The 57,671-nt window shown below is 72.9% G+C and carries 45 protein-coding genes (2 of these 45 cut by a window edge); 28 read left to right on the forward strand and 17 right to left on the reverse strand.

From position 1 onward, the window contains the following. Positions 1-615, forward strand: the 3' portion of a protein-coding gene (locus tag P3H78_RS25825; RefSeq protein ID WP_276111552.1) for a methyltransferase domain-containing protein. The gene continues 180 nt to the left of window position 1, outside the view; 615 of the gene's 795 nt are visible here — the last part of the coding sequence; its start codon lies beyond the left edge, outside the window; its stop codon occupies positions 613-615. Between the two features lie 57 nt (positions 616-672). On the opposite strand, the gene P3H78_RS25830 is transcribed toward P3H78_RS25825, so the two are convergent. The 4 genes from P3H78_RS25830 to P3H78_RS25845 form a co-directional block, all read right to left on the reverse strand. Continuing rightward, positions 673-1,620 (reverse strand): carbohydrate kinase family protein, encoded by a 948-nt coding sequence (locus P3H78_RS25830; protein WP_276111553.1) that lies wholly within the window; start codon positions 1,618-1,620, stop codon positions 673-675. Further along, entirely contained in the window at positions 1,605-2,510 is a 906-nt protein-coding gene (locus P3H78_RS25835; RefSeq protein ID WP_276111554.1) for a pseudouridine-5'-phosphate glycosidase, read from the reverse strand. The genes P3H78_RS25830 and P3H78_RS25835 overlap by 16 nt, the downstream gene beginning before the upstream one ends. Before the next feature lie 216 nt (positions 2,511-2,726). After that, on the reverse strand, positions 2,727-3,281 hold the full coding sequence (locus P3H78_RS25840; RefSeq protein WP_276111555.1) for a methylated-DNA--[protein]-cysteine S-methyltransferase: 555 nt from the start codon (positions 3,279-3,281) through the stop codon (positions 2,727-2,729). Between the two features lie 72 nt (positions 3,282-3,353). Then, positions 3,354-4,223, reverse strand: coding sequence for a glycerophosphodiester phosphodiesterase (locus tag P3H78_RS25845; RefSeq protein WP_276111556.1), 870 nt, complete (start codon positions 4,221-4,223; stop codon positions 3,354-3,356). A 278-nt stretch (positions 4,224-4,501) separates the two neighbouring features. On the opposite strand from P3H78_RS25845, the gene P3H78_RS25850 reads away from it, so the two are divergent. The 6 genes from P3H78_RS25850 (at position 4,502) to P3H78_RS25875 (ending at position 13,021) form a co-directional block, all read left to right on the forward strand. After that, positions 4,502-5,368 (forward strand): MHYT domain-containing protein, encoded by an 867-nt coding sequence (locus tag P3H78_RS25850; protein ID WP_276111557.1) that lies wholly within the window; start codon positions 4,502-4,504, stop codon positions 5,366-5,368. A 40-nt stretch (positions 5,369-5,408) separates the two neighbouring features. Then, on the forward strand, positions 5,409-7,568 hold the full coding sequence (gene uvrB, locus P3H78_RS25855; protein WP_276111558.1) for an excinuclease ABC subunit UvrB: 2,160 nt from the start codon (positions 5,409-5,411) through the stop codon (positions 7,566-7,568). 166 nt (positions 7,569-7,734) lie between these two features. Further along, the gene (locus tag P3H78_RS25860) at positions 7,735-8,313 is read left to right on the forward strand and encodes a TerD family protein (RefSeq protein ID WP_276111559.1); all 579 of its coding nucleotides are present in this window, start codon (positions 7,735-7,737) and stop codon (positions 8,311-8,313) included. Between the two features lie 55 nt (positions 8,314-8,368). Continuing rightward, positions 8,369-10,492, forward strand: a complete 2,124-nt coding sequence (locus P3H78_RS25865; RefSeq protein WP_276111560.1) for a TerD family protein — start codon at positions 8,369-8,371, stop codon at positions 10,490-10,492. 299 nt (positions 10,493-10,791) lie between these two features. Beyond that, positions 10,792-11,793 carry a TerC family protein gene (locus tag P3H78_RS25870; protein ID WP_276111561.1) on the forward strand — a complete coding sequence of 334 codons (1,002 nt, stop codon included), beginning with the start codon at positions 10,792-10,794 and terminating at the stop codon, positions 11,791-11,793. Positions 11,794-11,920: 127 nt separating this feature from the next. Continuing rightward, on the forward strand, positions 11,921-13,021 hold the full coding sequence (locus P3H78_RS25875) for a calcium:cation antiporter (RefSeq protein ID WP_276111562.1): 1,101 nt from the start codon (positions 11,921-11,923) through the stop codon (positions 13,019-13,021). Here P3H78_RS25875 and P3H78_RS25880 read toward each other — a convergent pair. After that, positions 13,011-14,396: an MFS transporter gene (locus P3H78_RS25880; RefSeq protein WP_276111602.1), complete on the reverse strand. Its 1,386-nt coding sequence runs from the start codon at positions 14,394-14,396 to the stop codon at positions 13,011-13,013. The two genes, P3H78_RS25875 and P3H78_RS25880, sit on opposite strands and share 11 nt — an antisense overlap. Before the next feature lie 235 nt (positions 14,397-14,631). On the opposite strand from P3H78_RS25880, the gene aroQ reads away from it, so the two are divergent. Next, positions 14,632-15,105 carry a type II 3-dehydroquinate dehydratase gene (gene aroQ / locus P3H78_RS25885; protein ID WP_276111563.1) on the forward strand — a complete coding sequence of 158 codons (474 nt, stop codon included), beginning with the start codon at positions 14,632-14,634 and terminating at the stop codon, positions 15,103-15,105. A 267-nt stretch (positions 15,106-15,372) separates the two neighbouring features. Here the strand turns inward: aroQ and P3H78_RS25890 are convergent, their stop codons facing one another. Next, entirely contained in the window at positions 15,373-16,029 is a 657-nt protein-coding gene (locus P3H78_RS25890; RefSeq protein WP_276111564.1) for an MBL fold metallo-hydrolase, read from the reverse strand. A gap of 181 nt (positions 16,030-16,210) precedes the next feature. Here P3H78_RS25890 and P3H78_RS25895 point away from each other — a divergent pair, with 181 nt between their 5' ends. Continuing rightward, positions 16,211-17,044, forward strand: coding sequence for a transglutaminase domain-containing protein (locus P3H78_RS25895; protein ID WP_276111565.1), 834 nt, complete (start codon positions 16,211-16,213; stop codon positions 17,042-17,044). A gap of 193 nt (positions 17,045-17,237) precedes the next feature. On the opposite strand, the gene P3H78_RS25900 is transcribed toward P3H78_RS25895, so the two are convergent. Continuing rightward, positions 17,238-17,924, reverse strand: coding sequence for a maleylpyruvate isomerase family mycothiol-dependent enzyme (locus tag P3H78_RS25900; protein WP_276111566.1), 687 nt, complete (start codon positions 17,922-17,924; stop codon positions 17,238-17,240). A gap of 223 nt (positions 17,925-18,147) precedes the next feature. On the opposite strand from P3H78_RS25900, the gene uvrA reads away from it, so the two are divergent. After that, complete coding sequence (gene uvrA, locus P3H78_RS25905; protein ID WP_276111567.1) at positions 18,148-21,174, forward strand: excinuclease ABC subunit UvrA; 3,027 nt, start codon at positions 18,148-18,150, stop codon at positions 21,172-21,174. A gap of 116 nt (positions 21,175-21,290) precedes the next feature. On the opposite strand, the gene P3H78_RS25910 is transcribed toward uvrA, so the two are convergent. Next, positions 21,291-22,226, reverse strand: a complete 936-nt coding sequence (locus P3H78_RS25910) for a carbohydrate kinase family protein (protein WP_276111568.1) — start codon at positions 22,224-22,226, stop codon at positions 21,291-21,293. A 385-nt stretch (positions 22,227-22,611) separates the two neighbouring features. Here P3H78_RS25910 and P3H78_RS25915 point away from each other — a divergent pair, with 385 nt between their 5' ends. Further along, a complete protein-coding gene (locus P3H78_RS25915; RefSeq protein WP_276111569.1) occupies positions 22,612-23,034 on the forward strand; it encodes a Rieske (2Fe-2S) protein in 423 nt (140 codons plus the stop codon). An 86-nt stretch (positions 23,035-23,120) separates the two neighbouring features. Here P3H78_RS25915 and P3H78_RS25920 read toward each other — a convergent pair whose 3' ends face one another. Then, positions 23,121-24,065 (reverse strand): hypothetical protein, encoded by a 945-nt coding sequence (locus P3H78_RS25920; RefSeq protein WP_276111570.1) that lies wholly within the window; start codon positions 24,063-24,065, stop codon positions 23,121-23,123. 360 nt (positions 24,066-24,425) lie between these two features. Here P3H78_RS25920 and uvrC point away from each other — a divergent pair, with 360 nt between their 5' ends. The 12 genes from uvrC to pgi all read left to right on the forward strand — a co-directional run bounded on the left by uvrC (position 24,426) and on the right by pgi (position 40,818). After that, positions 24,426-26,561: an excinuclease ABC subunit UvrC gene (uvrC, locus tag P3H78_RS25925; RefSeq protein ID WP_276111571.1), complete on the forward strand. Its 2,136-nt coding sequence runs from the start codon at positions 24,426-24,428 to the stop codon at positions 26,559-26,561. Then, on the forward strand, positions 26,558-27,553 hold the full coding sequence (gene rapZ, locus P3H78_RS25930; RefSeq protein ID WP_276111572.1) for an RNase adapter RapZ: 996 nt from the start codon (positions 26,558-26,560) through the stop codon (positions 27,551-27,553). Before uvrC ends, rapZ begins: the two co-directional genes overlap by 4 nt. After that, a complete protein-coding gene (locus tag P3H78_RS25935; protein ID WP_276111573.1) occupies positions 27,550-28,644 on the forward strand; it encodes a gluconeogenesis factor YvcK family protein in 1,095 nt (364 codons plus the stop codon). Before rapZ ends, P3H78_RS25935 begins: the two co-directional genes overlap by 4 nt. Continuing rightward, positions 28,635-29,624, forward strand: a complete 990-nt coding sequence (gene whiA / locus P3H78_RS25940) for a DNA-binding protein WhiA (RefSeq protein ID WP_276111574.1) — start codon at positions 28,635-28,637, stop codon at positions 29,622-29,624. The genes P3H78_RS25935 and whiA overlap by 10 nt, the downstream gene beginning before the upstream one ends. A gap of 766 nt (positions 29,625-30,390) precedes the next feature. Continuing rightward, the gene (locus P3H78_RS25945) at positions 30,391-33,345 is read left to right on the forward strand and encodes a M14 family metallopeptidase (RefSeq protein ID WP_276111575.1); all 2,955 of its coding nucleotides are present in this window, start codon (positions 30,391-30,393) and stop codon (positions 33,343-33,345) included. Positions 33,346-33,592: 247 nt separating this feature from the next. Continuing rightward, a complete protein-coding gene (gap, locus tag P3H78_RS25950) occupies positions 33,593-34,603 on the forward strand; it encodes a type I glyceraldehyde-3-phosphate dehydrogenase (protein ID WP_276111576.1) in 1,011 nt (336 codons plus the stop codon). Between the two features lie 161 nt (positions 34,604-34,764). Further along, positions 34,765-35,976 (forward strand): phosphoglycerate kinase, encoded by a 1,212-nt coding sequence (locus P3H78_RS25955; protein ID WP_276111577.1) that lies wholly within the window; start codon positions 34,765-34,767, stop codon positions 35,974-35,976. Between the two features lie 6 nt (positions 35,977-35,982). Next, positions 35,983-36,759, forward strand: coding sequence for a triose-phosphate isomerase (gene tpiA / locus P3H78_RS25960; protein ID WP_276111578.1), 777 nt, complete (start codon positions 35,983-35,985; stop codon positions 36,757-36,759). Between the two features lie 138 nt (positions 36,760-36,897). Continuing rightward, complete coding sequence (gene secG, locus P3H78_RS25965; RefSeq protein WP_276111579.1) at positions 36,898-37,134, forward strand: preprotein translocase subunit SecG; 237 nt, start codon at positions 36,898-36,900, stop codon at positions 37,132-37,134. Positions 37,135-37,343: 209 nt separating this feature from the next. Continuing rightward, on the forward strand, positions 37,344-37,679 hold the full coding sequence (locus P3H78_RS25970; RefSeq protein WP_010352468.1) for an RNA polymerase-binding protein RbpA: 336 nt from the start codon (positions 37,344-37,346) through the stop codon (positions 37,677-37,679). Between the two features lie 143 nt (positions 37,680-37,822). Next, a complete protein-coding gene (locus tag P3H78_RS25975; protein WP_276111580.1) occupies positions 37,823-39,091 on the forward strand; it encodes an MFS transporter in 1,269 nt (422 codons plus the stop codon). A 71-nt stretch (positions 39,092-39,162) separates the two neighbouring features. Next, complete coding sequence (pgi, locus tag P3H78_RS25980; protein WP_276111581.1) at positions 39,163-40,818, forward strand: glucose-6-phosphate isomerase; 1,656 nt, start codon at positions 39,163-39,165, stop codon at positions 40,816-40,818. Between the two features lie 129 nt (positions 40,819-40,947). On the opposite strand, the gene P3H78_RS25985 is transcribed toward pgi, so the two are convergent. From P3H78_RS25985 to P3H78_RS25995, 3 genes are all read right to left on the reverse strand, one after another. Further along, a complete protein-coding gene (locus P3H78_RS25985) occupies positions 40,948-43,230 on the reverse strand; it encodes an ABC transporter permease (RefSeq protein WP_276111582.1) in 2,283 nt (760 codons plus the stop codon). Positions 43,231-43,293: 63 nt separating this feature from the next. Beyond that, the gene (locus P3H78_RS25990; protein ID WP_276111603.1) at positions 43,294-44,031 is read right to left on the reverse strand and encodes an ABC transporter ATP-binding protein; all 738 of its coding nucleotides are present in this window, start codon (positions 44,029-44,031) and stop codon (positions 43,294-43,296) included. Positions 44,032-44,111: 80 nt separating this feature from the next. Beyond that, positions 44,112-44,627, reverse strand: a complete 516-nt coding sequence (locus P3H78_RS25995; RefSeq protein ID WP_276111583.1) for a PadR family transcriptional regulator — start codon at positions 44,625-44,627, stop codon at positions 44,112-44,114. Positions 44,628-44,823: 196 nt separating this feature from the next. Here P3H78_RS25995 and P3H78_RS26000 point away from each other — a divergent pair, with 196 nt between their 5' ends. From P3H78_RS26000 to P3H78_RS26020, 5 genes are all read left to right on the forward strand, one after another. Further along, complete coding sequence (locus P3H78_RS26000) at positions 44,824-46,095, forward strand: ABC transporter substrate-binding protein (protein WP_276111584.1); 1,272 nt, start codon at positions 44,824-44,826, stop codon at positions 46,093-46,095. Between the two features lie 162 nt (positions 46,096-46,257). Next, positions 46,258-47,931, forward strand: coding sequence for a glycoside hydrolase family 13 protein (locus P3H78_RS26005; protein ID WP_276111585.1), 1,674 nt, complete (start codon positions 46,258-46,260; stop codon positions 47,929-47,931). A 60-nt stretch (positions 47,932-47,991) separates the two neighbouring features. After that, positions 47,992-49,320 carry an ABC transporter substrate-binding protein gene (locus tag P3H78_RS26010; RefSeq protein WP_276111586.1) on the forward strand — a complete coding sequence of 443 codons (1,329 nt, stop codon included), beginning with the start codon at positions 47,992-47,994 and terminating at the stop codon, positions 49,318-49,320. Positions 49,321-49,326: 6 nt separating this feature from the next. Beyond that, positions 49,327-50,697 (forward strand): ABC transporter permease subunit, encoded by a 1,371-nt coding sequence (locus P3H78_RS26015; RefSeq protein ID WP_276111587.1) that lies wholly within the window; start codon positions 49,327-49,329, stop codon positions 50,695-50,697. After that, the gene (locus tag P3H78_RS26020) at positions 50,694-51,533 is read left to right on the forward strand and encodes a carbohydrate ABC transporter permease (RefSeq protein ID WP_276111588.1); all 840 of its coding nucleotides are present in this window, start codon (positions 50,694-50,696) and stop codon (positions 51,531-51,533) included. The genes P3H78_RS26015 and P3H78_RS26020 overlap by 4 nt, the downstream gene beginning before the upstream one ends. Before the next feature lie 120 nt (positions 51,534-51,653). Here P3H78_RS26020 and pgl read toward each other — a convergent pair whose 3' ends face one another. The 5 genes in view from pgl to tkt are tightly spaced (at most 35 nt apart) and all read right to left on the reverse strand, a layout consistent with a single transcriptional unit that may run on beyond the window. Then, complete coding sequence (gene pgl / locus P3H78_RS26025; protein WP_276111589.1) at positions 51,654-52,436, reverse strand: 6-phosphogluconolactonase; 783 nt, start codon at positions 52,434-52,436, stop codon at positions 51,654-51,656. Then, on the reverse strand, positions 52,433-53,482 hold the full coding sequence (gene opcA / locus P3H78_RS26030; RefSeq protein ID WP_276111590.1) for a glucose-6-phosphate dehydrogenase assembly protein OpcA: 1,050 nt from the start codon (positions 53,480-53,482) through the stop codon (positions 52,433-52,435). The genes pgl and opcA overlap by 4 nt, the downstream gene beginning before the upstream one ends. After that, complete coding sequence (gene zwf, locus P3H78_RS26035) at positions 53,479-55,017, reverse strand: glucose-6-phosphate dehydrogenase (protein WP_276111591.1); 1,539 nt, start codon at positions 55,015-55,017, stop codon at positions 53,479-53,481. The genes opcA and zwf overlap by 4 nt, the downstream gene beginning before the upstream one ends. A 4-nt stretch (positions 55,018-55,021) precedes the next feature. Continuing rightward, the gene (gene tal / locus P3H78_RS26040; RefSeq protein ID WP_276111592.1) at positions 55,022-56,140 is read right to left on the reverse strand and encodes a transaldolase; all 1,119 of its coding nucleotides are present in this window, start codon (positions 56,138-56,140) and stop codon (positions 55,022-55,024) included. Positions 56,141-56,175: 35 nt separating this feature from the next. Then, positions 56,176-57,671, reverse strand: the 3' portion of a protein-coding gene (gene tkt / locus P3H78_RS26045; RefSeq protein ID WP_276111593.1) for a transketolase. 592 nt of this gene lie beyond the right edge of the window; the window shows 1,496 of its 2,088 coding nt (coding positions 593-2,088); its start codon lies beyond the right edge, outside the window; its stop codon occupies positions 56,176-56,178.

Below are 57,671 nucleotides of genomic sequence, written 5' to 3' on the forward strand. Positions count from 1 at the left end.
GCCGACCGGGTCGGCCCGACGGGCAGGGTCGTCGCCACCGACATCGACACCTCCTGGGCCGCCGGGGCCGAGCGGCCGCAGGTGGAGGTCCGGGTCCACGACGTGGCCGCGGACGAGCCGCCGGGGGAGGGCTTCGACCTCGTGCACGCCCGGCTCGTCCTCGTGCACGTCCCGGACCGGGAACGCGCGCTGCGGTCGATGATCAGCTCGCTGAGGCCCGGTGGGCGCCTGCTGATCGAGGACGCCGACCCGGGCCTGCAGCCCCTGCTCTGCCCCGACGAGCACGGACCCGCCGAGGAGCTGGCCAACCGGCTGCGGCACGGGTTCCGCCACCTCCTCGCCGAGCACGGCGCCGACCTGCAGTACGGGCGCCGGCTGCCGCGTCTTCTGCGCGAGGCCGGGCTGCAGCGGGTGGAGGCCGACGCGTACTTCCCGGTCGCGTCCCCCGCCTGCACCGCTCTGGAGGCCGCGACGGTCCGTCAGATCCGCGACCGGCTCGTCACGGCGGGGCTCGCCACGGACGAGGAGATCGACCGGCATCTGGCCCACGTGGCCTCGGGGACCATGGACCTGGCCACGGCGCCCATGATCTCCGCCTGGGGGCACAAGGCGTGACGACGGGGGTGGGGGCGGTCTCGGACGACCGCACCCACCCCCACCCGTACCGCTCCCCTACACGGCCGGCGGCGGCCTGCCGCCGGTCCGGGCCACCGCCAGCGCACCCGCTGCGCACCCGGCGGCCGCCGCGGCCTCCGGCCCCGCACCGGCCAGCAGCGCCGCGAGGAACGCCCCCGTGAAGGCGTCCCCGGCGCCGGTGGTGTCGCGGGCGGCGACGGGCACCGCCGGGACCCGCCCGCGGACGGTCCCCGAGCGGGCCACCACGGCTCCGTCGGCTCCCATCGTGACGACCACCAGCTCCACGCGCCGGCTCAGCTCGCCGGCCGCCTTCACGGGATCGGCAGCCCCGGCCAGCAGACACGCCTCGTCACGGCTGGGCAGCAGCACGTCCACCTGCCCGGCGAGCGCCATGAACCGCTCCACGCCCAGCTCCGCGAGGAAACCGGCCGACGCCGGATCCAGGCTCACCGGCACGCCCCGTGCACGCGCCGCCGATACGAGGACCGTGACCAGCTCCCGGCTCTCCTCGGAGAACAGCAGATAGCCCGACAGGTGCAGCCGGGCGACCCCGTCGAGGAGGCCGTCCGACCAGTCCCCGATGCCGAGCCGCAGTGACGCCCCGCTGTCCGTGAGGAACGTCCGCTCCGCCGCGGCCCCCGCGTCGACCAGGCAGATCACCGTCCCCGTCGGCGTGTCCGCGTCCACGACGAGCCGGGGACGCACCCCCGACGCGATCAGCTCCCGCTCGTGCCAGGCGGCCGAGTCCGCGCCCACGCGTCCCAGCAGCCGTACGTCCGGGCATCCCCGGTGAGCCGCCCAGCAGGCCACGTTGGCCCCCGCGCCGCCGGGCACGGTACGGATCACGGCCGCCGTGTCGGTGCCGGTCGCACGTGGCCCCCGGAAACGCGCCACCACGTCGGTGACCACGTCCCCGACGACGAGCAGGGCGCCGGCGGCCGCCTGCCCCGTCCGCCGCCGCGGCGTGGTCAACTCCGCGCCCACGCCGCGGCGACCCGCCCCGCAAGCCGCACGTTGCCGCGCACGGCGGCCAGGTTGGCGTGCAGCGAGGCGCCGTCCGTGTGCCGCACCAAATAGTCGAGCAGGAACGGCGTGACCGCCTGCCCCGTCACCCGCTCGTCCTCGCACGCGCGCAGTGCCTCGGCCAGCACCCGCGCGTGCAGCTCCGGATCGAGCTGCTCCTCCGCTGCGACCGGATGCGCGACGACCAGGGCCGACTCCGGCATCCCGAGGGTGTCCTGCGCCCGCATCACCGCGGCCACCTCGTCCGGCGTACGCAGCGTCCAGTCCACCGGGTGCCCCGAGTCCGAGAGGTAGAAGCCGGGGAAGCGGTCCGTGCCGTACCCGGCGACCGCGACACCGAGCGTCTCCAGCCGCTGCAGGGTCGCCGGCACGTCCAGGATCGACTTCACCCCGGCGCACACCACGGTGATCCGGGTGCGCGCCAGCAGTCCCAGGTCGGCGGACTCGTCCTGGGTCGCCGTCCACTCCCGGTGCACCCCGCCGAGCCCGCCCGTCGCGAACACCCGGATGCCCGCGCGGGCCGCCAGCAGTGCCGTCGCGGACACCGTGGTGGCCCCGCTCGCCCCCGAGGCGACGGCGAGCGGAAGGTCGCGGTGCCCCAGCTTGCGGATCCCGTCCTCGTTCGCGACCCGCTCCAGCCGGTCCTCGTCCAGGCCGACGTGCGGCCGCCCGTCCAGCACGGCGATCGTCGCCGGGACGGCCCCCTCCTGCCGTACGGCCTCCTCCAGTTCCCGCGCCACCTGCAGATTGCGTGGGCGCGGCAGCCCATGGGCGATGATCGTGGACTCCAGGGCCACCACCGGACGGCGCGCGTCGAGCGCCTCTCCGACCTCCGCCGACACCACCAGCACGAGCCTGCCTCCCGTCTGTCGGTCCTCCCTCATCTCTGGCGGCCCGCACGCCCCGTCAAACCCTCTTGTGTCCGCGCCGGCCACCGGCGTCGACGCCGTCCCCGCCCGTCCGGGGTCCGCGCCGGGAGGGCGGACCCCACCGGCGCCTGCGGTGCCGTCAGGCCCTCCGGACCCGGCGCGCGGGACGAGGCGCTGAGCGGCCGGGCCGAACATGGCTCAGAACAGCGGTTCGGGCAGCACACCCTCCAGCGCGAGGAGTCTCCGCTTGGTCTCCAGGCCACCGCCGAATCCGCCGATCCCCCCGTCGCGCTCGACGACCCGGTGGCACGGCACCACCACCGGGAGCGGGTTGGCGCCCATCGCCGCCCCCACCGCCTGCGCCGCACCGGGCTGTCCGACCCGGTCGGCGAGGTCCCCGTACCCGACCACGGCGCCGTACGGCACGTCCGACTCCAGGGCGCGGAGCACCTGCCGGTTGAACCCTGAGATCAGGGACCAGTCCAGCGGCAGGTCGAACGCGTGCAGCTCGCCCGCGAAATAGGCGTCGAGCTGGCGTACCGCCTCCGCCAGCAGCGGGGAGCCGGGCGCTTCGACGGGGTCGGTGCCCAGCCGGGACGCCAGCCGGGAGAGCGCCTGGTCACGCACCGCGTCCTCGGCGTGGAACACCACGTTGACCAGCCCGTGGTCCGTCGCCGCCAGCAGCAGCGGACCGATGCCGGTGCTGACGACGGCCCACACGACCCGCCGCTCGTCCTGACTTTCGCTGTCCATGCGACCACGGTACGGCCCGCCACTGACAGCGCCCGGGGCGCGGTCCCGCCCCGGGCGCTGTCAGTGGCGGAGTCAGACCGAGTTCAGTGCGTCGCGCACCACGTCGGGCCGGTTGGTGATGATCCCGTCGACGCCGTAGCCGGCCACCTTCCGGGCGTCGGCGGCCCGGTCGACGGTCCAGGCGAAGACCCGCAGCGGCCGGTGGTGCGCTCCGAGGACGGAGTGGACGGTCCCCACGTAGTCGGCCGAGAGCGTGCCCCAGGGCGGGTTGACCATGTCCACGAACGTCGCGTACCGGCGCAGGTCCGCCGCCGCGGGCCGGCCGAGGAGGGCCGTCGGCACCGCCGGGTCGAGCGCGTGCACGATCCGCACGCTGTCGGCGCTGAAGCTCTGCACGATCAGCCGGTCCGCCAGGTGCCGGCGGTCGAGCCAGCCCTCGTTGGCGAGGAGCCTGAGGATCTGCCGCTCGATGCCCGGGTAGAGCTGCGGGTTCTTCACCTCCAGGAGCAGCTTCTCGTGGTTGTGCTCCACCCGGCGCATGTACTGGGCCAGCGTCGGCACGCGCGTGCCCCGGTACCGGGGGGAGAACCAGCTGCCCGCGTCCAGGCGGGCGATCTCCGCCGCGGTGAAGTCCTTCACCTTCCACGGGGCCCGGCCCGGGAAGACCTGCTCGACATCGGTCGTCCGCGCCAGGCTGTCGTCGTGGAGGACGACGAGCCGGCCGTCCTTGGTGCGCTGCACGTCGTTCTCGACCCAGGGGATGCCCAGTGCGGCCGCCCGGTCGATGGCGGGCAGGGTGTTCTCGGGTGCGTAGGCGGAGGCGCCCCGGTGGGCGACGATCACGGGCCGCGCGTGGGCGGCGGCCTCGGCGGGGGAGGTGGGGCAGACCAGGCTCGCCCCCAGGAGCGCGGTGGTCGTGGCGGCAACTGCACGCGCGTGCATGCGGTCTCCTCGCGTCAGTCGATTACGTACAGCACCAGACTGACAGCAGAGAGTCAACGCGGGGTGCGTGCAGGATGGCCACAGATTGAATGGAGTTGCCCCGGCCCGTACACGGGTGCCGCACAACTGCGGCAAGGCCGTGTTTCTTTGCCGGAAAATCGTTCGACCATTCCGGTGGGGGTCATACTCTCAGCGTCACCCCGACCGCCCGCGACGGTCCCGAGTGGGGTGGTGTATCGCGACGTTCCGGGACGCAAGAGGGTGAAGGGCTGCCGCGCATGCAGGGCACGGTCGACGGATTCAGCTACGGACTCGTCACCCCGCTGGTGGCCTTTCTGATGGCCTGTCTGGGCGGCGCGCTCGGTCTGCGGTGCACCACCCGGGCCCTGGTCGTCGCGCACTCCTGGCGGCCCGGCTGGCTCGCCCTCGCCTCCGCCGCGATCGGATCCGGCATCTGGACCTGCCACTTCATCGCCATGACCGGATTCGAGATCGCACAGGCACCGATCGGCTACGACCGGACCACGACGTACGCGAGTCTGGCCCTCGCCATCGTCATGGTCGGCGCCGGGATCTTCATCGTGGGCTACAAAGGTGCGAAGGGTTACCCGCTGTTCACCGGCGGCGCCATCACCGGTCTGGGTGTCGCCTCGATGCACTACCTGGGCATGGCGGGGATGCACTTCGACGGCTGGTTCTCGTACGACCTGCCCACGGTCGCCGCCTCCGTGGTGATCGGCGTGGTCGCCGCGACCGCGGCCCTGTGGGCGGCGGGACAGGTCCGCGGGTTCCTGTGGAGCGTGGGCGCCACCTTCGTGATGGGCCTCGCCGTGTGCGGCATGCACTACACGGGGATGGCGGCGCTCAGCGTGCACCTGCACGGCACCGGCGACGCCGGCTCGGGCGACTCGCCGGCCGTGCTGCTCGCGCCCATGCTGATCGGACCGCTCGCGTTCCTGCTCCTCGCCGGCGTCGTCGTGATCTTCGACCCGCTGGTGGTCGTGGGCAGGCGCGACTGGGCTCCCGCCGAGGAGAAGCCGGGCGTGCCGGCCCGCGCGCTGGTGCCGCACCAGACCCGGCGCACCCTGGCCCGTCCGGCGCGCGCCCTGGACCACCAAGGGTCCGTCGGCTACCGAAACCTCTGATCGCGGCCCACTGTCAGTGGGGGGTCGTACGGTGGATGGCATGCGGCCCGTTTCTCACATCGAACGCACGGTGGCGCCCTTCGAGGTCGTCAGTCCCTACCAGCCCAGCGGTGACCAGCCTCAGGCGATCACCGAGCTCGCCCGGCGCGTCGAGGCGGGCGAGAAGGACGTCGTCCTGCTCGGAGCCACGGGCACCGGCAAGTCCGCCACCACCGCGTGGATGATCGAGAAGCTCCAGCGCCCCACGCTCGTCATGGCGCCGAACAAGACACTGGCCGCACAGCTGGCCAACGAGTTCCGCGAGCTCCTCCCGAACAACGCGGTCGAGTACTTCGTCTCCTACTACGACTACTACCAGCCCGAGGCCTACGTCCCGCAGTCGGACACCTACATCGAGAAGGACTCCTCGATCAACGAGGAGGTCGAGCGCCTGCGCCACTCCGCGACGAACTCGCTGCTCACCCGCCGTGACGTCGTCGTGGTCGCCTCGGTCTCCTGCATCTACGGTCTCGGCACGCCCCAGGAGTACGTGGACCGCATGGTCCCCCTGAAGGTCGGCGACGAGCTCGACCGGGACGAGCTGCTGCGCCGCTTCGTGGACATCCAGTACACGCGCAACGACATGGCCTTCACCCGCGGCACCTTCCGGGTCCGCGGCGACACCATCGAGATCTTCCCGGTCTACGAGGAGCTCGCGGTCCGCATCGAGATGTTCGGCGACGAGATCGAGGCGCTGTCCACACTGCACCCGCTCACCGGCGAGATCATCAGCGACGACGAGCAGCTCTACGTGTTCCCCGCCTCGCACTACATCGCCGGCCCGGAGCGCATGGAGCGTGCCGTCAACGGCATCGAGAAGGAGCTGGCCGAGCGCCTGACCGAGCTGGAGAAGCAGGGCAAGCTCCTGGAGGCCCAGCGGCTGCGGATGCGCACCAGCTACGACATCGAGATGCTCCGCCAGATCGGCACCTGCTCCGGCGTGGAGAACTACTCGATGCACTTCGACGACCGCGCCCCCGGCACCGCGCCCAACACCCTGCTCGACTACTTCCCGGACGACTTCCTGCTGGTCGTCGACGAGTCCCATGTCACCGTGCCGCAGATCGGCGCGATGTACGAGGGGGACGCCTCCCGCAAGCGCACCCTCGTCGACCACGGCTTCCGGCTGCCCTCCGCCCTCGACAACCGCCCCCTGAAGTGGGAGGAGTTCCAGCAGCGCATCGGGCAGACGGTGTACCTGTCTGCCACCCCGGGCCCGTACGAGCTGTCCCGCTCCGACGGCCAGGTCGAGCAGATCATCCGCCCCACCGGCCTCGTCGACCCCGAGGTGGTCGTCAAGCCCACCGAGGGCCAGATCGACGACCTGGTCCACGAGATCCGCACCCGCACCGAGCGGGACGAGCGCGTCCTGGTCACCACCCTGACGAAGAAGATGGCCGAGGACCTCACGGACTACTTCGTCGAACTCGGCATCCAGGTGCGCTACCTGCACAGCGACGTCGACACGCTCCGCCGCATCGAGCTGCTGCGGGAGCTGCGCAGCGGCGAGTACGACGTCCTCGTCGGCATCAACCTCCTGCGGGAGGGCCTGGACCTGCCCGAGGTGTCCCTCGTGGCCATCCTCGACGCCGACAAGGAGGGCTTCCTGCGCTCGGGCACCTCCCTCATCCAGACCATCGGCCGCGCGGCGCGCAACGTCTCCGGCCAGGTCCACATGTACGCCGACAAGATCACCCCGGCGATGGAGAAGGCCATCGACGAGACCAACCGCCGCCGGGAGAAGCAGGTCGCGTACAACACCGCGCACGGCATCGACCCGCAGCCGCTGCGCAAGAAGATCAACGACATCGTGGCGCAGATCGCCCGCGAGGAGGTCGACACCGAGCAGCTCCTCGGCAGCGGCTACCGCCAGTCACGCGACGGCAAGGGTGCCAGGACGCCGGTGCCCGCGCTCGGCGACAGGGCGGCCATGGGCGCGCAGCAGGCCCCGAAGTCCGCCAAGTCCGCGAAGGGCAGGGCGAAGGAGACGGCGCCGACCGACCGTCCCGCGGCCCAGCTCGCCGAGCAGATCGAGGACATGACGGAGCGGATGCGGGCCGCCGCCGCCGACCTGCAGTTCGAGGTGGCCGCCCGGATCCGCGACGAGGTCTCCGAGATGAAGAAGGAGCTGCGCCAGATGCGGGAGGCCGGGCTGTCCTGACCGGTGCGCGGCGGTCGCGGCCGGGCGCACCGGCCCGCCCGCCCCGTGTTGCAAGACCGACACAAAGTGCGGACCGGAGTGCGGGCCGGTCCGTGCTCCTGCGTAGGGTTCTGATCAACCGCGGACTCCGCGGCAACAGGGGAGTAGTCCGAGAGGGGAATCAGCCGTGACCGTCAACTTGACCAAGGGTCAGGCCATCAGTCTGCAGAAGAACGACGGGGGCAGCCTGAGCGCGGTCCGCATGGGTCTCGGCTGGCAGGCAGCCCCGCGCCGCGGTCTGTTCGGCTCCCGCACCCGTGAGATCGACCTCGACGCGTCCGCGGTGCTCTTCGCCGGCCAGCAGCCGGTGGACGTCGTGTTCTTCCGCCACCTGGTCAGCGACGACGGCTCCGTGCGCCACACCGGTGACAACCTGGTCGGCGGTGCGGGCCAGGGCGGCGACGACGAGGCCATCCTCGTCGACCTCGAGCGCGTCCCGGTCCACATCGACCGGATCGTCTTCACCGTGAACTCCTTCACCGGCCAGACCTTCCAGGAGGTGCAGAACGCGTTCTGCCGCCTGGTCGACGAGTCCAACGGCCAGGAACTCGCCCGCTACACCCTCGCCGGCGGCGGCGACTACACCGCCCAGATCATGGCGAAGGTGCACCGCGCGGGCGCCGGCTGGACGATGACGGCCATCGGTGCCCCCGCCAACGGCCGCACCTTCCAGGACCTGATGCCGGCGATCCAGCCGCACCTGTAGGCATCACGGCCCGCCGGAGCGCGGTCCACGACAACGACACAGGGGGGCGAGGGCGATGACGGCCGAGCTGGTACGGGGGCAGAACCATCCGCTCCCCGAGGTCCGCCTCGGCATCCGGGTCTCGGCCGGTACACCGGTCGTCGCCGCGGTCTCACTCGGAGACGACCGGGGCAGGGCGCACCTGCCCGAGTGCGTGGCCCACCCCGGTGCCCCCGTCCTCCCCGGGGTCGAGGTCACCCGGCAGGCGGCCGCCGACCACCTGCTCACCGTCGACCTGGAGGCCGTGCACGAGAGCGTGCACCGGGTCAGCGTGCTGCTCGTTCTGCCCGCCGGCGGTGCGCACCCGGCCCGCTTCGGCGCGGTCGCCGCCCCCCGCGTCGCGGTGAGCCGTCCCGACGGCACCGAACTGGCCGGCTACACCGTCACCGGCCTGGACAGCGAAGCGGCCGTGGTCGCCCTGGAGTTCTACCGCCGCCAGGGAACATGGAAGGTGCGTGCCGTCGGCCAGGGATACGCGGGCGGACTCGCCGCGCTCCTCACCGACCAGGGCCTGCCCGGAGCCGCCGCGCTGGCGACCGCCGTCGAGGCGGCGGCGTCCCCGGACGCGACCCGTGCCGCTCCGGCACCCGCCCGGCCGCCGGCCGAGGACCGGCGCTCCGCACGACCGGCCACCGCACCCAGCGGCGCGGGTCACGGCGACGCGGCGACGGCGCACGGCCCCGGCACGGCGCGGCCCGCGTCCGCCGACGCGGGGCGTACCACCGCCGGGCACGGCCGTCCGGCGCACCCGAAGCCCCCCTCGGACACCGGGACGTCCCGGCCTCCGGACCCGGACGACACTCGGGGGACGTCCGGCTCCTCCGCCACCCCGTCGGCGCCCGTGCCCGCCGCGTCCCCCGCCCCGTCGCCCCCGGAACCCGAGGCATCCGCCCCGGCACCGGGGCAGCCCCCGGCCGCCCGGCCGCGGGCGTCAGGGGCGGGGCCGGTCGACTGCACCCACCCCAGCCGGCGGCCCGCGGCACCTCCGGCCCCGTCCGGACAGCCGGCGCAGCCCGTCGCGGGCGATGCCACGGGCTGGAGCATGGAGGAGCGCCTCTACAACCAGGTCCGGGGCATGTTCGAGGACCTGGCCCGCACCACCGCCGCCTACCGCAGCGCGGTCGACTTCGCCGACGATCGCCGTGACCAGGAGCTCGACCAGGTCCTGTCCGACCCCCGCAACCGCATCGACGGCGCCGGCGACGCCGCCCGGGATGCCGTCCGCGCCCGCCACGCCGAACTCGTGGACCGGGCCGGGGAGGTCTTCGACCGTGACCTGGCCCAGCTGGCGGCGGAGTCCGAGGTCGTCGAACCGGCCCTGCCGCCGGCCTACGCCCGCTGGGACTACCCCGTCTGGCACGGGTACCGCGTGCCGACGCAGACGCCCATGGCCGTCCGGCTCGGCGACCTGCACCTGCCGGAAAGCCCGTCCCTGCGGATCCCGCTGCTCATCCGGCTGCCGCTGGAGCGCGGCCTGTGGATCGACAGCGGCCCGTCGGCGACGGACGCCGACTCCGCGGCGGACGACGCAGGGACGCGACGGCGGGCCGTCGACGTGGCGGTGGCCGTCGCGGCCCGGCTGCTGGCGATCCACCCCGCAGGCGAGTTCGACGTGCACGTGGTGGACCCGGCCGGATCGGCGGCGCAGGCGCTCGTCCCGCTGGTGCAGGCGGGCGTCCTGACAGGACCGCCCGCACTCGGCGCCGCCGGAGTCACGGAGGTGCTGAGTCGGCTCACCGAGCGGGTCGACCTGGTCCAGATGGCCGTGCGCGGCGGCGCTCCCGACGCGCTTCCGGCCGGCCTCGGCGCATCCCGTCAACTGCTGATCGTCAACGGCTTCCCGCACGGCTTCGACGACCGCGCCGTCACCCGCCTGCGCTACCTCGCCGACGAGGGGCCGGCCGCGGGCGTCCATCTGATGCTCGTCGCGGCCCGGGAGGACGCGTCCGCGTACGGTCCGCTGCTCGACCCGCTGTGGCGGGCGCTGCTGCGCCTCACCCCGCTGCCCGACGACCATCTCGCCGACCCCTGGGTCGGGCACGCCTGGACCTACGAGCCGTCCCTGGTGCCGCCGGGCAGCGCGGTGCTCCACCTGGTGCTCTCCCGGCTCGCGAAGGCCCGTCGCCACGGCAGCCGGTGACCGGCACATGACCCGCACCCACTCCACCGTCAAGGAAAAGTAAAAGCGCTTCACCAGCAGCTTTGATCTTTTCTTTGCCTTCTTCTTTACCTTTCCTTGGTGATTCGCGTACAGTGGAGCGCACGGAGGGGAGTACTCCCTATCGGCTGCGGCGTTCCCGTCAGTACGGATCCGGTCGGATCCCGGGACGCCGGCCCGCGAGACCGCGCGCATCGCCCGCGCCGGGACCGACGGGTGGAAGAGACCTCCGGCAGCGACGACGCTGACATTCATGCCGTGACGCACCTGCCGGAGGCGCAGTGGACGTATCACCGACCCTGTGGGTCCTGACCATCGTGGGCCTTGCCGCCCTGATCGCGGTCGACTTCCTCATCGGACGCAAGCCCCATGAGGTGTCGGTCAAGGAGGCCGGCATCTGGACCGCCGTCTGGATCGCCCTGGCCGGCCTCTTCGGGCTCGGCCTGTTCCTCCACGCCGGCGGGCGGCCCGCCGGCGAGTTCTTCGCCGGATTCATCACCGAGAAATCGCTGAGCGTCGACAACCTCTTCGTCTTCGTCCTGATCATGGCGAAGTTCGCGGTGCCCACGAAGTACCAGCAGCGGGTGCTGCTGATCGGCGTCCTCATAGCCCTGGTGCTGCGGGCCGTGTTCATCGCCGCGGGCGCCGCGATCATCGCGAGCTTCTCCTGGGTGTTCTACCTGTTCGGCGCGTTCCTCGTCTGGACCGCCTGGAAGCTCGTCCAGGAGGCCAGAGCCGAGGAGCACGACGAGGAGTACGAGGAGAACAGGCTGCTGAGGGCGGCCGAGCGCCGCTTCGGCGTCGCCGACCGGTACCACGGCACCAGCCTCTGGATCCGGGAGAACGGCAAGCGGGTCATGACGCCGATGCTGGTCGTGATGCTCGCGATCGGCACCACCGATGTCCTCTTCGCCCTCGACTCGATCCCCGCGATCTTCGGCCTGACCCAGGACCCGTACATCGTCTTCACCGCCAACGCCTTCGCCCTGATGGGCCTGCGGCAGCTGTACTTCCTCATCGGCGGCCTGCTCAAGAGGCTGGTCCACCTGTCGTACGGGCTGTCCGTGATCCTTGGCTTCATCGGCGTCAAGCTGGTGCTGCACGCGCTCCACGAGTCCGGGGTCCACGTCCCGGAGATCAGCATCCCCGTCTCGCTCGGCGTCATCTGCGCCGTCCTGGTCGTGACCACCGTCACCAGCCTGATGGCCTCCAGGAAGCAGGCCGGGCGCGAGGAGGTGCAGGAAGGAAGCCGCCGCACACCGGAGGACCACGTCGATGTGTGACCCGGCCGCGCGGACACAGGGACGTGCCCCCGGCGCGCACGGACCCCCGCGCCCCGGCGGCGCCGGTGCGGTGCCCCCGGAAGCCGACGGGAATGCGGTGGCCGGGGGCCTCTGCAACGATCGCAGCATGATCGCGCGGCTCGCGAATTGGACGGGGCAGTGGACGGCCGTCGTACCGGTGCTCGCGATCGTCCTGCTGGTCCTCACCTGGGGACGGGCGCTGCCCGTCGCGGTCGTCGTCGTGGTGACGCTCGTCCTGGCCGGCGCGGTCCTCGCCGCCGTGCACCACGCGGAGGTGGTGGCCCACCGGGTCGGCGAGCCCTTCGGATCCCTGGTGCTCGCCGTCGCCGTCACCGTCATCGAGGTCGCCCTCATCGTCACCCTGATGGCCGACGGGGGCGACAAGAGCGCCACCCTGGCCCGGGACACGGTCTTCGCCGCCGTGATGATCACCTGCAACGGCGTGGTCGGACTGTGCCTGCTCGCGGCATCCCTGCGGCACGGCACGGCCGTCTTCAACGCCGAGGGCACCGGGGCCGCGCTCGCCACGGTGGCGACCCTGGCCACGCTCAGCCTGGTCCTGCCGACCTTCACCACCAGCAAGCCCGGCCCGGAGTTCTCCGGGGTCCAGCTCGCCTTCGCGGCCCTGTCCTCGCTGATCCTGTACGGCCTGTTCGTGGCCACCCAGACGGTGCGGCACCGCGACTACTTCCTGCCGATCACCCGGCAGGGCGAGGTGATCGCCTCGGACGACCACGCGCTCGCGCCCTCCGCCCGCACCGCGTGGATCAGCCTGGGACTGCTGGGCCTGGCCCTGGTCGGCGTGGTCGGACTGGCCAAGGGCGTGTCGCCCACGATCGAGTCCGGGGTCGCGGCGGCGGGGCTGCACCAGGCCGTCGTCGGCGTGATCATCGCGCTCCTGGTGCTGCTGCCCGAGACCATCGCCGCGCTGCGGTCCGCCCGGCGCGACCGGGTGCAGACCAGCCTCAACCTGGCGCTCGGCTCCGCCATGGCCAGCATCGGCCTCACCATCCCGGCCGTCGCACTGGCGTCCGTATGGCTTTCCGGACCGCTCGTGCTCGGCCTCAGTGCCACCCACATGGTCCTGCTCGCCCTCACCGTGGTGGTCGCCTCCCTCACGGTGGTGCCCGGGCGGGCCACCCCGCTCCAGGGAGGCGTGCACCTGGTGATCTTCGCCGCCTACCTGGAACTGGCGATCAGCCCGTAGGCCCGGTCGCCGCGCCCGGACCGTCCGGTCGGTCGCCGGCACGGCCGTCCGCGCGGCACGGGCCGGCCGTGGGCACCTCCGGGGCCTCCGGGGCGTCCGGCGTGTCCGGGACGCCCGCTGCGTCCGCCGCGCCCGCCGCGGGGCGGGTCTCCGGCAGCAGGGCGAAACATCCCAGGCCGAGCAGTGCGAGCACCGTGAGATAGGCGGCGACGCCCCAGGGCACGTGTCCTCCCCGGTCGGCGAGCGCCGTCGCCACGATCGGAGTGACGGCGCCGCCGAGCACCCCGCCCAGGTTGTAGCCCACGGCGGCGCCCGTGCAGCGCACCTGGGGCTCGAACAGCTCCGGCAGGTACGCGGCGATCACGGCGAACATCGTGATGAACGCCAGCAGTGCCCCGAGGAAGCCGAGGAACATCAGCGGCGGCGTCCCGGTCGCCAGCAGGGCCACCATCGGGAACATCCACAGTGCGGTCGCCGCGCACCCGGCCAGGCACAGGGTCCGGCGCCCGTGGCGGTCGCCGAGCAGCGCCATCACCGGTGTGCACGCCCCCGTCACCGCCACCGCCGCCATGATGCAGCCCAGCACGACGGTGCGGTCCACGCCGAGGCGCTCCGTCGCATAGGCCAGGGACCAGGTGGTCACCGTGTAGAACACCGCATACCCCACCGCGAGGGCGCCCGCCGTCAGCAGCACCGGCCGCCGGTGCCGCCGCACCACGTCCACGAACGGCACGCGCGGCGGGACGTCGATCTCCAGGAACCGGGGACTCTCCGGGAGCGACGAGCGCAGCCACAGCCCGGCCGCGGCGAGGACGCCCGCCGCCCAGAAGGGCACCCGCCAGCCCCACTCGGCGAACTGCGCCGGGGACAGGGCCGCCGACAGCACCAGCACGGACCCGTTGGCCAGGAGGAACCCCAGCGGCGGTCCCATCTGCGGGAAGCCCGCCCACAGTGCCCGCCGGCCGGGCGGCGCGTGCTCGGCGGTCAGCAGCACCGCCCCGCCCCACTCGCCGCCCAGCCCCAGCCCCTGAAGGAAGCGCAGCAGAAGCAGCAGCAGCGGCGCGGCCACGCCGATCGCGGAGTACGTCGGCACGAAGCCCACCGCGACCGTCGCGGCACCGGTGAGCAGCAGTGAGGCCACGAGCACCGGACGCCGCCCGTGCCGGTCCCCGATGTGACCGAACAGCACCGAGCCCAGGGGCCGGGCGGCGAAGCCGACGGCGAAGGTGCCGAAGGCGGCCAGCGTGCCCGCCGCCGGCGAGAAGGTGGGGAAGAACAGCGGCCCCAGCACCAGGGCCGCCGCCGTGCCGTACACGAAGAAGTCGTAGAACTCGATCGCGGTCCCGGCGAGCGAGGCGGCGGCCAGCCGTGGCATGGACGGCGCCGTCACCGTGCGTGCAAGTTGCATGCCGGACCAACTACCCACGGTGACATGCGGTTACGGGGGCGCGTGAGGGCTCGCGAGGGGCGGTGTGCAGGGAGGGGCGTGCGCCGGGACCGGGCCGCGGACCGGGACCGGCACGGTCGCCGGCCGCGGCGCGCCTCGTGATAGACCGGGGCTGAGCAGCGGTCCCCGGAGGGCCGGCAGACCCGAACGGACCGGAGGAACCGTGCCCCCCAGCCTCGCCGACGCCCCCATCATGATCCTCAACGGACCCAACCTGAACCTGCTCGGACAGCGGCAGCCGGAGATCTACGGCTCCGACACGCTCGCCGACGTCGAGGCGCTGTGCGTGCGGGCGGCCGCGGCGCACGGCGGCACGGTCGACTTCCGGCAGTCCAACCACGAGGGCGAGCTGGTGGACTGGATCCAGGAGGCGCGGCTGCACCACGCGGGCATCGTCATCAACCCGGCCGCCTACTCCCACACGTCCGTCGCGATCCTGGACGCGCTCAGCGCCTGCGACGGCCTGCCGGTGGTCGAGGTCCACATCTCCAACATCCACCGGCGCGAGGAGTTCCGGCACCACTCGTACGTCTCCCGACGGGCCGACGGCGTCATCGCCGGATGCGGGGTGCAGGGGTACGCGTTCGCGGTCGAGCGGGTCGCGGCGCTCGCGGGCGCGGTGGCCGCGCAGACCTGACACGACCCCTCCCCGGAGCCCGGCGGTGTCGAAGAGGCTGAGCTGACGTGCCGTCACCGCCTCGGGCGACACGCGCCGGGGCCGCCGGTCGAGGGCGGGGGAAGACCGGCGGCCCGTGCCGCGCAGGAGTCGTCCGTCCTGTGCGGGGCTGCCGGACCAGTGGACTGCGCCGCGGCGCACGCCGGGAGCGTGCGTGCACCCACCGGCGCGAGCGAGCACTTCACACGGGGTGTGCGCGCTGGGTGGCGTGCGGACCGGCGTGCCGCGTCACCACCCGCGCGTGCGCCACTCGGCAAGATGCGGGCGCTCGGCGCCCAGCGTGGTGTCGTTGCCGTGTCCCGGGTAGACCCAGGTCTCGTCCGGGAGCGGATCGAAGATCTTCGTCTCGACGTCGTGGATCAGGCTGGCGAACGCCTTCGGGTCCTTGTGGGTGTTGCCCACGCCGCCCGGGAAGAGGCAGTCGCCGGTGAAGACGTGCGGATGCCCGTGCGGGTCGTCGTAGACCAGGGCGATCGACCCCGGGGTGTGGCCGACCAGGTGACGTGCGGTGAGGTCGACCTGCCCCACCCGCACGGTGTCGCCGTCGGCGAGCGGGACATCGGTGGGCACCGGGATGCCCTCGGCGTCCTCGCGGCCGGCCAGGGTGCGCGCCCCCGTGGCGGCCACGACCTCGGCGAGCGCCTGCCAGTGGTCGGCGTGGCGGTGGGTCGTGACGACGGAGGCGATCCCGTCGTCACCGATCATGCCGAGCAGGGTCCGCGCGTCGGCGGCCGCGTCGATCAGCATCTGCTCGTCCGTGGCCCGGCAGCGCAGCAGATAGGCGTTGTTGTCCATCGGGCCGACCGCGATCTTGGTGATCATCAGGTCCTTGAGTTCGTGCACGTCCGCCGGGCCGCCGACCGTCACCTCTCCGCTGTACGTCATGAGCGTCAGCCTATCGCCGTTGCCCGGCCGCGCAGTTGTGTCAGGGCGCCGCGCCACCGCCCAGGACCCGTCCGGTCGGCCGTGCGGGCCGGACCGGTGCGGCCATCTTGTTGAACGTGTTCAAATTTCCTGTCACGATACGTCGGCCACCTGAAGGGTGCCGGGCGGGAGGTCCACGGTCATGTCGAGCTCACTTCTCACGCAGCGAGGCCGCGTCCGTACGCGCACGGCCGCCACGGGATCGTCCGGCAGGGGGGTGGCGGGGAGCACGGCCCCCACGCGGATCCTCGACTGGCGGCATCCGGACGTGTCCGCCGCGCTCCGGCGGATCGGCGTGCCGGCGGACCCGGGGGACACCGCGGATCCCGCCGACCGGATCGCGGACCTGCGCCGCGCTCACCGGTGGATCGCCGAAGCCGTGAGGCCGGTGTACTCGGTCCAGGACGAGCGGCCCGTGTCGGAGGTGCTGCGCCGCGGCCGCGGCTCGTGCAGCCAGCGGCTGGCGGTACTGGAGTGCGCCGCGCGGGCGTCCGGGGTGGCCACGCGGGTGCGCGGCCTGCTGGTGGACGGGAGGTTCTGGTATCCGCGCTTCCCCCGGCTCCGCCGGATCGTCCCGGACCGCGTCGTGCTCGCATGGCCGGAGTTCCGCCTCGACGGGCCGTCGCCGGCCGGTCACCGCACCGCGCCCTGGCTGCCGGTCTCGGAACTCTTCGGCGGTCTCGACGACCTGGGCGCGGGCGGCGGTGGCGGCTTCACCAACGCCGGCTCGGAGACGCTCTTCGAGGCGCTGTCCAGGACGGCGGTCGACTGGGACGGCGCGACGGCCTGCCCGGCCGGCGGAGCCGCGTGCGACCTCTCGGTCCACGTCCTGGCGGACCTCGGCCGCTTCGGCTCGCGCGACGAACTCTTCGCCCGGCACGGCCAGACCCTCTGCGCGACGGCCAGACTCCTGGCCGAGCCCGTCCTCGGTCGCCGCTCGGCGGGTGCGACCCGGGCGACGCCCCGGACCTCCTAGTGCTGTGGCCCGAAGGGTGTGTCGGGATGCTCGCGGCGTCCGGTGCCGGGGGCAGTTCCCGCGCCGTTCAGGCTGTGGGGGAGCATCGCACGGCGGAGCGTCGCCCGCGTACGGGATGTACTCGGGTGAGGCGACACCGCGGCGAGGTGCCGTGCCGGGCGTCGCGAGCCGGTGAACCTTTCCGGTCGCAGCACTAGAGCGGGGGAAGGGACGGAAGGGCGCCGCCCTCGGTCTTGAGCGCGGCCCCGTCGCGGCGTCCGGCGAGCCAGCCCAGCAGGTCGGCCGGGGTGCCCGTCACGGTGGCTGCGGCCTCGTCCGCCTCCCGGCCCGTGCGCCACGCGCGCGTGCCGTCCGTCAGCCGGGTCGGCGGCACCTCGGGGTGGCCGGTGAAGCGCTGCGCGAGGAACGCGATCTCGCGCTCCGTGAACTCGGCCGGGAGGTCCTCCAGCTCGTACCCGACGCCGAGGTCCACGTGGTGCAGCTCGACCTCCGCCCAGCGCCGGAACGGCACCCGGGCCGCGACGTCGGTGACCCCGTTGCGCAGTTCCACCGTGCGCGACCAGTCCGCGGGCATCTCGCCCAGTGCCTGGAACCGGGCCGCGCTCTCGCGCACGTCGGCGAGCTGGGCGCCGGGCCCGCGCGGGGCGTCCCGCTCGATGTCGGCGTCCCGGGCCGCGGCGGAGGCGTACATCGGGCGCCCCTCCAAAACGTTCACGAGCGCGTCCGCGTTGCGGGCGAGGTGGGCGAGGACGTGGCCGCGGGTCCAGCCGGGAAGCCGTGACTGCTCGGCCACGGCGGCGTTGTCCAGGGCGGTCGCTGCGATGAGCAGCCGTTCGGTCGCTTCGCGTACGGACACCAGGTCACGGACATGATCAGTCATGGGCCCGACCCTAGCCCCGCCACTCCTTCGGGTGAAGGTGGCGGACCGGCCCCGCAAATCGAATGTGCGTGCTATATGGTCGGGTGCGGCGTCGGGCATGCTGGAGAGCCGGGGATTGTTATGCATCCGGGGCATCCGACCGGCGTTGTCAGTGGCTCCCCCTAGTCTGGAGAAGACGGGGGCCCCGCCCCTGTCACTTCTCTCAAGAAAGGTGCGGACCGGCGTGGCCGACCGTCTCATCGTCCGTGGCGCGCGCGAGCACAACCTGAAGAACGTGTCGCTCGACCTGCCCAGGGACTCGATCATCGTCTTCACGGGCCTGTCCGGCTCGGGCAAGTCCTCCCTGGCGTTCGACACGATCTTCGCCGAGGGCCAGCGGCGCTACGTGGAGTCGCTCTCCTCCTACGCCCGGCAGTTCCTCGGCCAGATGGACAAGCCGGACGTCGACTTCATCGAGGGCCTCTCCCCGGCCGTCTCCATCGACCAGAAGTCGACCTCGCGCAACCCGCGCTCGACGGTCGGCACCATCACCGAGGTCTACGACTACCTGCGGCTGCTCTTCGCCCGCATCGGCAAGCCGCACTGCCCGGAGTGCAGCCGGCCGATCTCGCGCCAGTCGCCGCAGGCCATCGTCGACCGGGTCCTGGAGCTGCCGGAGGGGAGCCGCTTCCAGGTGCTGTCGCCGCTGGTGCGCGAGCGCAAGGGCGAGTTCGTCGACCTCTTCGCGGACCTCCAGACCAAGGGCTACAGCCGCGCGCGGGTCGACGGCGAGACGGTCCAGCTGTCCCAGCCGCCCACGCTGAAGAAGCAGGAGAAGCACACCATCGAGGTGGTCGTCGACCGCCTCACGGTGAAGGACTCCGCCAAGCGCCGCCTCACCGACTCCGTGGAGACCGCCCTCGGGCTGTCCGGCGGCATGGTCGTCCTCGACTTCGTGGACCTCCCCGAGGACGACCCCGAGCGCGAGCGCATGTACTCGGAGCACCTGTACTGCCCGTACGACGACCTGTCCTTCGAGGAGCTCGAGCCCCGCTCCTTCTCCTTCAACTCGCCCTTCGGCGCCTGCCCCGAGTGCTCCGGCATCGGCACGCGCATGGAGGTCGACCCCGAGCTGATCGTCCCGGACCCGGAGAAGAGCCTCGACGAGGGCGCCATCCACCCGTGGTCGCACGGCCACACCAAGGACTACTTCGGCCGCCTCGTCGGCGCACTGGCCGACGCGCTCGGCTTCCGTACGGACATCCCCTTCGCGGGGCTGCCGCAGCGCGCCAAGAAGGCCCTGCTCCACGGCCACCGCACCCAGATCGAGGTCCGCTACCGCAACCGCTACGGCCGCGAGCGCGTGTACACCACGCCCTTCGAGGGCGCCGTCCCGTTCGTCAAGCGCCGGCACAGCGAGGCGGAGAGCGACGCCAGCCGGGAGCGCTTCGAGGGCTACATGCGCGAGGTGCCCTGCCCCACCTGCGAGGGCACCCGCCTGAAGCCGATCGTCCTCGCGGTGACCGTCATGGGGAGGTCGATCGCGGAGGTCTCCGCCATGTCGATCAGCGACTGCGCGGACTTCCTGGGCGAGCTGAAGCTGAGCGCCCGCGACAAGAAGATCGCCGAGCGCGTCCTCAAGGAGGTCAACGAGCGGCTGCGCTTCCTGGTCGACGTCGGCCTCGACTACCTCTCGCTGAACCGCGCGGCAGGCACCCTCTCCGGCGGCGAGGCCCAGCGCATCCGTCTGGCCACGCAGATCGGCTCCGGTCTCGTCGGCGTGCTGTACGTGCTCGACGAGCCGTCCATCGGCCTGCACCAGCGCGACAACCACCGGCTGATCGAGACCCTGGTCCGGCTCCGCGACATGGGCAACACGCTCATCGTCGTCGAGCACGACGAGGACACCATCAAGGTCGCCGACTGGGTCGTCGACATCGGCCCCGGCGCGGGCGAGCACGGCGGCAAGGTCGTGCACAGCGGCTCCCTGAAGGAGCTGCTGACCAACGCCGAGTCGCAGACCGGCCAGTACCTCTCCGGCCGGAAGGCGATCCCGCTGCCGGACGTCCGGCGCCCGCTCGACCCGTCGCGCCGGCTCACGGTGCACGGCGCCCGCGAGAACAACCTGCAGGACATCGACGTGTCCTTCCCGCTGGGCGTGTTCACCGCGGTCACCGGAGTCTCCGGCTCCGGCAAGTCGACGCTGGTCAACGACATCCTCTACACCCACCTGGCCCGCGAGCTGAACGGCGCGCGCAACGTGCCCGGCCGGCACACGCGCGTGGACGGCGACGACCTCGTCGACAAGGTCGTGCACGTCGACCAGTCGCCGATCGGCCGCACCCCGCGGTCGAACCCGGCGACGTACACGGGCGTCTTCGACCACGTCCGCAAGCTGTTCGCCGAGACCACCGAGGCGAAGGTCCGCGGCTACCTGCCCGGCCGCTTCTCCTTCAACGTCAAGGGTGGCCGCTGCGAGAACTGCGCGGGCGACGGCACGATCAAGATCGAGATGAACTTCCTCCCGGACGTCTACGTCCCGTGCGAGGTCTGCCACGGCGCCCGGTACAACCGGGAGACCCTGGAAGTCCACTACAAGGGCAAGTCCGTCGCCGACGTCCTGAACATGCCGATCGAGGAGGCCACCGAGTTCTTCGAGGCGGTCCCCGCGATCTCCCGCCACCTGAGGACGCTCAAGGACGTCGGTCTCGGCTACGTCCGGCTCGGCCAGTCGGCGACGACCCTGTCCGGCGGCGAGGCGCAGCGGGTCAAACTGGCCAGCGAGCTGCAGCGCCGCTCCACCGGCCGCACGGTCTACGTCCTCGACGAGCCCACCACCGGTCTGCACTTCGAGGACATCAGCAAGCTCCTGAAGGTGCTCTCCGGCCTGGTCGACAAGGGCAACACGGTCATCGTCATCGAGCACAACCTCGACGTGATCAAGACGGCCGACTGGATCGTCGACATGGGTCCCGAGGGCGGCGCCGGAGGCGGTCTCGTGGTCGCCGAGGGCACGCCCGAGGAGGTCGCGGGCGTCCCCTCCAGCCACACCGGCAAGTTCCTCCGGGAGATCCTCGGCGCGGACCGGATCAGCGACGCCGAGCCGGTGCGGGCGCCGCGCAAGCGGACCGCGACCAGGGCGGCGGCCACGCCGGCGAAGAAGACGGTCACGGCCCGGACCGCCGCCGACGGCACGCCGACGGAGAAGGCGGCCCGCGCCACGAAGAAGACCGCGCCCGCGAAGAAGACGACGCGGGCGCGCAAGGCCTGACCCGGCGGGCAGCCGTCCGCCCGAGTCGGCCGCCCCGGCCGACGGGATGGGGGGCGGGGGTGCGCACACCCCCGCCCCCCATCCCGTCGCTCCGTGTCCGCGCGTGCACGGGGCGGCTACCCGGCCCCGGCCGCGTCCTCTCCCGGTCCGCCGACCTCGGAGGCGTACGGCGGTTCCGCGCCCGCGCGGGAGCAGGTGACCGCCGCCGCACGGGCCGCGAACCGCAGCAGCCGGTTCCAGCCCTCGGCGCCGAGTCCCGCGAGCCCGTCCGCGGAAAGCGCGCCGGTCTCGGACAGGCCGTGCAGCAGGGCCGCGTTCACGGTGTCGCCCGCGCCGATGGTGTCCACCACGTCGACCTCCTCACCCGGCACGCAGTGCACGGCGCCGTCCCGGGTGTGGGCCGTGATCCCGTGCCCGCCGCGGGTGACCACCACGGCCGAGGGGCCGGCGGCCAGCCACTCGCGCGGGGTGCCGCCCAGCCACCGCGCGTCCTCCTCGGACAGCTTCAGCAGCGACACCGTCGGCAGCCAGCTCGCGAACCGCGCCCGGTAGGCGTCCGCGTCGGGGATGAGCCCGGCCCGGACGTTCGGGTCCAGCGCGGTGAACACCCCCTGGCCGGCCGCGGTCCGCAGCAGTTCCTCGTAGGCACTCGCGCCCGGCTCCAGCACCAGCGAGCAGGTGCCGAAGGACGCCGCGCGCGTCCCCGCCGGAAGTGCCGCCGGGGCACGGAACAGCCGGTCGGCACTGCCCTCGACGTAGAAGGAGTAGGCGGCGGATCCGTCGGTGCCGACCGTGGCGACCGCCAGGGTCGTCGGCTCGTCGCCGCGCTGGACGCCGGAGACGTCCACCCCGGCCCGTCGCAGCCCGTCCAGCAGGGCCTCGCCGAAGGCGTCGCGGGACGTGCGGGAGCAGAAGGCGGTGGGGGAGCCGAGGCGGCCGAGCGCGACCGCCGTGTTGTACGGGCCGCCGCCGAGCGCCGGTCTCAGCTCCGCCAGGGCGCCCGTGCCCTGCGGTACCAGGTCGATCAGGGCCTCACCGGCGACGACGATCACGAGGCGGTTCCTCTCTCGGACTGCGGGGACGCCGGCCGCACGGCCTGCGCACCGGCCTCCCTGCGGGCCGGGCGGCCGCGGTGAGCCCGTCCCCACCGCGCGCGGACGCCGGCGGGGACGGTATCCCATCGCCCGCCGTGCGTAAACGCGTCGCCGCCGCCCGCGCCGGCCTGCCCGGGCCGCCGCCCACCCCTGTGCCTGGGGGACCCCTCGGCGGCGCCAGCCCACCTCGGCGCCGGGGCGGATCCCCCGCCCGCAGACCGGGCGATCGGGGCGGATATGGTCGGCGTGCACGACACCGCACACCGCGTGACGGCCCGGCGCCGGATGCGGACGCACCCGGCACACGGTCCCGCGCGACCGCGCACGACCAGGGGAGCCCCCGATGTCCGGCCGTCCCGCCGCCAGCCGCCGTACCGTCCTTCGAGGAGCGGCCCTCGTCCCGGTCGCCGGGCTGGGCGCCGCCGCCTGTTCGCCCGGCGGCACCGCGGCCCCGGCGGTCCCGGACAAGCCGGTGGACCTCGGCGCGGAGCAGGAGGTCCCGCAGGGGGGCGCCAAGCTCTACCGGGACCGGAACACCGTCGTCAGCCGGGACGGCAAGGGTGCCCTGAAGGCGTTCAGCACCATCTGCACCCATGCGCGGTGCCCCATCAACAAGCTCCAGGGCACGACCCTGATCTGCCCCTGCCACGGCAGCGAGTTCGACGCCACCACCGGCGCGGTGGTGCGGGACCCGGCGAACCAGCCGCTCCAGGAGCTCGCGGTCCGGGTCCGCGGTGGCCGGATCGTCGCCGGACCGGAGGCCTGACGGACCGCCCCGGCGCGGCCGGAAGGCCCGACCGGCCGCCCTCGGCCCGGATCGGAGGCATGACGGACCGCCCTCCCGCCGGGCCGCTACCAGTCCCAGCCGATCCCCACCGTCCCCGACCGCACCCGCGGCTCCACCAGATGCACGGAGCGGTGCCGTTCGCTCACCCGCAGTTCGTGCCGGCCGGTGCGGGGCGCGGCCGCCGAGTGCTGGGTGAAACGGTGGCAGCGCAGCGGCAGGGTGGCCGCGTCGAACCGCACCTGGAGGGCGTACTGCCCGCCCGCCGCGCCGAATCCGCGCGTGTACGCGCGGCACACGCCGGCCGTGCCGTCCTCGACGCCGTAGCGGAAGAGGAAGGTGTCGCCGGCCGGCAGCCGGGTGTCGAACAGCAGCTCGGCGACGAGGATTCCGGCGTCGCCGTGCCATCGCACGCGTCCCGTCCGGCAGTTCTCCAGGGCACGCACCGTCATCCGCTCCGGCACACATCCCGGGTCGCCCCGGTGCACCGCGACGAAGCGGTCCACGCCGTCCCGGTGGGCGCGCACGATGTGCTGGGACTCCCGCCCGGCGAGTTCGCGGTGCGGCCCTATCCGGACCCGCTCGTGGTGGCCGAGGGTGTGCAGCCCGCCGTCGGGCGGTACGCCCAGCTCGCCCAGCAGCCGGTCCAGGACGCCCGGTGCCTCGACGGGGGAGCCGTGGGAGCGCGGCACGTGCCGCCGTCCGGCGGACGGCTCCTCGTCCTCGGCCAGCAGCCGGATCAGCGACTCGTCCGGCAGGTGCAGGATCTCCTCCAGGGCCCGCACGGCGCGCAGCGACTCGGGGCGCTGCGGCCGCCGCGCACCCTGCTGCCAGTAGCTCAGACTGGTGACCCCGACCCTGACCCCGTAGCGCGTGAGGTGGTGCTGCACGCGCTGCAGCGGCAGCCCCCGGGCGGCGATCGCGGCGCGCAGGGCGACGTGGAAGGGCCCGCCGTGCAGGGCCGAGTCCAGGTCCGCGGGGGAGACGTCCGCGTGCGGTGAGGCGTGCGGCATGCGGGGGCCTTTCTGTGAAGGTTCACAACGGCTGGTCAGACCGTTCACGTGGGTCCTCGGGACCGGCCCGCCGGCGCGGCGAGGGGCCTCTTCACATCCGTACGCCGCCGTTCACGGCCCTGAGTTCCCCCGCATTGAAGCGTGTTGACCAAGTCCCGACAACACCTGGCGTCCGGTGACGGCGCCCCGCTGGCCGAGTCCGCACCCCCGGCCGGGACCACCCCGTGCCGTCCACGAGGGACGCCTCACCCGCACGAGGCCGACTGGTCACGGTGGGTGGCCGCGGCCGGTGCGGGCCGGACGGGCGGCGTTGTCCACAGGCCCGCCGTCCTGTCACCGGGCGCCAGTAGGGTGTGAGACATGGCCGACCCCTCCAGCTACCGCCCCAAGCCGGGAGACATCCCGGACACCCCCGGGGTCTACAGGTTCCGCGACGAGCACCGCCGGGTGATCTACGTGGGCAAGGCGAAGAGCCTGCGCCAGCGCCTGGCCAACTACTTCCAGGACCTGGCCGGCCTCCACCCGCGCACCCGCTCGATGGTCACCACCGCCGCGTCCGTGGAGTGGACCGTGGTGTCCACGGAGGTCGAGGCCCTCCAGCTGGAATACTCCTGGATCAAGGAGTACGACCCCCGGTTCAACGTCAAGTACCGCGACGACAAGAGCTACCCGTACCTCGCCGTCACGCTGAACGAGGAATTCCCCCGGGTGCAGGTGATGCGCGGCCACAAGAAGAAGGGCGTGCGCTACTTCGGGCCGTACGCGCACGCGTGGGCCATCCGCGACACGGTGGACCTGCTGCTGCGCGTGTTCCCCGTCCGCACCTGCTCGGCCGGCGTGTTCAAGAACGCCGCCCGCACCGGGCGCCCCTGCCTCCTCGGGTACATCGACAAGTGCTCCGCGCCGTGCGTCGACCGCGTCTCCGCCGGCGAGCACCGGGAACTGGCCGAGGAGTTCTGCGACTTCATGGCCGGCCGCACCGGCACCTACCTGCGCCGCCTGGAGACCCGGATGCGGGACGCGGCCGAGGAGATGGAGTACGAGCGGGCCGCCCGTCTTCGCGACGACATCGAGGCCCTGAAGAAGGCCATGGAGAAGAACGCGGTCGTGCTCGCCGACGCGACCGACGCCGACCTGGTCGCGGTGGCCGAGGACGAGCTGGAGGCCGCCGTCCAGATCTTCCACGTCCGCGGCGGACGCGTGCGCGGTCAGCGCGGCTGGGTGACCGACAAGGTCGAGGACGTCACCACCGCCGCCCTCGTCGAGCACGCCCTGCAGCAGCTCTACGGCGAGGAGAAGGGGGACGCCGTCCCCAAGGAGGTGCTCGTCCCGGCCCTGCCCGACCCCGTGGAGCCGGTCCAGCAGTGGCTCACCGGGCGGCGCGGGTCGGCCGTCTCGCTGCGCATCCCGCAACGCGGCGACAAGAAGGCCCTGATGGAGACCGTGCAGCGCAACGCCCAGCAGGCGCTCGTCCTGCACAAGACGCGCCGCGCCTCCGACCTGACCACGCGCTCACGCGCCCTGGAGGAGGTCGCCGAGGCCCTCGGCCTGGACAGCGCCCCGCTGCGGATCGAGTGCTACGACATCTCCCACCTCCAGGGCGACGACGTCGTCGCCTCCATGGTCGTCTTCGAGGACGGCCTGCAGCGCAAGAGCGAGTACCGGCGCTTCCAGATCAAGGGCTTCGAGGGCCAGGACGACGTCCGGTCCATGCACGAGGTGATCACCCGGCGCTTCCGGCGCTACCTCTCCGAGAAGGAGCGCACCGGTGAATGGGCCGACGGCGAGGACACCGTCCCCGCCGCCCCGGACGCGGCCATCGCCACCCCCGGCGGCGGCGCTGTGAACGGCACGGACCCGGCGGCACCCCCCGGGGCGAACGGCTTCACGGAGGACGACGGGCGCCCCAAGCGCTTCGCCTACCCCCCGCAGCTCGTCGTCGTCGACGGCGGGCAGCCGCAGGTCGCGGCGGCCCGCCGCGCACTGGACGAGCTGGGCATCGACGACATCGCCGTGTGCGGCCTGGCCAAGCGCCTGGAGGAGGTCTGGGTCCCGGACGAGGACGACCCGGTGGTCCTGCCCCGCTCCAGCGAGGGCCTGTACCTGCTCCAGCGCGTCCGCGACGAGGCGCACCGCTTCGCGATCACCTACCAGCGCACCAAGCGGGCCAAGCGCCTGCGGTCCGGCCCCCTCGACGACGTGCCCGGCCTCGGAGAGACGCGCAAGCAGGCGGTGATCAAGCATTTCGGCTCGGTGAAAAGGCTGCGATCCGCCACAATCGACCAGATCTGCGAGGTTCCCGGTATAGGCCGCAAGACGGCCGAGACCATTGCCGCGGCCCTCGCCCTGGCGGCTCCGGCCGCACCCGCCGTGAACACCGCGACGGGAGAGATCATGGAAGACGTGGACGACGCGGCACCCGGGACGACGGCGGGTTCCGCAGGGGTTTCCGTGCCCACGGGAGTCCCGGACGAGCGACGGGGGCAGGAGAGATGACCGGACACGAGAAGCGACCCGCGGAGCACAGAGACCCGACCCGCGGCGGGGCACAGCGCGAGCAGTCCCAGCAGGCGCCCCAGAAAGACGGAGAACAGGTGAGTATCGACACGGCCGGGGTCCCCGACACGGCCATCCCCGAGCTGGTGATCATTTCCGGCATGTCCGGGGCCGGTCGGTCGACGGCCGCCAAGTGTCTGGAGGACCTCGGCTGGTTCGTCGTCGACAACCTTCCGCCCGCGCTGATCCCCACCATGGTGGAGCTCGGCGCCCGCTCCCAGGGCAACGTGGCGCGCATCGCCGTCGTCGTCGACGTCCGGGGCCGCCGCTTCTTCGACAACCTCCGGGACTCCCTGGCCGACCTGGAGGCGAAGCACGTCACCCGGCGGATCGTGTTCCTGGAGTCCTCGGACGACGCCCTGGTGCGCCGCTTCGAGTCGGTGCGCCGGCCGCACCCGCTCCAGGGCGACGGCCGGATCGTCGACGGCATCGCCGCCGAGCGTGAACTGCTGCGCGAACTGCGCGGCGACGCCGACCTGGTCATCGACACCTCCAGCCTCAACGTCCACGAGCTGCGCGCCAAGATGGACGCCCAGTTCGCCGGGGAGGAGGAGCCCGAGCTGCGGGCCACCGTCATGTCCTTCGGTTTCAAGTACGGCCTCCCGGTCGACGCCGACCTGGTGGCCGACATGCGCTTCCTGCCCAACCCGCACTGGGTCCCGGAGCTGCGCCCCTTCACCGGCCTCAACGAGGAGGTCGCCGGGTACGTCTTCAACCAGCCCGGGGCCAAGGACTTCCTCGACCGCTACGCCGAGCTGCTGCGGCTGGTCGCGGCCGGCTACCGCCGCGAGGGCAAGCGCTACGTGACGATCGCCATCGGCTGCACGGGCGGCAAGCACCGCTCGGTGGCCATGTCGGAGAAGCTCGCGGCACGGCTCGCGGCCGAGGGCGTGGAGACCGTCGTCGTCCACCGGGACATGGGGCGCGAGTGACCGGACGTACTCCGCGGCTGAGCAGGCTGCGCCGGGCGGTGCCCGAGGGGCGCTCGACCCGGCAGGCGGCCGAGGCGCGCGCGGGCCGCCCCGCCGAGGCCCGCGGCGCCCGGCCCCGCCGTCGCGGCGCGCAGCCCAAGGTGGTCGCCCTCGGCGGCGGCATGGGCCTGTCCGCCTCGCTCGCCGCACTGCGCCGGATCACCGGTGATCTGACCGCCGTCGTCACCGTGGCCGACGACGGCGGTTCCAGCGGCCGCCTGCGCGACGAGCTGGGCGTGCTGCCGCCCGGCGACCTGCGCAAGGCGCTGGCCGCGCTGTGCGGGGACGACGACTGGGGCCAGACCTGGGCCCGCGTCATCCAGCACCGCTTCACCTCCCAGGGAGACCTGCACGAGCACGCGGTCGGCAATCTGCTGATCGTGGCCCTGTGGGAGCAGCTCGGCGACCACGTCCAGGCCCTCGACCTGGTCGGCAAGCTGCTCGGCGCGCACGGCCGGGTGCTGCCCATGTCCGCGGTGCCACTGGAGCTCCAGGCCCTGGTCAGGGGGCACGACCCGGAGCGACCGGAAGACGTCGACACCGTCCGGGGGCAGGCGACGGTCGCGCTCACCCCGGGCGAGGTGCAGTCCGTGCACCTGGTGCCGCACGATCCGCCCGCCGTCCCCGAGGCCGTCGCCGCCGTCCTCGACGCCGACTGGGTGGTGCTCGGCCCCGGGTCCTGGTTCTCCTCGGTCATCCCGCATCTGCTGGTGCCCGAGCTCCTCGACGCGCTCACGACGACCAAGGCCCGCCGGGTACTCTCACTGAACCTCGCCCCGCAGCCGGGAGAAACCGCGGGCTTCTCCCCGCAGCGTCATTTGGAGGTTTTGGGACGACACGCCCCTAAACTCGCCCTGGACGTGGTGCTGGCCGACGAGGCCGCCGTGCCCGACCGCGAAGTCCTCACCGAGGCCGCCAAGCGGTTCGGCGCCGCGGTCGAGCTGGCGCCGGTGGCCCGGGGAGACGGAACCCCTCGGCACGACCCGGAGCTGCTGGCCGCCGCGTACGACCGTATTTTTCGGATGCATGGAAGGATCGGCCCATGGCGATGACGGCAGCGGTGAAGGACGAGGTCTCCCGGCTCCCCGTCACCCGGACCTGCTGCAGGAAGGCGGAGGTCTCCGCCATGCTGCGGTTCGCCGGCGGCCTCCACCTGGTCAGCGGGCGCATCGTGATCGAGGCGGAGCTGGACACCGCGATGGCGGCCCGGCGCCTCAAGCGCGACATCCTGGAGATCTTCGGCCACGGTTCCGAGCTGATCGTGATGGCACCGGGCGGCCTGCGCCGCGGTTCGCGCTACGTGGTGCGGGTCGTCGCGGGTGGCGACCAGCTGGCCCGGCAGACCGGCCTCGTCGACGGCCGGGGCCGCCCGATCCGCGGTCTTCCCCCGCAGGTGGTCTCGGGGGCCACCTGCGACGCGGAGGCCGCCTGGCGCGGGGCGTTCCTGGCCCACGGCTCGCTCACCGAGCCGGGCCGCTCCTCCTCGCTGGAGGTGACGTGCCCGGGGCCGGAGGCCGCGCTGGCGCTGGTCGGCGCCGCCCGCCGGCTGTCGATCGCAGCGAAGGCCCGCGAGGTCCGCGGCGTGGACCGGGTCGTCGTCCGTGACGGTGACGCCATCGGCGCGCTGCTGACGCGGCTCGGCGCGCACGAGTCCGTGCTGGCCTGGGAGGAGCGGCGGATGCGCCGCGAGGTCCGCGCCACTGCGAACCGGCTGGCCAACTTCGACGACGCCAACCTGCGCCGCTCGGCCCGCGCCGCGGTCGCCGCCGGCGCCCGGGTCCAGCGTGCCCTGGAGATCCTCGCCGACGACGTGCCCGAGCACCTCGCGGCGGCCGGCCGGCTGCGCATGGAGCACAAGCAGGCCTCCCTGGAGGAGCTGGGCGCGCTCGCCGACCCGCCGCTGACCAAGGACGCCGTCGCGGGCCGGATCCGCCGCCTGCTGGCGATGGCCGACAAGCGCGCCTCCGACCTGGGCATCCCGGGCACGGAGGCCAATCTCTCCGAGGACCTCGCGGACAACCTCGTCGGCTGACCCGCACCCCCGGGGGCACACGGAAGCGCACCCGGGCCGGGGCCCTCCCGGGCCGGGGCCCTCCCGGGCCGGGGCCCTCCCGGGCCGGGGCCCTCCCGGGCCGGAGCCCTCCCGGGCTCCCTCCGTCGGGACGCCCGCGCCGCCGGCAGGGACGCCCGGGCCCGTCGGGCCGCACCCTCCGGACCCTCCGGCGGGTCCCGGCCGGGCTCCCTTCCGAGAGGCGCCGGGGCACCCCAGCCGGGAACCAGCCGGATTTCCCCCGGCGGGTCCCGCGGGGCGTACCCCGACCGGGGTCCACGGGGCCCCGCCCGGCCCCTGCCGCCGCGCACCCGCCCGGACGGTGCCGGCCGGGCCGCACGGGCAGCGGCCGATGGTCGACGACCCCCGAGCGGCCTGCACGCACCGACCCGGCCCCGCCGTGCACCCGACCGTCCGGGCCCCCACCGCCCATCCCCGTCCCAGACCTCAGGCCCTTAGGTCCTCCGGCCCCGCTCTGTTCCCCCCGGGACCGCCCGGCACCCGGTCCCCGTCCCTGATCCCGTCGCCCCGTCCCGGGTCTTCCACCACTGGCCCCGTCCCGGGCCCTGATCCCGTCGCCCCGTCCCGGGTCTTCCACCACCGGCCCCGTCCCAGGCCCCACCACCAGCCCCCTCCCGGGGCCTCACACCCGCGTTTCCCTGGCTTTGACGCGCTCTTGACTCGATCGAGGACTGACATGAGCCTGGCAATTGTTCGCCGCCGTGGCGGACCACCGCTTGGGGGGTACATGAGACACAGAGCGAGATCGATCCTCGCCGTCGGCGCGCTCCTGCTCGGCGGAGCGGGCCTCGCGCCCCTCGCCCGGGCGCAGGGTGGCACCCCGCCGCGTCCCGCGCCGGACGAGGTGAAGGTCTTCCGCGCCGACGTCACCGCCCGGCAGTTACCGCTGCTGCTGGCCGCGGGCCAGGACGCCCAGGAGCTCGGCGAGCAGGTGGGCGGCAGGGGCCACGCCCCCGTCGAGCTCTATCTCACCGGCCGGCAGGCCGACGCCCTGCGGACCCGGGGCGTCCGGCTCACCGAGCACACCCTGTCGGCCACCGCGGACCGGCGGGTGGCGAAGGCGGCCCAGGGCGTCTTCCGGCCGTACAGCGGCAAGGGCGGCCTGAAGGAGGAGATCCTGCGCACCGCCCGCACCCACCCCGGGCTGACCAAGGTCGAGTCCATCGGCAAAACCGTGGACGGCCAGGACATCCTCGCGCTCAAGCTCACCCGGAACGCCCCGCGCACCCGGGACGGGTCGAGGCCCTCCGTGCTCTACCTGTCCAACCAGCACGCCCGCGAGTGGATCACGCCCGAGATGACCCGCCGGCTGATGCACTACTACCTGGACCACTACGGGACCGACCCGCGGATCACGAGACTCGTCGACACGACCGAGATGTGGTTCGTCCTCTCCGCCAACCCCGACGGCTACGACTACACCTTCAGGGACGCCGGCACCCGCCAGTGGCGCAAGAACCTGCGCGACGTCAACGGCGACGGCGTCATCTCCACCGGCGACGGCGTCGACCTCAACCGCAACTTCCCCTACAAGTGGGGCTACGACGACGAGGGTTCCTCGCCCAGCCCCACGAGCGAGACCTACCGCGGCCCCGCCCCCGACTCCGAGCCCGAGACCCGGGCACTGGACCGCTTCGAGAAGCGCGTCCGCTTCACCTACGCCGTCAACTACCACTCCGCCGCCCAGCTCCTGCTCTACGGCGTCGGCTGGCAGGTGGCGACCCCGACCCCGGACGACGTCCTCTACAAGGCGCTCGCCGGCACCCCGGACGACCCGGCGATCCCCGGCTACCACTCCCAGGTCTCCTCGGAGCTGTACACGACCAACGGCGAGGCCGACGGACACGCGGCGAACGTCAACGGCACGGCGATGTTCACCCCCGAGATGTCGACCTGCCAGACCGCCTCGGACGCCGATCCCGACGACGCCTGGAACGCGGCCGACTGCCGCTCCGTCTTCACCTTCCCCGACGACGAGAAGCTGATCCGGCAGGAGTTCGAGAAGAACGTCCCGTTCGCGCTCTCCGTCGCCGAGACGGCCGCCCATCCCGACCGGCCCTCGTCCTCCGTCGGGCTGAGCGCCGCCGACTTCACCGCCTCCGCCTTCCCGGTGTCGTACGCGCGCGGCGCCGACCAGCAGGTGTCCGTGGTCGTCCGCAAGTCGGTGCGCGGCAAGGAGCTGAGGTACCGCATCAACGGCGGCCGCACCCACGCGCGGCCGCTCGGCGCCTGGAAGGGCGGCCGGACCTACGGCGGCGGCGACAACCTGTACTTCGACGAGTACCGCGCGGCGGTCCGCGGCGCGGCGCCCGGCGACCGGGTCGAGGTGTGGTTCACCGGCCGCGGTGCGCACGGCGTGCGGCTCTCCGGCGGCCGCTTCGCCTACAGGGTCGCCGAACGGTCCCGGGCCGACTCGCTCGTGGTCGCCGAGGAGGGCGCCCCAGCGACGCAGGCGCGGACGTACGTGGACGCCCTGCGCGCGAACGGCCGCCGAGCGCTGGTCTGGGACGTCGCCCGGCAGGGCGCGCCCGACGCGCTCGGCGTGCTCGGCCACTTCCGCACCGTCGTCCACTACTCGGGCGCGCGGGGCCCGGCCAACCCCACCCAGCTCCAGCTCCGCGCCTACCTCAACGAGGGCGGCCGGCTGATCGAGGCGGGGCAGCGGGCCGGCGGCAGCGTCGACCTCGGCGACGGCACCCCCTCGGACGACTTCAGCCAGTACTACCTGGGCGCCTACTCCCGCACGGCCACACCGGGCGCGACGGGCTTCACCGGCGCGGGCCGGCTCGCCGGGTTCACCGGCGCGCTCGGCGACGCGCCCGGCGATCCGCTGAACCAGGCCGGCGCCTACGGGGTGACCTCCGAAGAACTGCCGGCCCGCACCCACCCCCAGTTCACCAGTGCGGGCGCCGGGCGCTACGCCGGGACGGTGAACCCGTACGGGCCCTACACAGGCGCGTACATGGCAGCCGCGGTGCACACCGACGACGCCTACAAGCGCCTCACCCGCACCATCGACCTCACCGGTGTCACCGCCGCCGAGCGGCCCACGCTGCGCACCCGGCTGCTGTGGGACACCGAACCCGGCTACGACCACGCCGTCGTGGAGGTCCACACCGTGGGCGCCGACGACTGGACGACACTCCCGGAGACGGGCGGCCGGACGAGCACCGCGGTCCCGGCGGACTGCGGGGCCGGATTCCTGATCGACGAACACCCGTGGCTCCGGCACTATCTGACCCTCGGCTCCGGCGGCTGCACCGCCACGGGCTCCAGCGGCTCCTGGAACAGCCTCACCGGATCCTCCGGCGGCTGGCAGCAAGTGGGCTTCGACCTCGGCGCGTACGCCGGCAGATCCGTCGAGGTCTCCCTGTCCTACGTCACCGATCCGGGCACCGGCGGCCACGGCGTCCTCGCCGACGACACCGCGCTCGTGGTCGGCGGAACGGCCCGCCAGACCGAGGGCTTCGAGACCTCCCTCGGGCCGTGGCGGGTGGCCGGGCCGCCGGCCGGCAGCCCGGCCGCACCGAAGGACTGGGCCCGCACCGGGACCCTTTTCCGCACCTACGGGGCGGTCACCACGGACCGGACGGTGCTGCTCGGGTTCGGCCTCGGGCACCTCCCCGCGGCGGCCGACCGGACCGCGTTGCTGGGGAGGGCGCTGAGGGCACTCGACAAGTGAGCCGACCCGCTCACGAACGAGTGACTCGACCGTGCGAACGGCACTGACACACCCCTGCGAAACGGGGTGTTCCGGGCGGCGTTCCCGGGTGGTCCGTACCCCTACTGGCGGGTACGGACCATGGTGCCGTGTATGAGGCATCTGGATGTCACCACCAGGGCCGCAGAGAGGTAGGGTCGTGGGTGGTCGGGGACATCCCATACAGCTCGCCGGCGTCGAGCCGGCGTACCAACGAGGAGATCGGTTCGTGACGATCCGCGTAGGCATCAACGGCTTTGGCCGCATCGGTCGTAACTACTTCCGCGCGCTGCTGGAGCAGGGTGCAGACATCGAGATCGTGGCTGTCAACGACCTGGGTGACACCGCGACCACCGCTCACCTGCTGAAGTACGACACCATCCTGGGGCGTCTCAAGCAGGAGGTCACGCACACCGCCGACACGATCACGGTCGGCGGCCACACCATCAAGGTGCTCTCCGAGCGCAACCCCGCCGACATCCCGTGGGGTGAGCTGGGCGTCGACATCGTGATCGAGTCGACCGGCATCTTCACCAAGAAGGACGACGCCGCGAAGCACATCGCCGGCGGTGCGAAGAAGGTCCTCATCTCGGCTCCGGCCAAGGACGAGGACATCACCATCGTCATGGGTGTCAACCAGGACAAGTACGACCCGGCGAAGCACCACGTCATCTCCAACGCCTCCTGCACCACCAACTGCGTGGCGCCGATGGCGAAGGTCCTCGACGAGAACTTCGGCATCGTCAAGGGTCTGATGACCACGGTGCACGCGTACACGAACGACCAGCGCATCCTGGACTTCCCGCACAAGGACCTGCGCCGCGCCCGTGCCGCCGCCGAGAACATCATCCCGACCACGACCGGTGCCGCCAAGGCCACCGCCCTGGTCCTGCCGCAGCTCAAGGGCAAGCTGGACGGCATCGCCATGCGCGTCCCGGTCCCGACCGGCTCGGCCACCGACCTGGTGGTGCAGCTCCAGCGCGAGGTCACCAAGGACGAGGTCAACGCCGCGTTCAAGAAGGCCGCCGAGGACGGCGACCTCAAGGGATACCTGTCCTACACCGAGGACGAGATCGTCTCCTCGGACATCGTCGGCGACCCGGCCTCCTGCACCTTCGACTCCTCCCTGACCATGGTCCAGGAGGGCAACTCGGTGAAGATCCTCGGCTGGTACGACAACGAGTGGGGCTACTCCAACCGCCTCGTCGACCTCACCGTCTTCGTGGGCGACCAGCTCTGATCGCCGCAACAGGCACCTCGAGGTGAGAGCAGGGCTCGGGCAGCGCGCGGTCGCGCGGTCCGAGCCCTGACGCACGTACGGCGCGCCGGTCCCGGGGACCGGCGCGCCGCCACGGCCACCAGCCCTCGTACGATCAAGAGCCCCTCCTCAGGAGTACCTTTATGAAGACGATCGACGAACTTCTCTCCGAAGGCGTGTCCGGCAAGCGGGTCTTCGTCCGCGCCGACCTGAACGTGCCGCTCGCCGACGGAGTCATCACCGACGACGGCCGCATCCGCGCCGTGCTGCCCACCGTGAAGGCCCTCGCCGAGGCCGGCGCCAAGGTGGTCGTCGCCTCCCACCTGGGCCGTCCCAAGGGGGCGCCGGACCCCGCCTTCTCCCTCCTGCCCGCCGCCGAGCGTCTCGGCGAACTGCTCGGCGCCCCCGTCGCGTTCGCCCAGGACACCGTCGGGCCCGCCGCCCACGAGGCGGTGGACGGCCTGGAGCCCGGCCAGGTCGCCGTGATCGAGAACCTGCGCTTCAACGCCGGCGAGACCTCCAAGGACGACACCGAGCGCGGCGAGTTCGCCGACCGCCTGGCCGCCCTCGCCGACGTCTACGTCGGGGACGGCTTCGGCGCGGTGCACCGCAAGCACGCCTCCGTCTACGACCTCCCGGCCCGGCTCCCGCACTACGCCGGCTACCTGATCGCCACCGAGGTCGGCGTCCTGAAGAAGCTCACCGACGACGTGAAGCGCCCCTACGTCGTCGCCCTCGGCGGCGCCAAGGTCTCCGACAAGCTCGCCGTCATCGACGAGCTGCTCGGCAAGGCCGACCGCCTCCTCGTCGGCGGCGGCATGGCGTACACCTTCCTCAAGGCCCAGGGCCACGAGGTCGGCATCTCCCTCCTGCAGGAGGACCAGATCCCGACCGTCACCGAGTACCTGGAGCGCGCCGCGAAGAACGGCGTCGAGCTGGTGCTGCCGGTCGACGTGGTGGCCTCCACGGAGTTCCCGGACCTGAAGACCAAGGCCCCCACCGAGCACGTCGTGGTCGACGCGGACAGGATCCCCGCCGACCACGAGGGCCTCGACATCGGCCCGCGGACCCGCGAGCTGTACGCCTCGAAGCTCGCCGACGCCGCCACCGTGTTCTGGAACGGGCCGATGGGCGTCTTCGAGCACCCCGACTACGCCGAGGGCACCAAGGCCGTCGCGCAGGCCCTCGTCGACTCGGACGGCTTCACCGTCGTGGGCGGCGGCGACTCCGCCGCGGCCGTCCGTACGCTGGGCTTCGACGAGTCGGCATTCGGCCACATCTCGACCGGCGGCGGCGCCTCCCTCGAATACCTCGAGGGCAAGACGCTCCCCGGCCTCGCCGCACTGGAGGACTGAACCCTGATGAGCACGCGCACGCCGCTGATGGCGGGCAACTGGAAGATGAACCTCAACCACCTCGAGGCCATCGCACACGTCCAGAAGCTCGCCTTCGCCCTGGCCGACAAGGACTACGAGGCCGTCGAGGTCGCCGTCCTGCCGCCCTTCACCGACCTGCGCTCCGTGCAGACCCTGGTCGACGGCGACAAGCTGCGGATCAAGTACGGCGCCCAGGACATCTCCCGGCACGACTCCGGCGCCTACACCGGCGAGATCTCCGGCCCGATGCTGGCCAAGCTCAAGTGCACCTACGTGGCCGTCGGCCACTCCGAGCGCCGCCAGTACCACCACGAGACCGACGAGGTGGTGAACGCCAAGGTCAAGGCCGCCTACAAGCACGGCCTCACCCCGATCCTGTGCGTCGGCGAGGAACTGGACGTCCGCGAGGCGGGCGACCACGTCGCCCACACCCTCGCGCAGGTCGAGGGCGGTCTGAAGGACGTCCCGGCCGAGCAGGCCGAGTCCGTCGTGATCGCCTACGAGCCGGTGTGGGCCATCGGCACCGGCAAGGTCTGCGGTGCCGGGGACGCCCAGGAGGTCTGCGCGGCGATCCGCGGCCGGGTCGCCGAGCTGTACTCGCAGGAGCTGGCCGACACGGTCCGTATCCAGTACGGCGGCTCCGTCAAGGCGGGCAACGTCGCCGAGATCATGGCGCAGCCCGACATCGACGGCGCCCTGGTCGGCGGTGCCTCGCTGGACGGCGACGAGTTCGTCAAGATCGTCCGCTTCCGCGACCAGTAGGTCCGCGGCGCCGCGCCGGAGCCCCGGCACGCTGCGAGTATGCGGTGACGGCGATCCGTCGTACCCTTGCGGGGGCATGGTAGGGAATCCGTACCGTGCCCCCGTCGTCCATCCGAATCCGAGGAAGTTGGTCCAGCCGTGGTTTTGGGGTTCTCGATCGCCCTGATCGTCTTCAGCCTGCTGCTGATGCTGCTGGTGCTGATGCACAAGGGGAAGGGCGGCGGCCTCTCCGACATGTTCGGTGGCGGCATGCAGTCCTCCGTCGGCGGCTCCTCGGTCGCCGAGCGCAACCTGGACCGGATCACCCTGCTCGTCGGCCTGCTGTGGCTGGCGTGCATCGTGGTGCTCGGCATCCTGATGAAGACCGCCGGCTGACGCACGGCGAAGAATCGCACATTACGCACCCGAAGCCCCATGTTCGGTGCGCGCTCCCGAGCGCGGCCTATCATGGGGCTTGCGTCTGCGTGCGGGGGACTGTAACTCCTATCACTGGACGCGCGTTGGGCCTTACGTAGACTGAGGCGCTCGCAGCGAAGCGGAACGCCTACTCGCTTCGCGGCACCATCACGCAGGGAGTTACGACCGTGGCAAGTGGCAACGCGATCCGAGGAAGCCGGGTCGGGGCGGGGCCGATGGGCGAGGCCGAGCGCGGCGAGTCCGCGCCCCGTCTGCGCATCTCCTTCTGGTGCTCCAACGGGCATGAGACGCAGCCGAGCTTCGCCAGCGACGCGCAGGTGCCCGATACCTGGGACTGCCCGCGCTGTGGCTTCCCGGCCGGCCAGGACCGGGACAACCCGCCGGCCCCGCCGCGCACCGAGCCCTACAAGACGCACCTCGCGTACGTCCGGGAGCGGCGCAGCGACGCGGACGGCGAGGCGATCCTCGCCGAGGCACTCGCCAAACTGCGGGGCGAGATCTAGGAGTTCAGGTCCGGCCGGGCACCTCGGGGTGCGGGCCGGACCTGCTGCTTCGTCCGCCCGGCCGGCCGCTCACGGCCCGTTGTCAGTGCCGCCCCCTACGGTGGTGTGCGTCGGTGCACCGGCGCACCGCGGGAGGGGGAGCCGTGACGGCGGTCGACGTGGCGGGCCCGGCGGCGCCCGCGTGGCGCGGAGGATTCGGGCGACTGTGGACGGCCGCGGTCGTCTCCCGCGTCGGGGACGCGCTGCGGGCCACCGCGCTGCCGCTGCTGGCCGTGCACCTCACCGACGAGCCCCTCGTCATCGCCGCCGTCACCGCCTGCGGCTACGTGCCCTGGCTGCTGTTCGGGCTGCTCGGCGGCGCGGTCGCGGACCGGGTGGACCAGCGGCGCGCCATGTGGGCGGTGGACCTCGTGCGCGGGCTGCTCGTCGCCGCGTTCGCGTTCGCCGTCGCGCTGGACCGGGCCTCCGTCCCGCTGCTGCTCCTGCTGGCGTTCTCGCTCACCACCCTCCAGACCCTCTTCGACAACGCCTCCACGGCCCTGCTGCCGTCGCTGGTCGACCGTGAGGCCCTCGGCAGTGCGAACGCCCGGCTGCTCACCGGCCAGCAGATCGCCGGCGGGCTGCTGGCCGGCCCGTTCGTGCCGCTGCTCCTGGCGGCCGGGGCGGGCATGCCCTTCGCCGCCGACTCCGCCACGTACCTGGTGGCCGCGGCCCTCGTGGCGTCGCTGCGGATCCGCCCGCCGGAGCGTGTGCCGCGCCCGGCCGGCAGCACCCTGCGGTCGGAGATCGGCGCGGGCCTGCACGCCCTGTGGGCCGACCGGCCGCTGCGTGCCGTCTGCGTCTCCACCCTGCTGTGCAACGTCGGCATGGGAGCCCTGATCGCCACCCTGGTGCTGCACGTGACCCGCTGGCTGCACGCGGGCAGCACCGGCTACGCGGCGGTGATGACGGCGTACGCGGCCGGCAGCATCGCGGGCGGCCTCGCCGCGCAGCGCCTCGCACGGCGCACCGGGCGGGTCCGGGCCCTGCTCCTCGCCGGCACCGTGCAGACCGCGTCGCTCGTGGTCGCGGGGACCGTGCGCCACCTCGCCGCCCTGGCCGCGGCCCTCCTCCTGCTCGGCGCGATGGGCATGGTGTGGAACGTCCACCAGGTCACCCTCATGCAGCGGCGCAGCCCCGCGCCGATGGTGGGCCGCATCTCCGCCGCCTTCCGCACCGCCTCCGTCTCCGGTGCCCCGCTCGGCGCCCTCCTCGGCGGAGCCGCCGCCCACGCCTGCGGACTCAACGCGCCCGCGTTGCTCGCCGCCGCCCTGTTCGCGCTCGCGGTCACCGCGTTGATACCCGCGCGCCGGCGGGACGTATCGGATGGTGCGCCTGAGGACGGCGTGACGGCCCGTCGCGCGGCGCACTGATCAACTAGGTTGGGACCGGCGCGTGGCACGCCACGCGGCAGGCACAGTCAGGAAGAAGGCGGAAGTCCGACATGAACGCAGACGGCCGTACCAGGCTCGACCACACGCCCGAGTGGACCGCTCTGGCCGCGCACCGCGAGGAGTTCGCCGGTACCACCCTCAGGGACCTTTTCGCGGCCGACCCGGGACGTGGCGAGCGCTGCACCCTCCACGTGGGTGATCTGCTGATCGACTACTCCAAGCATCTGGTGACCGACGAGACGTTGGCGTTGCTGCGGGAACTGGCGGTGGCGACGGATGTGTTCGGGCTGCGGGACGCGATGTTCCGTGGTGAGCGGATCAACGTCACCGAGCGGCGGGCGGTGCTGCACACGGCGTTGCGGGCGGCGCCGGACGCGGTGGTGGAGGTCGACGGGCGCAATGTGGTCCCCGAGGTCCGTGCGGTGCTGGAGAAGATGGCCGATTTCGCGGAGCGGGTGCGTTCGGGCGCGTGGACGGGTCACACCGGGCGCCGGATCCGCAATGTGGTGAACATCGGCATCGGTGGATCGGATCTGGGTCCGGCGATGGCCTATGAGGCGTTGCGGGCGTTCACGGACCGGGACATGACGGTGCGTTTCGTGTCGAACGTGGATGGTGCGGATCTGCACGAGGCGACGCGGGACCTGGATCCGGCCGAGACGTTGTTCGTGGTGGCGTCGAAGACGTTCACGACGATCGAGACGGTCACCAATGCCACGTCGGCGCGGTCGTGGCTGCTGGCGGGTCTGGGCGGGGACGAGAAGGCGGTCGCGAGGCATTTCGTGGCGCTGTCGACGAACGCGCAGGAGGTGACGGCGTTCGGGATCGACGCGGACAACATGTTCGAGTTCTGGGACTGGGTCGGGGGGCGGTACTCCTTCGACTCGGCGATCGGGCTGTCGCTGATGATCGCGATCGGTCCGGAGGCGTTCGGGGAGATGCTGGAGGGGTTCCGGGTGGTGGACGAGCACTTCCGGACGGCGCCGGCGGAGGCGAACGCGCCGTTGGTCCTGGGGCTGCTGGGGATCTGGTACGGCAACTTCTTCGACGCGCAGACGCATGCGGTGCTGCCGTACTCGCACTACCTGTCGAAGTTCACGGCGTATCTGCAGCAGTTGGACATGGAGTCCAACGGCAAGTCGGTGCAGCGTGACGGGCGGCCGGTGGACTGGCAGACGGGTCCGGTGGTGTGGGGCACGCCGGGCACGAACGGGCAGCACGCCTACTACCAGCTGATCCATCAGGGCACCAAGCTGATCCCGGCGGACTTCGTCGGTTTCGCCAATCCGGTCGGTGAGCTGGGCGGGGAGTTGGCGGCGCAGCACGACCTGCTGATGGCGAACTTCTTCGCGCAGACGCAGGCGCTGGCCTTCGGCAGGACGCCCGAGGAGGTCAGGGCCGAGGGTGTGCCCGAGGAACTGATCGCGCACAAGACGTTCCGGGGCAACCATCCCACCACCACGGTCCTGGCGGCGGGGCTGACGCCGTCGGTCCTCGGCCAGCTCGTCGCGCTGTACGAGCACAAGGTGTTCGTGCAGGGCGCGGTGTGGAACATCGACTCCTTCGACCAGTGGGGCGTGGAGCTGGGCAAGGTCCTCGCCAAACGCGTCGAACCCGCCCTGACCCAGGGCACCGACGTCCCCGGCCTCGACCCCTCCACCCAGGCCCTCGTCACCGCCTACCGGAAGCTGCGCGGCCGGGAGTAGCCGCAGGGACGGGAGGCCGCCCGGGCGGCCTCCGACGGGCACCCACGCCCGAGCCGGTCCGCCGGGCCCCCGTCCGATCAGTCAGCCCCGTCTTCAGGCTCGCGTCCCGCTTCGGGCCGATGTCCTGATTCAGGCCGCCGCGCCGAGCGTGTCCGCCAGGCGGCGGCGCGCCGCGCGGGCGGCCGGGAGCGCGGCCAGGGCGGCGGCCCCGAGCACGGCGGCCGCCCCGAAGGCCAGCACGACCGGCGCTGAGGGAGCCTGGGCGATGCCCGCCCCGATGCCGCTGGACCGGCCCTGGGCGTCGATCAGCCAGCGGGCCAGCGGCAGGCCGAGCCCGACCGCGACGACCACCGCGGCCAGCGCCGTGCAGCCCGTGGCCGTGACCGTGATCGCGGTGATCTGCCGCGGGGTGAGCCCGATCGCCTTCAGCGCCAGCAGGTCCCGCTCGCCCTCGCGGACCGCACCGCCGATCGCGGTCAGCAGCTCGATCAGCCCGATCAGCGCGAGCACGGCGATCAGTCCGGCGACGACCGCACGCAGCGGGGACAGCCCGTCGGCCGGGTCGGCCACCCGGTGCACGTCGAGACGGCCCTGCCCGGCCGCGGTCAGCGCCTGGGCGACCCGGTCCGGGTCGGCGCCGGGGCGCAGCCGCAGCCGGTACAGCGTCGGGGCCAGCCGCGGGTCGTTGGCGCGCAGGGTGTCCAGCGAGGTGGAGATGACCCGGCCGGCGTTCTCCGGCTCGATGCTGCGGCCCACGATGTGCAGGATCTGCGGCTGGCCGCCGACGGTCATCCGCACCCAGTCGCCGATCCGCACGTCCAGCAGGTCCAGCAGGCCCTGTCCGGCGACCGCCTCGTCCGGGCCGGACGCCGGGCGGCCCTCGGCGAGCGCGTAGGGGAAGGGGTCGCGGTGGGTGCCGAGGCCGCGCAGGGCGATCGTCGCGTTCTGGCCCGGTACCAGGGCCGCCGTCTCCACACCCGGGTAGACGGCGGCGATCCCGGGTGCGCGGTCCAGCAGGGCGCGAGTGCGCGCGTCGGCGGTCCCGGAGTCCGTGCGCACGGTGAGCGCGGCGGGCAGGCCCATCCGCGCGGGGCTGCTGTGGAAGCGGTCGATGGTGGTCCAGGCGCTCATCGCCACCACGATCAGCAGCAGCGGCAGCGCGAGCCGGCCGACGGCGGCGAGGCTGCGCCGGCGGCGGCCGAACGCGGTGTGCCAGCCGAGCACCAGTGCTGCCGGCAGCCGCAGGCCGAGCGCCCGCCGGGCCACGCCCGTCAGCGTTCCCCCGGCCGCGACCGCCGGCCGCACCACCGGAACCGGAGGCACACGCCCGGCCCGCCAGGCCGCGAGTCCGGTGACCGCGCCGATGAACAGCACCGCCGCCACCGGCACCGCGACCAGCGCCACGGTGTGGTCCGGCAGCCCCTGCCAGACCCCGACCGCGTCGCCGAGCCGCCCCGGCACACGGCGGCCGAGCCCCTCCGTGACGCCGGCCGCGGCGACCGCGCCGAACAGGGCGTACGCGACGTGCTGGAGGAGGAACACCCGGACCACCTGACCGGGCGTGAAGCCGATGGCCTTCAGGACCGAGATGTCCCGCAGATGGCCGCGGATGCGGGTGCCGATGGCACCGTGCACCGCGAGCCCGGCAGCGACCAGCGAGCCCAGGCCGAACAGCCCCAGCACCTGGCCGAGCAGCCGGTTGTCGCCCTGCGCCTCGGCGCGGGCCTGCTGCCAGGTGGAGACCTCGCCGACCGCGCCGGCGCCGAGCACGGTGACGGCGCGCTGGACGGCGTAGTCCGTGTCGTCGGGATCGGTCAGGCGCAGCCCGATGACCCGGCCGCCAGGGTCGCGCACCGCGGACGGCGGCGCCCACACCAGACCGGGCTGCTCACCGGGGCGGTAGCGGGGCTCGGCGCTGTCGGCGATCCCCACGACGTTCAGGGTGCGCGCGGTGCCGGGCAGGCGGAGCGTGTCCCCGGGCTCGGCCAGCAGGGCGCGGGCGAAGCGGCTGTCGAGGACCACGCCGTCCGGGTCCCGCGGGTCGAGCCAGTGCCCGGAGACCAGCAGCGGGCGGCCCACTTCGGGTCGTGCGGGCGTGCCGCGCAGCTCCGCCGGCGCGCGGGTGCCGCGGTCGGACACGGTCACCGACTCGGTGGGGTAGGGGCCGGCGACGGACTCGACGCCGTCCAGCTCGGCCAGCCTGCCGGTGTCGGCGGAGCGGACCGTGTGGATCCACACGTGCGCACCGCGGGACTGGGTGAAGATCCGCTGCCAGGGGTTGGTCGCGTATCCGAACAGCGCGGCGGCCAGCAGCAGCGAGGCGACGATGCCGGCGGTGGCGAGCACCAGGAACAGCGCCTCGCCGCGGTGCGCGCGCAGATCGGAGTGCGCCCAGCGCAGGGTGGCCCGCACCGGCTCAGTCCCTCGGCAGGCGCGCGCCGGGCGGCGCGCAGGTCAGACGGTCGTCCACCGCAGTCAGTCCCTCAGCTCCAGCACGCCGGAGATCCCCGCGCCCCGGGGCGGCGGTGTCCCGTCGAGTGCCGCGTCGTCGACGATCCGCCCGTCGAAGAAGCTGATCACCCGGTCCGCCGCGCTGGCCAGCCGGGCGTCGTGGGTGACCAGCACGATCGTCTGGCCGCGGCCGTGGAAGCGGGACAGCAGCCGCATCACCTCGCGGGTGCCCCGGCTGTCCAGGCTTCCCGCGGGTTCGTCGGCGAGCAGCAGCGGCGGGTGGTTGACCAGGGCGCGGGCGAGCGCCACCCGCTGCTGCTCGCCGCCGGACAGCTCGCCCGGCATGCTGCGCTCCTTGCCGTCCAGGCCCAGCTCGGCCAGCAGCTCCTCGCGCTCGGCGCGCGCCTGCCGGGGGGAGCGCCCGGCGAGCAGGGCGGGCAGCTCGACGTTGTCGGCGACCGACAGGTTGGAGACCAGGTTGAAGAACTGGAAGACGATCCCGATGCGCCGACGGCGCTCCTCGGCCCAGCGTGCCTCGCCGTAGCCGTCGGTGCACCGCCCGTCGAGCCAGATGCTGCCCTCGTCGGGCCGCTGGAGCCCTCCCAGCAGGTGCAGCAGCGTCGACTTCCCGGCGCCGGAGGGGCCGGTGACGGCGACGAACTCGCCGTGGGCCACGGACAGGCCGACCCCGCGCACGGCGCGTGCGGGCGCGCCCTCGCCGTGGTGGGTCTTGACCAGGCCCTCGGCGCGCAGCACGGGCACGTCGCCGGTGTGCGGCCCGGGCTCGCCGGCGCGAGGTGCCGGGACGTCCGCGGGACGCCGGGCAGGAGGGCGGGTGTCGCTCACTCCAGCTCCTCCAACTCCTCCTGGCACCGCTCCAGCCAGTCGAGGTCGGCCTGAAGGTGCAGCATCGCGCCCTCGATCAGCAGATGGGCCATCCGGTTGTCGCGGTCCTCCGCGGCGGCCAGCTTCGACAGGTTGCGCATGGTGGTGAGGTACTGGCGCCGCTGCTTGTTGATGAGGGCGATCTGGTCGGCGAGACCGGTCTGCGGGGCGAGCGCGAGCTTCATGAAGAACTCGTCCCGCACCCGAGGCTCGTCCTCGGTCTCCTCGTACCAGGCGCGCAGCGCCTCCCGCCCGGCGTCGGTGAGGTGGTAGATCTTCTTGTTGGGCCGGCTGGACTGCTGCACCTCCTCGCCCTCGATCAGACCCGTCTTCTCGAGGCGGCCGAGGGTGACGTAGATCTGGCCGACGTTCGGCTGAGGGTACGCGGAGCCCAGCAGTTGCTCAAGGTCCTGCTTCAGCTCGTACCCGTGGGCGGGGCCGCGCGCGAGGAGTGCCAGGAGAGGCAGGCGCACTCGTGCTGTCCTCCTAGTCCTCGTCAGGTGCTCCGGGCCCGTGGGGCCGGTCGTCCGCCCCCGTCCGCCCCCGTCCGCACCGTGGACGGACGGCGGGGGATCGGCGCCGGGCCCTAGTATCGCTCATACCTAACGGGTATACATGGCCACTGACCCCGGGCGAGGAGGCCCGGTGCCGGTGCACAGGGAGGAACCTATGCGGTGGATGCGCGCCGCCGGTAGGGGCCTGCTCGTCCTGGCTGTGATCATGACCGGGTACGTGGTCTCCGGGGCCCGCGCCGACGAGGGCGGCGGCGCCGGGCGCGGCCCGCTCACCCTGGCCACCGCCGGGGACCTCACCGGCTACCTCGGACCGCTGCTGGAGGGCTGGAACCGCACCCATCCCGGGGAGCGGGTCACCCTGGTCGAACTGCCGGACTCCGCCGACGAGACGCATGCGCAGATGACGACCGACCTGCGCGGCGGCGACCGCAGCCGGTTCGACGTCCTCAACATCGACGTCAACTGGACCTCCGAGTTCGCGGCGGCCGGCTGGATCCGCCCGCTGCCCCGCGACCGCTTCCCGCTGGACTCCTTCCTCCCGCCGGTCGTCGGCACCGCCACCTACGACGGGCGGCTGTACGCCGTCCCCTACGTCACCAACGCCGGTCTGCTCCTGTACCGCAAGGACGTCCTGGCCAAGGAGGGGGTCCCGCCGCCGCGCACCTGGGCGGAGCTGGAGCACGACGCGAAGACGATCGCGCCGAAGTACGGACTGGGCGGCTACGCGGGACAGTTCCTGCCCTACGAGGGCCTCACCGTCAACGCGGCCGAGGCGGTGTACTCGGCGGGCGGCAGCATCCTCGGCGACGAGGGGGCGCGCGTCACCGTCGACTCCGCCGCGGCCCGCGAGGGCATCGGCTTCCTCGCCCGCGGCGTCCGCGAGGGCTGGATCCCCCGGCAGGCGCTGTCCTACAAGGAGGAGGAGTCCAAGCGGGCGTTCCAGGACGGCCGGCTGCTCTTCCTGCGCAACTGGCCCTACGCCTACGTCTCCGCCTCCGCCCCGGGCTCCGCGGTCGCCGGGAAGATCGGCGCCGTGCCGCTGCCAGGGCCCGACGGCCCCGGGACCAGCGTCCTCGGCGGCTCCGACCTGGCCGTCAACACGCATGCGCGGCACCCCGACTCCGCCGCCCGGCTGATCGCCTACCTCACCGGCGAGCGCGTCCAGCGCGAGGTCCTCACCCGCGGCGCACTGCCACCGGTGCGCGCCGCGCTCTACGCGGATCCGGAGCTGGTGCGGCGCTTCCCGTACTTGCCGACGCTGCGCGCCGCCGTGCTCGCGGCCGCGCCGCGCCCCAAGAGCCCGCACTACGACCAGGTCAGTCTGGTCGTGCAGGCCGTCGTGCACGACGCACTGACGGGGCACCAGACGCCGGAGGCCGCGGTGCGCCGGCTGGCGCGCGAGCTCGCCGCCGTGTCCCACCGGTAGACCCGCGCAGGTCGACTCTTCCCTCTCCTAGTTACATGTTAGGTAACGCGGACGTCTCATCTCTGCCATGCATGACCCGAAATGCCCAGGTATGGAAGGCGAACCAGCCGGTAGCCTGCGGTCAATTCATTGACACCCTCGCGACACGCCTACTTAACATGCATGCACAACGTCAGCACGCACAGACAGGTCCACGGGGTGAGTGACAAGCACATCGACAGCCGTCGCTGGTGGCGGGACGCGGTCATCTACCAGGTGTACGTCCGCAGCTTCCTGGACAGCACCGGCGACGGCATCGGCGACCTGGCGGGCGTCCGGACCGGGCTGCCGTACCTCAAGAAGCTCGGTGTCGACGGGATCTGGCTGAGCCCCTTCTACCCCTCGCCCCAGCACGACCACGGCTACGACGTGGCGGACTACTGCGACGTCGACCCGGTCTTCGGCGACCTCGGCGAGTTCGACCGGCTGATGGCGGCCGCCCACCGGCTCGGCATCCGGGTCCTGCTCGACATCGTCCCCAACCACTGCTCCAGCGCCCACCCGTGGTTCCGCGAGGCGCTCGCCTCCGCCCCCGGCAGTGCGGCCCGCGCCCGCTTCCACTTCGCCGACGGCCGCGGCCCCGGCGGCGACGAGCCGCCGAACAACTGGCACGCCATGTTCGGCGGCCCGGCCTGGACCCGCGTCACCGATGCGGACGGCCGGCCCGGCCAGTGGTACCTGCACATGTTCACCCCCGAGCAGCCCGACTGGAACTGGCGCGACCCCGAGGTCGCCGCCGAGTTCGACCGGGTGCTGCGGTTCTGGCTCGACCGGGGCGTCGACGGCTTCCGCATCGACGTCGCGGCCGGCCTCTACAAGCACCCCGAACTGCCCGACTCCCCGGACCCGGAGGCCGACGCCCGCACTCGCGACTCGGTCAACCCGCTCGCCTGGAACCAGCCCGAGGTGCACGACGTGTGGCGGCACTGGCGGTCCGTGTGCGAGGAGTACACCGCGCACGACGGCCGGGAACGCCTGCTGGTCGGCGAGGTGTCCGTGCCCACCGCCCGGGAGCACGCGCGCTACGTCCGCGCCGACGAACTGCACCAGGCCTTCTTCTTCGACCTGCTCGGCGCCCCCTGGGACCCCGACGCCTTCCGCAAGGTCATCGCCGAGGCGATGGAGGACATCGCCGGGACCGGCTCCACGGTCACCTGGGTCCTCAACAACCACGACCAGGTCCGCACCGTCACCCGTTACGGCGGACCCGCCACCGAGGGCAGCGGCCTCGGCACCGCCCGCGCCCGCGCCGCCGCCCTGCTGATGCTGGCGCTGCCCGGCGCGGCCTACGTCTACCAGGGCGAGGAACTGGGCCTGCCCGAGGTCGTCGACCTGCCCGACGAGGTGCTCACCGATCCCATCTTCCGCCGCACCGGCAGCCGCGCCCGGGTCCGCGACGGCTGCCGGGTGCCGCTGCCGTGGTCGGGGCAGGCGTCCCCGTTCGGCTTCACCTCCGGTGTCGAGGGCGCCCGGCCGTGGCTGCCCCAGCCGGACTGGTTCGCCGAGCACGCCACCGACCGCGCCCTGGCCGACACCAGCTCCTTCTGGCACCTGTACCGCGACGGACTCCACCTGCGGTCCGTGCTGCCGCAGCTGGGGGAGGGCACGCTGCACTGGCTGGACACCCCGCCCGGCGTCCTCGGGTTCGTCCGCGGCGACGGCCTGGTCTGCGCCGTCAACTTCGGCACGGCCTCCGCCCCCGCCCCCGTCCCCGGCACCCCGCTGCTCGCCAGCGGCCCCTGCCCGCCCGGAGTGCTGCCCGGCTCCACGGCCGCCTGGTGGATCTCCGGCGCCTGACCCCCCCGCGATCCTTCTCGTCCCTCCCGCCCGTACCCCTCCTCCCGAAGGACATCGACGATGATGCGACGACGTACCACCACCCTGCTCTCCGGCTGCACCGCCGTCCTGCTCGCCCTCGGCGCGACCGCCTGCGGCGGCGGCCCCGTCGCGGCAGGCGGCGGCGACAAGGCACTCAGCGGTCAGACCGTGACGGTGGCCGGTGTCTGGACCGGCAGCGAGCAGAAGAACTTCCAGAAGGTGCTCGACGCGTTCTCCGCGAAGACCGGCGCCAAGACGCAGTTCATCTCCACCGGCGACAACGTCTCCACCGTCGTCGGCAGCAAGATCGAGGGCGGCAACGCCCCCGACGTCGTGATGGTCCCGCAGGTCGGCGTGCTCCAGCAGTTCGCCCGCAAGGGCTGGCTGACCCCGCTGTCCGCCACCGCGCAGCGGACCGTCACCGCCGACTACGCGCCGGTGTGGGCGAAGTACGGCAGCGTCGACGGCTCCCTGTACGGCCTCTACTTCAAGGCCGCCCACAAGTCGACCGTCTGGTACAGCCCCGACGCGCTCACCCAGGCCGGTGTCAAGCCGCCGAAGACGTACGACGAGATGCTCAAGGCCGGGCACACCGTCGCCGACTCCGGGCTCGCCGCCTTCTCCGTCGCCGGCCAGGACGGCTGGACCCTCACCGACTGGTTCGAGAACATCTACCTCTCCCAGGCCGGACCGCAGAAGTACGACGCCCTCGCCGCGCACCGGCTGAAGTGGACCGACGCCAGCGTCGTGAAGGCCCTCGGCACCCTCGGCACGCTCTTCAAGGACAAGCAGCTGATCGCGGGCGGGCAGAAGGAGGCCCTCAACACCGACTTCCCCGGCTCGGTCGAGAAGGTCTTCGGCCCCAAGCCCGAGGCGGGCATGGTCTACGAGGGCGACTTCGTCGCCGGAGTCGCCCACGACCAGTTCGGCCGCACCGTCGGCAAGGACGCGAACTTCTTCCCCTTCCCGCCCGTCGCCGGCGGCAGCGCACCCGTGGTCAGCGGAGGCGACGCGGCCGTCGTCCTCAAGGACGGCAAGAACGCCAAGGCCGGCATGAAGCTCCTGGAGTACCTGGCCACCCCCGAGGCCGCGGCCGTGTGGGCGAAGGCGGGCGGCTTCCTCTCCCCGAACCGGAAGGTCGCCCTCTCCTCCTACGGCGACGCCGTCGCCCGCGCCACCGCCAAGTCCCTGGTCGGCGCGGGCGACTCGGTCCGCTTCGACATGTCCGACCAGGCGCCGGCCGCGTTCGGCGGCACCAAGGGCGCCGGCGAGTGGAAGCTGCTCCAGGACTTCCTGCGCGACCCCTCCGACCCGAAGGCCACGGCGGCCGCGCTGGAGGCCGCCGCGGCCAAGGCCTACAAGGGCTGACCCGCGATGACCGCCACCTCCGTCACCCCCCGCGAGGGGGCGAGCCCCCCGCCGGCCGGGGCGGGCGCCGCGCGGGCCCGGCGCCTGCGCCGGCGCGGCCGGGCCGTCGCCGTGCTCTTCGCCCTCCCCGCGCTGCTGCTGCTCGGCGCGCTCGTCGTCTACCCGGTCCTGTTCTCCGTCGGACGCAGCCTCTTCGACGCCTCCGGCACCCGCTTCGTCGGCGGCGCGAACTACACCGAGATGTTCCGCGACCCCGCGACGGTCACCGCCATCCGCAACACCGCGATCTGGGTCGTCGTCGCCCCGGCCCTGCTGACGGGTCTGGGCCTGGTCCTCGCCGTCCTGGTGGAGAAGATCCGCTGGGCCACCGCCTTCAAGCTGCTGCTGTTCCTGCCGATGGCGGTGTCCTTCCTGGCCGCCGGGATCATCTTCCGGCTCGCCTACGACGAGGACCCGGGCAAGGGCGTGCTGAACGCGGCCGCCGTCTCGGTGCACGACGCCTTCCGCGGGACGTCCCCCTACCCGACCGCCCGCGCCCGCGAGGGCCACGGGCTCACCGCGGGCCGGGACGGCTCGTACACCACGGGCACCACGGTGCGGCCGGGCAGCACGGTCGCCCTGCCGATGGTGGGCGTGCTGCCCAAGGACCTGCCCCGCGGCGCGGCCCCCGCCTACCCGGCGGCCGGGCGAAGGGCCGCGGCCGGCGAGGTGCGCGGGGTCGTCTACCTGGACTTCACGCCCGGGGGCGGCGGCCGCCAGGGCCGCGTCGACCGGCGGGAGAGCGGCCTGCCCGGGATGGCGGTCGAGGCACGGCACGACGGGCGGACGGTCGCCCGCACGACCACCGCCTCCGACGGCTCCTTCCGCTTCCCCGGTCTCGCCGCGGGGACGTACACGCTGACGCTGCCCGCGCAGAACTTCGCGGCGCCCTACACGGGCGTGTCCTGGCTGGGACCGGCCCTCGTCACCCCGGCGATCATCGGCGCCTACCTGTGGATCTGGACCGGGTTCGCGATGGTGCTGATCGGGGCGGGCCTGTCCACGCTGCCCCGGGACGCGCTGGAGGCGGCGCGGATGGACGGGGCCAACGAGTGGCAGATCTTCCGGCGGATCACCGTCCCGCTGCTCGCCCCCGTCCTGACCGTCGTCTTCGTCACCCTCGTGATCAACGTGATGAAGGTCTTCGACCTCGTCTACGTCATCGCGCCCGGCCCCGTGCAGCAGGACGCGACCGTGCTCGCGACCCAGATGTGGCTGGTGTCCTTCGGCGGCGGCAACGACCAGGGGCTCGGCAGCGCCCTCGGCGTGCTCCTGCTGCTGCTGGTGGTCCCCGCCATGGTCTTCAACGTCCGCCGCTTCCGAAGGAGTCAGCGATGAACGCCGTCAGGCGGGGCCTGGGCAACGGGCTGGTGCAGGCCTTCCTCGTGGTGATCGGCCTGGTCTGGCTGACCCCCCTGGCCGGGCTGTTCCTGTCGTCGCTGCGGTCGGCGGAGGACTCCGCGAAGGGCGGCTGGTGGACCGCCCTCGCGTCCCCCGGGCAGCTGTCCTTCGACAACTACACGGCGCTGCTGAAGAACGCCGGCATCACCCAGGCGTTCTGGAACACGGTGCTGATCTCGGTGCCGGCGACGGTGCTCGTGGTGACGCTCGCGGCGCTCGCCGGATACGCCTTCGCCTGGCTCGACTTCCCCGCACGCGAGCCGTTGTTCCTGCTGGTGGTGGCGCTGCTCGTGGTGCCCGTGCAGATCGGCCTGCTGCCGGTGGCCAAACTCTTCGGCGCGCTGGGACTGTTCGGCACCATCCCCGGAGTGGTGCTCTTCCACGTGGCCTACGGGCTGCCGTTCGCGGTGTTCCTGCTGCGGAACTACTTCGCCGAGATGCCGAAGGAGATGCTGGAGGCGGCGCGGATGGACGGCGGCGGCGAGTGGCGGATCTTCACCCGGCTGGTGCTGCCGGTGGGGCGGCCCGCGATCGCGAGCCTCGCCATCTTCCAGTTCCTGTGGGTGTGGAACGACATGCTGGTCGCGCTGCTCTTCGCCGACAGCTCCTCCCAGCCGCTGACCGTGCAACTCCAGTCGCAGATCCGTCAGTTCGGAAGCAACGTCGACGTGCTGGCGCCGGGCGCCTTCCTGTCCCTGATCGTGCCGGTCGTGGTGTTCTTCGCCTTCCAGCGCCACTTCGTCCAGGGCGTGATGGCGGGATCGGTGAAATAGCGCCTCCGGGAATCCCGGGATCCTCCCGGGACCCGGACAGCGGACGGGGCGGTCACCGGTGACGAACACCGGTGACCGCCCCGTCCGTTCGGGCCGTCGGGCCCGTGGCGGTGCCGCCCCTCAGGCCGACGCCGGCGGGTACAGCGACCTCGGCAGCTGCGAGGCCGCCGCGGTGTCCAGCAGCCACAGGGTCCGGGCCCGGCCCCGGGCACCCGCGGCCGGGGCCTGGATCTCGCCGGCGCCCGAGAGGGCCATGGCCACCGCGTTCGCCTTGTCCTCGCCCGCGGCCAGCAGCCACACCTCGCGTGCCGCCCGGATCGCCGGGAGGGTCAGCGAGACGCGGGTCGGCGGCGGCTTCGGGGAGCCGTGGACGCCGACCACCATGCGCTCCGTCTCCCGCACCCCCGGGTGCTCGGGGAACAGCGAGGCCACGTGCGTGTCCGGGCCCACGCCCAGCATGAGCACGTCGAAGGTGGGCACCCCGCCGTGGTTCTGCGGAACCGCGGCGCGGGCCAGCTCCTCGGCGTAGGCCTCCGCCGCCGCCTCGACGTCCGAGCCGTACGGTCCGTCCGACGCGGGCATGGCGTGCACGCGCTTCGGGTCCAGCGGCACGGAGTCCAGCAGCGCCTCGCGGGCCTGCGTGACATTGCGCTCGGGATCGCCCTCGGGCAGGAACCGCTCGTCGCCCCACCACAGGTCCAGCCGGCCCCAGTCGACGGCGTCCCGGGCGGGGGCCGCCGCCAGCGCGGCGAGGACCCCGTTGCCGTTGCGGCCGCCGGTGAGGACCACGGACGCCGACCCCGTCGACGCCTGCGCGTCCACGATCCGCGTGATCAGGCGGGCCGCGGCGGCCTGCGCCATCAGCTCCTTGTCGCGGTGCACGACCAGCTGCGGTGCGCTCATGACGCCGCCGCCTTCCGTGCCGGGGCCTTGCGCGCGGTCTTGGCGGCCGCCCGCTGCGCCGGGGCCTTCGCCTTCTCCGGCCCGGACCCGCCCGCGCCGTCGCCACCGGCCCCGCCGGACGCCCCGGCCAGCCGGTCCACGCCGAAGCGCAGCGCCGACGCGTACGTGTCGTCCGGGTCGAGCCGTCGCAGCTCCTCCGCGATCAGCTCGGCGGTGTCCCGCCGCTTGAGGGCCACCGCACGCTGCGGCTGCCCCTGGACGGACAGCGATGCCAGCCGTCCGTCCGCCCGGTCCAGGGTGATCGGACCGCAGTCGGTGTCCATGCGGACCGCGGTCAGTCCGGGACCGGACGACGACGAACGCGTGACCGGCACGTCCAGCCGGTCCGCGAGCCACATCGCCAGCAGCTCGCAGCTCGGGTTGAACTCCTCGCCCTCCACCTCGACGGCCTGCACCCGGCAGGTCACCTGGTCCAGCGCCGCCGCCAGCATCGAGCGCCACGGCGTGATCCGGGTCCAGGAGAGGTCGGTGTCGCCCGGCGTGTAGGCCTCGGCGCGGGCCGTCAGGGCCCGCACCGGTTCCTCGGCCGTGTAGGTGTCGGTGACCCGTCGCTGCGCGAGGGCGCCCAGCGGGTCCCTGGCCGGGTCGAGCGGTGCGTCCACCGGCCACCAGACCACGACCGGGGCGTCCGGCAGCAGCAGTGGCAGCACCACGGACTGGGCGTGGTCGGAGACCTCGCCGTACAGCCGCAGCACCACCGTCTCGCCGGTGCCCGCGTCCGCGCCCACCCGCACCTCGGCGTCCAGGCGCGAGGAGGTCCGGTCGCGCGGGGTGCGCGAGACGCGCCTGATGACGACCAGCGTGCGCGAGGGGTGCTCGCGCGAGGCGTCGTTGGCCGCCTTCAGGGCGTCGTAGGCGTTCTCCTCGTCGGTGACGATGACCAGGGTGAGCACCATGCCGACGGCGGGGGTGCCGATGGCCCGTCGGCCCTGTACCAGCGCCTTGTTGATCTTGCTGGACGTGGTGTCGGTCAGGTCCATCTTCATGGCCGGCGCCAGCTCCGTCCGTCTCGTGCCAGCATGTCGTCCGCCTCGGCGGGCCCCCACGTCCCGGACGGGTACTGGGCGGGCTTGCCGTGCTTGTCCCAGTGCGTCTCGATCGGGTCGAGGATCTTCCAGGACAGCTCGACCTCCTCCGTGCGCGGGAAGAGGTTGGAGTCGCCGAGCAGGACGTCCAGGATCAGGCGCTCGTACGCCTCGGGGCTGGACTCGGTGAAGGACTCGCCGTAGGCGAAGTCCATGGACACGTCACGGATCTCCATCGACGTGCCCGGCACCTTGGAGCCGAAGCGCACCGTGACGCCCTCGTCGGGCTGGACGCGGATGACGATGGCGTTCTGGCCCAGCTCCTCGGTCGCCGTGGTGTCGAAGGGGGAGTGGGGGGCGCGCTGGAAGACCACCGCGATCTCCGTCACCCGGCGCCCGAGCCGCTTGCCGGTGCGCAGGTAGAAGGGGACGCCCGCCCAGCGGCGGTTGTCGATCCCCAGCTTCACCGCGGCGTAGGTGTCGGTCTTCGACTTCTTGTCGATGCCCTCTTCCTCGAGGTAGCCGATGACCTTCTCGCCGCCCTGCCAGCCGGCCGCGTACTGCCCGCGCACGGTCGACCGGCCCAGGTCCTTCGGCAGCCTCACCGCGCCGAGCACCTTGGTCTTCTCCGCCGCGAGCGCGTCGGCGCTGAAGGAGGACGGCTCCTCCATCGCGGTCAGCGCCATCAGCTGGAGCAGGTGGTTCTGGATGACGTCCCGGGCGGCGCCGATGCCGTCGTAGTAGCCCGCGCGGCCGCCGATGCCGATGTCCTCGGCCATCGTGATCTGCACGTGGTCCACGAAGGACCGGTTCCAGATCGGCTCGAACATCGTGTTGGCGAAGCGCAGCGCCAGGATGTTCTGGACGGTCTCCTTGCCCAGGTAGTGGTCGATGCGGAAGACCTGCTCCGGGGCGAAGACCTCGTGCACGATCCGGTTGAGCTCCTCGGCCGACTTCAGGTCGTGGCCGAAGGGCTTCTCGATCACCGCGCGCCGCCAGGCCCCGTCCGTCTGATCGGCGAGCTGGTGCTTCTTCAGCTGCTGGATGACCACCGGGAAGGACTTCGGCGGCACGGACAGGTAGAAGGCGAAGTTGCCGCCCGTGCCCTGCGCCTTGTCGAGTTCCTCGATCGTCGCGCGCAGCCGCTCGAAGGCGTCGTCGTCGTCGAAGGTGCCCTGCACGAAGCGCATCCCCTGGATGAGCTGCTGCCAGACCTCCTCGCGGAACGGCGTCCGCGCGTGCTCCTTGACCGCGTCGTGCACGACCTGGGCGAAGTCCTCGTGCTCCCAGTCGCGCCGGGCGAAGCCGACGAGCGAGAAGCCCGGCGGCAGCAGCCCGCGGTTGGCCAGGTCGTACACGGCCGGCATGAGCTTCTTGCGCGACAGGTCGCCCGTCACGCCGAAGATGACCAGGCCCGACGGCCCCGCGATGCGCGGGAGCCGTCGGTCGGCGGGGTCACGGAGCGGGTTCGCTCCGCTCCCGGAGAGGGGCGCCAAGGTCTCAGCCCTCCGCGGGGGTGAGGCGCTCCAGCTCCGCCTCGGTCGACTTCAGCAGGTCGTTCCAGGACGCCTCGAACTTCTCGACGCCCTCGTCCTCCAGGACCTGGACCACGTCGTCGTACGAGATCCCGAGCCGCCCCAGCGCGTCGAGCTCGGCGCGGGCCTGCGCGTACGTGCCGGTGATCGCGTCGCCGCGGATCACGCCGTGGTCCTCGGAGGCCTCCAGGGTGGCCTCCGGCATGGTGTTGACGGTGTTCGGCGCCACCAGCTCCTCGACGTACATGGTGTCCTTGTACGCCGGGTCCTTCACGCCGGTGGAGGCCCACAGCGGACGCTGCTTGTTGGCGCCCGCCCGCTCCAGTGCGCTCCAGCGGTCCGAGGAGAAGACCTCCTCGTAGGCCTCGTAGGCCAGGCGCGCGTTGGCGATGCCCGCCTTGCCGCGCAGCTCCTTCGCCTCGGGCGTGCCGAGGGCGTCGATGCGCTTGTCGACCTCGGTGTCCACGCGGGACACGAAGAAGGACGCCACGGAGTGGATCTTCGAGAGGTCCAGGCCCTTCTCGCGGGCCTTCTCCAGACCCGTGAGGTAGGCGTCCATGACCGCGCGGTAGCGCTCGAGCGAGAAGATCAGCGTGACGTTGACGCTGATGCCGTTGCCGATGGTCTCGGTGATCGCCGGCAGGCCCGCGAGGGTGGCCGGGATCTTGATGAGGGTGTTGGGGCGGTCCACCAGCCAGGCCAGCTGCCGGGCCTCGGCGGCGGTCGCCCTCGCGTTGTGCGCCAGGCGCGGGTCGACCTCGATGGAGACCCGGCCGTCCTGGCCGCCGGTGGCGTCGAAGACCGGCCGCAGGATGTCCGCGGCGTCCCGGACGTCCGCGGTGGTGATCATGCGGACGGCCTCGTCGACCGTCACGCGGCGGGAGGCCAGGTCGGCGAGCTGCCGCTCGTACCCGTCGCCCTGCGAGATCGCCTTCTGGAAGATCGTCGGGTTGGTGGTGACGCCCACGACGTGCTGCTGGTCGATCAGCTCGGCGAGGTTGCCGGACGTGATCCGCTTGCGCGACAGGTCGTCCAGCCAGATCGCGACGCCTTCCTCGGAGAGGCGCTTCAGTGCGTCTGTCATGGAATGAGTCATCTCCTACGTGTCGTATACGAGCGTCAGCGCCGGACGTCGGCGAGGGATTCCCGGGCCTTGGCGGCCACGTTCTCGGCGGTGAAGCCGAACTCGCGGAAGAGGACCTTGGCGTCCGCCGAGGCCCCGAAGTGCTCCAGGGAGACGATCCGGCCGGCGTCGCCCACGTACTTGTGCCAGGTCAGGCCCACGCCCGCCTCGACGGCGACCCGGGCCCGCACCGACGGCGGCAGCACGCTGTCCCGGTACGCCTGGTCCTGCTCCTCGAACCACTCCACGCACGGCATGGACACCACCCGGGTGGGGACGCCCTCCGCCTGGAGCTGCTCGCGGGCCCCGACGGCCACGTGGACCTCGGAACCGGTGGCGATCAGGACGACCTCCGGCGTGCCGCCCTCGGCCTCGAACAGCACGTAGCCGCCGCGCGCGGCGTTGTCGTCCGGCTCGTAGGTCGGCACGCCCTGGCGGGTCAGCGCCAGGCCGTGCGGGGTGCCCTTGCCGAACTCCTTGGTCCAGCGGCGCTGGATCTCCCGCCAGGCGATCGCGGTCTCGTTGGCGTCGGCCGGGCGGACCACGTTCAGGCCCGGGATGGCGCGCAGCGAGGCCAGGTGCTCGACCGGCTGGTGGGTCGGGCCGTCCTCGCCCAGGCCGATGGAGTCGTGCGTCCACACGTACGTCACCGGCAGGTGCATCAGGGCCGACAGGCGCACCGCGTTGCGCATGTAGTCGGAGAAGACGAGGAACGTGCCGCCGTAGACACGGGTGTTGCCGTGCAGCGTGATGCCGTTCATCTCCGCGGCCATCGCGTGCTCGCGGATGCCGAAGTGGAGGGTGCGGCCGTACGGGTCGGCCTCCGGCAGCGGGTTGTCCGCCGGGAGGAACGACGACGTCTTGTCGATCGTCGTGTTGTTGGAGCCCGCCAGGTCCGCGGAGCCGCCCCACAGCTCGGGCACGATCTCGCCCAGGGCCTGGAGGACCTTGCCGGACGCGGCGCGGGTGGCGACACCCTTGCCCGCCTCGAAGACCGGGATCTTCTCCTCCCAGCCGGTGGGCAGCTCGCCCCGGCTGATGCGGTCGAACTCGGCGGCGCGCTCGGCGTTGTTGTTGCGCCACTCCTGGAAGGACTTCTCCCACGCGGCCTTGGCCTGGCGGCCTCGGTCGAGGGCCTGCCGGGTGTGGCCGATCACCTCGTCGGAGACCGCGAAGGACTGCTCCGGGTCGAAGCCGAGGACGCGCTTGGTGGCCGCGACCTCGTCGTCGCCGAGCGCCGAGCCGTGCGCGGCCTCGGTGTTCTGCGCGTTCGGGGCCGGCCAGGCGATGATGGAGCGCATCGCGATGAAGGACGGCCGGTCGGTGACGGCCTTGGCCTCCTGGATCGCGGCGAAGATCGCCTGCGGGTCGAGGTCGCCGTTCGCCTGCGGCTGCACGCGCTGGACGTGCCAGCCGTACGCCTCGTAGCGCTTGGCGGTGTCCTCGGAGACGGCCGTCTCGGTGTCGCCCTCGATCGAGATGTGGTTGTCGT

Origin of the sequence: Streptomyces tropicalis (genome assembly GCF_029269835.1) — a bacterium.
GTDB lineage: Bacteria > Actinomycetota > Actinomycetes > Streptomycetales > Streptomycetaceae > Streptomyces > Streptomyces tropicalis.

Excerpts from the sequence above, each read along its gene's own strand:
- P3H78_RS25840 (WP_276111555.1), bottom strand. The coding sequence starts at position 3,281 with ATGGACAGCGAAAGTCAGGACGAGCGGCGGGTCGTGTGGGCCGTCGTC.
- P3H78_RS25845 (WP_276111556.1), bottom strand. The coding sequence starts at position 4,223 with ATGCACGCGCGTGCAGTTGCCGCCACGACCACCGCGCTCCTGGGGGCG.
- P3H78_RS25850 (WP_276111557.1), top strand. The coding sequence starts at position 4,502 with ATGCAGGGCACGGTCGACGGATTCAGCTACGGACTCGTCACCCCGCTG.
- uvrB (WP_276111558.1), top strand. The coding sequence starts at position 5,409 with ATGCGGCCCGTTTCTCACATCGAACGCACGGTGGCGCCCTTCGAGGTC.
- P3H78_RS25865 (WP_276111560.1), top strand. The coding sequence starts at position 8,369 with ATGACGGCCGAGCTGGTACGGGGGCAGAACCATCCGCTCCCCGAGGTC.
- P3H78_RS25875 (WP_276111562.1), top strand. The coding sequence starts at position 11,921 with ATGATCGCGCGGCTCGCGAATTGGACGGGGCAGTGGACGGCCGTCGTA.
- P3H78_RS25880 (WP_276111602.1), bottom strand. The coding sequence starts at position 14,396 with ATGCCACGGCTGGCCGCCGCCTCGCTCGCCGGGACCGCGATCGAGTTC.
- P3H78_RS25890 (WP_276111564.1), bottom strand. The coding sequence starts at position 16,029 with ATGACGTACAGCGGAGAGGTGACGGTCGGCGGCCCGGCGGACGTGCAC.
- P3H78_RS25895 (WP_276111565.1), top strand. The coding sequence starts at position 16,211 with ATGTCGAGCTCACTTCTCACGCAGCGAGGCCGCGTCCGTACGCGCACG.
- P3H78_RS25900 (WP_276111566.1), bottom strand. The coding sequence starts at position 17,924 with ATGACTGATCATGTCCGTGACCTGGTGTCCGTACGCGAAGCGACCGAA.
- P3H78_RS25915 (WP_276111569.1), top strand. The coding sequence starts at position 22,612 with ATGTCCGGCCGTCCCGCCGCCAGCCGCCGTACCGTCCTTCGAGGAGCG.
- P3H78_RS25920 (WP_276111570.1), bottom strand. The coding sequence starts at position 24,065 with ATGCCGCACGCCTCACCGCACGCGGACGTCTCCCCCGCGGACCTGGAC.
- uvrC (WP_276111571.1), top strand. The coding sequence starts at position 24,426 with ATGGCCGACCCCTCCAGCTACCGCCCCAAGCCGGGAGACATCCCGGAC.
- rapZ (WP_276111572.1), top strand. The coding sequence starts at position 26,558 with ATGACCGGACACGAGAAGCGACCCGCGGAGCACAGAGACCCGACCCGC.
- whiA (WP_276111574.1), top strand. The coding sequence starts at position 28,635 with ATGGCGATGACGGCAGCGGTGAAGGACGAGGTCTCCCGGCTCCCCGTC.
- P3H78_RS25945 (WP_276111575.1), top strand. The coding sequence starts at position 30,391 with ATGAGACACAGAGCGAGATCGATCCTCGCCGTCGGCGCGCTCCTGCTC.
- P3H78_RS25955 (WP_276111577.1), top strand. The coding sequence starts at position 34,765 with ATGAAGACGATCGACGAACTTCTCTCCGAAGGCGTGTCCGGCAAGCGG.
- tpiA (WP_276111578.1), top strand. The coding sequence starts at position 35,983 with ATGAGCACGCGCACGCCGCTGATGGCGGGCAACTGGAAGATGAACCTC.
- pgi (WP_276111581.1), top strand. The coding sequence starts at position 39,163 with ATGAACGCAGACGGCCGTACCAGGCTCGACCACACGCCCGAGTGGACC.
- P3H78_RS26000 (WP_276111584.1), top strand. The coding sequence starts at position 44,824 with ATGCGGTGGATGCGCGCCGCCGGTAGGGGCCTGCTCGTCCTGGCTGTG.
- P3H78_RS26005 (WP_276111585.1), top strand. The coding sequence starts at position 46,258 with ATGCACAACGTCAGCACGCACAGACAGGTCCACGGGGTGAGTGACAAG.
- P3H78_RS26010 (WP_276111586.1), top strand. The coding sequence starts at position 47,992 with ATGATGCGACGACGTACCACCACCCTGCTCTCCGGCTGCACCGCCGTC.
- P3H78_RS26015 (WP_276111587.1), top strand. The coding sequence starts at position 49,327 with ATGACCGCCACCTCCGTCACCCCCCGCGAGGGGGCGAGCCCCCCGCCG.
- P3H78_RS26020 (WP_276111588.1), top strand. The coding sequence starts at position 50,694 with ATGAACGCCGTCAGGCGGGGCCTGGGCAACGGGCTGGTGCAGGCCTTC.
- pgl (WP_276111589.1), bottom strand. The coding sequence starts at position 52,436 with ATGAGCGCACCGCAGCTGGTCGTGCACCGCGACAAGGAGCTGATGGCG.
- opcA (WP_276111590.1), bottom strand. The coding sequence starts at position 53,482 with ATGAAGATGGACCTGACCGACACCACGTCCAGCAAGATCAACAAGGCG.
- tal (WP_276111592.1), bottom strand. The coding sequence starts at position 56,140 with ATGACAGACGCACTGAAGCGCCTCTCCGAGGAAGGCGTCGCGATCTGG.